Raw genomic sequence first — 57195 nt, forward strand, 5'->3', positions numbered from 1 at the left:
CCGGGACCGATCTGCCCGACGGTCTGCGCATCGACCGTGACGGCGGCGCGGGTGACACGTTGGATCAGCGCAAGCATGGGCACTCTCCGGCAGCAAACTGTGCCGCGCAGCATGCCCAGCACGGTTGGCACTGTCACGCGCGGGTCATCGCCGGCCGCGCTGTTTAGAATTGCGCGCATGAAACCCGATGTTCGCGCTCGCCTGCTCTACGCCACCGCCGCCACCGTGGGCCGCCTGCCGTGGCCGCTGCTCAAACGTGTGGCCGACGCGCTGGCCTGGAGCTGGCGCAAGCTCAATGCGCGCGAGGCGCGCGTAGCACGCCGCAACCTGGAACTGGCGTACCCGGAACTGGATGCCGGCCAGCGCGCGCAGCTGCATGCGCAGGTGCTGCGGTCGACCGCGCGGCAGACGCTGGAAGTGCTGCGCACCTGGACCCGCCCGCCGGCCGAGAACCTGGCGCGACTGCAACGCAATGGCCAGGCCCTCTACGATGCCGCACTGGCTTCCGGGCGTGGTGTCATCGTGGCCGCGCCGCACTTCGGCAACTGGGAGCTGCTCAACCAGTGGCTGTCCGAACGCGGGCCGATCGCCATCGTGTATCGCCCACCGGAATCGGACGCGGTGGACGGCTTCCTGCAACTGGCCCGCGGCGGCGACAACGTGCGCCAGGTACGTGCCGAAGGCCCGGCGGTGCGGCAGTTGTTCAAGGTGCTCAAGGATGGCGGCGCGGTCGGCATCCTGCCCGACCAGCAGCCGAAAATGGGCGATGGCGTGTTTGCGCCGTTCTTCGGCATCCCCGCCCTGACCATGACCCTGGTCAACCGACTGGCCGAGCGCACCGGCGCGATCGTGCTGTATGGCTGGTGCGAACGTGCCGGTGGCGACCTGCAATTCGCGCTGCATGTGCAGCCGGCCGACCCGGCAGTGGCCGACGCCGACCCGGTGCGCGCCGCCAGCGCGCTCAACGCGGGTATCGAACAGATCGCCCGGCGCGACCCGGCGCAATACCAGTGGACCTACAAGCGCTACACGCTGCGCCCGCCGGGCAGCGGCGAGCCCAATCCGTATGCGACCGAGCGGCATCCGCACTGACGCCGGCTGGCTGAAGACGGATCCGCCTGCGCATAGCGCGGCGTTGCCGGCGGCTCAATCGTCGTGCGGATCGGCTGGCGTGGCGAGGATGCGCTGATAGAACGCCAGGTCCAGCCAACGGCCGAACTTGAAACCGGCCTCGCGCACGGTGCCGGCATGGGTGAAGCCGAATTGTTCGTGCAGGGCGATGCTGGCCTGATTGCTGGCATCGATGCCGCCGACCAGCACATGCACGCCGCGCTGTTGCGCCGCCGCGATCACGCCCTGCAACAGCAGGCGTCCGAGCCCCCTGCCGCGGTGGTCGCGGTGCACGTAGATCGAATGCTCCACGCTGTACTTGAACGCCGGCCAGGCGCGGAAGGTGCCGTAGCTGGCGAACCCCATCAGGCTGCCGTCGGCAGCTTCCACCCCGATCACCGGAAAGCCGCCCGCACGCTTGGTCGCAAACCAGCCGACCATGCTCTCCGGTGGCCGCGGCTTGTAGTCGTACAACGCGGTCGAGTTGGCGATGGCGTCGTTGAAGATCTCCAGGATGGCGCTGGCGTGGCGGTCTTCGCTGCAGTCGATAAGAGACATGGGGTCCGATGCGGGCAGAGGGTCTTGGGATTAAAAGGCATTGCCGGGCGATGAACAACGCAGCCGGCATGCAACCAATCCGCGCCTGCCGCGCAACTCAAACGGCGGGCGCTGGATGCAGCGTTCCACCCGGCCGTGGCGACTGGCGCTTGCGAACCACGCGACAATGGCCGCACGCGGCAGGCAACGGCCGCGGCGGCGTCCGCCTTGAAGCGGCCGTGGCAATCCCCATCTGGAGTCGTGCATGAGCAGCCCCGTCCCCTCCCCCAGCGCACAGGCCTTCGGTGATCCGGCCGCGATCCGTTGCGAGCGCGCCGCCTCCGAACTGCGCGCCGGCCGCCCGGTGCTGCTGACGGCGGCCAACGGGCAGGCGCGCGCGGTGCTGGCGCTGGATAGCAGCACCGCGCAGTCCTACGCGGCCTTCGCGCGTGCGGCGCAGGGGCGGCACTATCTGTTCGTCACCCCGACCCGCGCCCAGGTGCTGGGCCTGAGCGCGCCGCAGGGCGCACGCGTGGCGCTGGTCGACCACGACTACGACCAGCTCGCTGCCCTGGCCTACCTGCGCGATACCCCGGTACCGACGCAATGGACCCCGGGCGATGCGTTGGATGCCGGCGCGGTGGAAATCGCGCGGCTGGGACTGCTGCTGCCGGCGATGCTGGCCGTGGAACTGCACGACGCGGATGGCCACGCCGCCTTTGCCGGTTGCCAGTCGCTGGCACTGGACGATCTGGGCAGCGGTTGCGCCAAATCCGCCGCGGCCGGCTACGAGCTGGTCACCCGCACGCCGGTGCCGCTGCGCGGGCTGGGGATGAGCGAGTTCGTGGTGTTTCGCGGCGGGGTGGCGCAGCGCGACCAGGTGGCGATCGTGGTCGGCCAGCCCGACCTGTCGGCCGCAGTGCCGGTGCGCGTGCATTCCTCCTGCCTGACCGGCGATCTGTTCGGTTCGCTCAAATGCGATTGCGGCGACCAGCTGCGGCATGGCCTGGCCAAGCTGAAGGAGCTCGGCGGCGGCGTGCTGCTGTATCTGGACCAGGAAGGCCGCGGCACCGGCATCGCCGCCAAGATGCGCGCGTACGGTTACCAGCACGCCGGCCTGGACACCATCGATGCCGATGCGCAGCTGGGCTTCGGCCCGGACGAGCGCCGCTACGGCAGTGCGGTGGCGATGCTGCGCGGCCTGGGCATCGGCCGGATCCGGCTGCTGACCAACAATCCCGCCAAGGCCGAGCGCCTGCGTGCGGCCGGCATCGCGGTCGAAGACCGCATCCCGGTGACCGGCGACATCACTCCGGAGAACGAGCAGTACCTGCGCACCAAGGCCGCGCGTGCCGGGCATGCGCTGGATGTGGATGCGCTGATTCTGGCCGCGCAGTAAGCGCCGCTGCGCCGGATGCGCCCGCCCGCGGCGCCCGGCTATGCTTGCGCACCGCTCCTGCAGGCCAACCTTGTGCACGACGCTCCACCGCCGCACCCCGAGGTCATCGTCGCTGCCGCTCCGGCACAGGTTCCGGCGGTGGACCACACCCAGTGGCAACCGCTACCGCAGCGCGGGGCGTATGTGGCCGGCGTCAACGGCGCGCTGGGCGGCGGATGTGCCGGGCTGATCGCGGCCGGCGTGACCGTCACCGTGCTGCACGCCTGGCATGACTGGCCGGTAGTGCTGGGCGTGACCGTGGTGGCCGCGCTGCTGGGTGCGTGGTTCGCGGTCAAACGGCATCGGCTCACCCACTGGAAACTCGACCAGCACGGCCTGGCGCTGCAACGCGGCCATCTGTGGCAGAGCGACACGCGCATCCCGATTTCGCGCGTGCAGCACGTGGACCTGCGCCGCGGCCCGATCGAACGCGCCACCCGGCTGACCACGCTGGTGGTGCATACCGCCGGCAGCCGGCTCAACGCGGTGGCCTTGTCCGGCCTGGATCAGGGCGATGCCGAACGCCTGCGCGACCGCCTCGCCCGCCAGCTCGATCACGACGACGACGCGCTGTGAGCGCCATCGAACACCGCGGCCAGGACGAGCAGCGCCTGCATCCGCTGTCGTGGGTGTTCGTGTTGTTGCAGCAGATCCGCCAGTTCCTGATTCCGCTGGCGGCCTTGGTGCTGTTCGGCAGCCGCGATGGCAGCCGCGACTCGGCCGACCACATCGCCACCGGCGTGGTGATGGCAGTGCTGGTGGCAATCTCGGTGCTGCGCTATTTCACCTATCGCTACCGCATCGGCACCGATGGCGTGGCGATCCGCAGCGGGCTGCTGGAACGCAGCCGGCGCGATATCCCGTTCGCGCGCATCCATAACGTGGTGGTGCATCAATCGCTGCTGCACCGGCTGGCCGGCGTGGCCGAGGTGCGCCTGGAATCGGCCGGCGGCCACAAGCCCGAAGCGGAAATGCGCGTGCTGCGGCTGGACCAGGCGCTGGCGCTGGAAGACCTGATCCGTCGCCGCACGCATGACGCCGATGCCAGCACGCCGCAGATCGAGGCCGACAGCAACACGCTACTGCGTCTGCCGCTGGGCGAAGTGGTCCGGCTGGGGCTGATCTCCAACCGCGGCATGGTGGTGGTGGCTGCCAGCTTCGGCGTGATCTACCAGATGATTCCGCGCCGCACGGTGTCCAACTTCGTCGAGCACAACGGCGAGCTGGCCTACCGCTACGTCAGCCAGATCCATCCGGGGGAGGCGGTGACCGCCGCGTTTGTGGTGCTGGGCGCCCTGGCCGTACTGGTCGCGATGCGCGCGCTGTCGGTGGCGCTGGCGGTGGCGCAGTACCACGGCTTTCATCTCAGCCAATCCGAGCGCCGCCTCACCGTGGAGCGCGGCCTGCTGACGCGGATCCGCAGCAGCGTGGCGCTGCGGCGCATCCAGTCGTGGACGCTGTACGAAAGCCGCCTGCATCGCCTGTTCGGTCGTCGCCAGTTGCGGGTGGAGACTGCCGTAGCCGGCAGCGCCGACCGCGAAGGCAGCGCATTGAAGGAGCTGGCGCCGATTGCCGACCCGCAGCGCTGCGATGCCTTGTTGCAGCGCCTGCTGCCGGGGATTGCCTGGCCGCCGGCACAGTGGCAGGCGATCGCCACGCATTGCTGGTGGCGCTTGAGTCTGCCCACGCTGTTGTTGCTGCTGCCGCTGGTGATCGGCCTGGCCTGGCAATTCGGCAACCAGGCGGCGTGGTTGCTGCTGTGGTTGCCGTGGAGCGCATTCAAGGCGCATCGCCAGGTGCACCGCATGGGCTACGCGGTGGATGCGCGGTTTGTCGCCGTGCGCGGCGGCTGGTGGAAACGCTGGTGGCGGCTGGCCGAGCTGGACAAGCTGCAGGCGCTGCAACTGCAACGCTCGCCGCTGGACCGTCTGTCCGGCACCGCAACGCTGTGGCTGGACACTGCCGGCGCCAGCGCGGCCGGCCCGGGGTTGCGGCTGCGCTTCGTGCCGTTGGCGCAGGCGCAGGCACTGCAAGCGCAGCTGAGTGCCGCGTTAGCGCGGCGCAAGCTGCGTTGGTGATTGGGAATCGGGATTGGGTGAAGTGCTGATTGGCAGCGGTATCTCGTCAACGCGCAACTCGCAGTGATCAGCGTTGTGCCGGGCCCCAGTATCCGAGTTCGCGGCGGATCTGCAGGCCTCGCCACACTGCGCCCAGCGGCTTGCGCCGCAGCGTGCCGAGCTTGCCGGCGATGAAGTCCTCGGTCGCTGCCATCACCCGCTCCGACGACTGCCCGTCGCGGTACGGGTGGATCGCGTCGGCATAATTGGCGAGCGCATTACGCAGCGACGCATCCGGCGCCAGCGCGCGCGCCAGCTGCTGCGGCAATTGCCCGGGCTGCTGGAAGTCCAGCATATGCGGCTGCGGCACGCGGTTGCGGAAGGTCACCACCGGTTTGTGCTGCACCACGAACTCGGACACGATCGACGAGGTATCCGACACCAGCACATCGGCCGCACGCTGCGCGGCCATCACTTCTTCGGGTTCGACAAAGCGGGCATGCGGCCCGGCCAGCGCGCGATAGCGATCGAACAGCTCCGGCGCGCACTTCGGATGCAGCGTCAGCAGCCAGTAATGCGCACCGCGTGCGATATCGGCGGCGATCTCGTCGTAGAGCGCGGGCGCAGCGCTCAAGCGCTCGGTAAACGTGGAGCCGAACAGGATCACCGGGCGCCCGTTGGCGGGCGCGCGCAGTGCAGCGCTGCGGCCGCCATCGTCGCGGAACACCGGGTCGAGCTTGGGCCAGCCGGTTTCGACCACGGCAAAATGCCCTTCGCGCTCGGCAAGCGCGCGAAACGGCGCCGTGGTGGCCGGGCCCTGCGTGCAATACAGATCGAACAATCCGCGCACGCGGAAGTGCCCGCGGTTGTCTTCGCGTTTCTGCACGTTGAACCCATGGAACAGCTGCACCTTGGCGCCCGCAATGAACGGCGGCACCCAGTTGGCCGCGCTGAACACCGCACGCGGACGCAACGCCAGCGCCTCAAGCAGGCCGACCTCGCGCACGTCCGGCAACACCAGCCCGCGTGCACCGCCCTCGAACCACGCCGACACAGCGTGCCCGCGGGCCTGTAATGCCTGCGCCAATGGCGCCAGAATAGGCAACGCGTAACGTTCCGTTGCGAACAGCAGGTATTGAGCCATCACATGTCCTCTTCGACCGCACCCGACGAACGGCCGCGCATCAGCGCCTGCATTATCGCGTTCAACGAGGCCGATCGCCTACGCGACTGCCTGCGCTCGCTGGCGTTCTGCGACGAGATCGTGGTGGTGGACTCCGGCTCCACCGACGCCACCGTGACGCTGGCCACCGCACACGGCGCACGCGTCCTGCAGCGCGCCTTCGATGGCTACCGCAGCCAGAAGGCGTTCTGCGTTGCGCAGGCCAGCCACGACTGGGTGCTGTGCCTGGACGCCGACGAACGCGTCAGCGATGCCTTGCGGGCGTCGATCGTTGCCGCGCGCGATGGCGGGTTTGCCAATGCGGCCGGCTATCGCTTCGCACGGCTGTCGGATTATTTCGGCCGGTTCCTGCGCCATGGCAATGCCTATCCGGATCGGGTGCTGCGCTTGTTCGATCGACGCCGCGGCGGCTGGCGCGGCAAGCGCGAGATCCACGAGGCGGCCAGTGTCGACGGTGCAGTGGTGACCCTGGCCGGCGATCTGATCCACTATCCGTACCGTTCGCTGGCGCAGCAACTGGCCAAGACCCAGCGCTACGCGCAGATGATGGCCGAGCACGAGCATGCGCGCGGCAAGCGTGCGACCTGGAGCAAGCTGGTGCTGGCGCCGGCCTGGCGCTTCTGGCGCGGCTACCTGCTGCGCGGCGGGTTTCGCGATGGCTGGCACGGGTTGATCTATGCCTACGTGCGCGCCAACTACGTGCGCCAGAAGACCATCATGCTGTGGCTGCTGCAGCACAACCAGCCGGTGCAGGACCCGCCGCGTGCGGACGAGCGGCGCGGCGACTGAGAGCGGTCAGCAACACGACTGCGCTCGCCGCTACGTCGGCGCAAGACGCGCTCGAAGCCGGCAGTCCACCACGTCAATTCCGGTGACGAGGGAATAACCCATCGCCACCGCAAGCCCGCTTGCTAGACCTTGTCGGCCGCTCGAGCCGGGAACTCCTGCGCCTGACGCGCTGCCAGCCCGACCAGCACACCGACTATCGCCGTGTAGAAGCTGGCCGACACCTGGTGCGCAAACATGGACTGGGTCAGCCCGCACAGCGCATAGCTCACCACGATCATCACCCCGGCCGCGGCCGGTCCGCGGAACTGGCGCTGGCCGCTGCGGCGATGCAGCCGCACGAAGATCCACAACGGCACCCCGTAGACCGCAAACAGCAGCAACAGGCCCGGCACGCCCTGGGTGGCGCCCCACTCGGCCAGATCGTTGTGCGCATGGCCCAGATGACAGCGCAGCAGCCAGGTGTCGCCGGCGCATACCGGCAGCTCGCGCATCGCATCGTCGAAGCGCCCGACGCCGATACCGGTGAGCGGATGCGCGCGCAAGGTGTCCCAGGCCACATGCAGGCGCTCGATCCGGGCACCGGCGGAGGAGTCGCTGTCGCCGACCTCATAGCGCTGCAGGTCGCTCTGCAATTCGCCCAGGCGCATCTGCTGGGTCAACGCCGGCACGCTGAGCACCACGCCGACCGCCAGCACCGCACTGCCGACGAAGGTCAGCAAGCGCATGCGTGCGCTCTGCCAGGGCGCGCCCCAGATCAGCACGCCCAAGGTCACCAGCAACGACAACCACACCCCGCGGCTGCCGCTGAGCACGATCACCACCACCGTGGCGATGGCCGCGCCCACCAGCCAGCGCACCTTGCCGAGCGGACGGCAAAACACCGCCACCACCAGCAGCATCAGCGCGATATCGGCAAATACAATCGCATTGGTCCAGCCTTCCGCGCGGTCGGCACCGTTCATCACCTGCAGCATGGCGATCAACATTGCCGCGAACACGCCGGCCAGCGCGCCACGCCATAGCCAGACCTGGCGCGGCTGCAGTGCGTACGCCCACACCGCCGCCCACGGCAGCACCAGGAAGCGCGAGCGGTTGTCGACATCGCGCAGCCCGTGTTCGAACAGCACGATCGACAACAGCGACATCGCGATCACCGCCGCGGCCAACCACCCCAGCGCGCGCAGCGACCAGGGGCGCATGACAACGCCTGCGCGCAGGCTGCGCCAACCCACCAGCGAGCCAAGCAACAGGCATAGCCCGAAGGGCAGCAACCCGCTCGGCATGCTGACCACCAACGCGGTCAACGCGAACACGCCCAGTTCGGCAATGCCCACACCTGCAGGTGATGCGATGGGGGCCGACGAGGAAAGCGCAGCGGGCTGGGTGGGCAAGGAATTCATTCAGACATCGGTGGCAACTGGGGGTGACATCGGGCGACGCGGGTCAGCGACGCCGGCCAAGCTAACGATGCCCCGCATGAATCCATGCTAGACAGCGGCCGGCGACGGCATTGACGGGCCGCCGATCGCGGCAGACACCTGCGCTGCGCCGGCTCATTCGGTGTCCAGGTTGCCCTGCTCCTGCGCTTCCACTGCCCGCTGCTCGGAGCTCGCCACGCAGCTGCCGTGCACGGCATCGGCCGGTACCAGCCACCAGCGACGACGATTGGCCACCCCCACCATTTGGCTGCGAGTGCGGTCCACGCAGGCCAGCAGCGCGGTCTCCTGCGCCATCAGCCAACGTCGATCGGGACGCTCTGCCTGCCAGGCCACCGCGCGCTGCAGCTGTTCTTCCCACGGCACCTTGAAGCCGAAGGTCTGCGCGGGGCGGTCGGCCATCAGCAGGTTCTGCTCTTTCCAGGCCACCAGCCCGAGCTGCGCGTCCGGGCCGATCCGGCGCCCGGCCTCGCGCATCACCGCGCCCGCCGAACTGGAGTCGTTGAAGATCGGATAGCAGACCAGGCCGAACGCCACCCACCACGCGCCTAGCAGCGATGCAGCGGCAAGCGCGGAGCGGCGCACCCGCAGCAGCAACAGGCTGGCCACGCCCCACAGACCGACCGCCAGCAGCAGCCAGCCGAGCGGGTCGGTGGCCTCGCTGCCGACCCCGCGGCTGTCCATGATCTTCTGCTCGAAGCCCGGATGCCCGATCAGCATCGCCGCGCCGCCGGCAGCGAAGGCCAGCGTCAGCAGCAGCACGAATCCGAACAGCAGCCGCTGCACCCCGGCGCGACGCAGCAGGCCTGCCGCCAGCGGCGCCAGCGCCAGGCAGAACATCGGCAGCGCCGGCAGGATGTACACATCGCGCTTGCCGCTGGGAATGGTGAAGAACACCAGCACCAGCAGCCACCAGGCCAGCGGCAACAGATAGCGCGCATCGCGTCGCTTGAGCCGGCGCCACCAGGCCGGGATCGCCCAGGGCAGCACCAGGATGGTCGGCAGCCACATCGTGGCCATGCCCTTGAAGTGGTACCAGACCGGCTGCGCGTGATCCCAGGAATTGGCGTAACGCTTGGCGGTCTGGCGCAGCAGGATATCGTTGAGATAGACGCGGTACTCGGGCTGGCCGGCAGTCAGCGCGGTCACCATCATCGGTACGAACCACAGCAGGATCGCAACGAAGAAGAACAGCGGCCCCAGCCAGAAACGCCGATCGCGCACATGCACGCGCACGCCCGGCCAGCCGCGCGCCGCCGCAATGCCGGCCGGGATCAGCATCAGCAGGGCGATGATGCCGACGCCCTTGGTAATCACGCCCAGCCCGGCGGCAAACCAGCCCAGCGTCCACCAGCGCCAGGCCGGCCCCAGCAGCAGATGGCGCAGCAACCCGTAATTGGCCAGGGTGATCCAGAACACCACCAGCGGATCGATCTGCGCCTTCTTGGCCTGGAAGGTGAAGTGCAGCGTGAACAGCAGCATCCACGCCGCATACGCGCCCACACGCCGGGTCCACAGGCGCCGCCCCAGGTCGTACACGCAGGCCAGCGTGCCCAACGCCGCCAGCAGCGACGGCAGCAGGAACGCCACCCGCCAGTTGCCCAGCAGCGTGTAGAACAGCGCCTGCAGCCACATCAGCATCGGCGGCTTGTCCGAGTACAGCTCGTTGCCGCGATGCGGGAACAACCAGTCGCCGCTCATCACCATTTGCTTGGCGACCAGTGCAAACCGCGGCTCGTCCGACGGCCAGGGGTCGCGCAGTCCCAGGCCGGCGCCGATTACCAGAACGGCGGTGATGGCCAGCAGCCAGAAATCCTTGGAAGCACGAGTCTTGAGCATGACGGGCGGCAGTGGATGCGAAGGTGGAGCGCCGGGATCAGCGCGCGGTCAGGACGCTTTTAGCAAAAGCGCGTAGAAAAAACCGTCGCAGTGCTGCTCGCCGGGGAAACGCTGACGTCCGGCACCGGCCGCATGACCGAATTGCGCGCCCAGCGGCTGCGCCTGTGCATCGGCAGTGCGTTGCAGGAATGCCTGCACCTGCGCCTGGTTCTCGCGCGCCAGCAGGGAACAGGTGGTGTAGAGCAGCTGCCCGCCCGGTCGCAGCGTGCGCCAGGTGGCATCGAGCAAGCGCGCCTGTAACGCGCACAAGACGTCGATATCGTCGGCACGGCGATGCAGCAGCACGTCGGGCTGACGGCGCACCACGCCGGTGGCCGAACACGGCGCATCCAGCAGCACCGCATCGTACGGCTGGCCGTCCCACCATGCGGCGTTATCGGCTGCGTCAGCGGTGTGCAAGGTCACCTGCGCGCCCGGCACGGTGCGCTGCAAGGTCTGCTGCACCCGCTCCAGCCGGCGCGCATCCACATCCAGCGCGGTGAGCTGCAGGCCCGGATGACGTTCCAGCAGATGCGCGGCCTTGCCGCCGGGCGCCGCGCAGGCATCGAGCACGCGTGCCGACGGCGCCAGCGCCAGCGCATCGGCAACCTGCTGGGCAGAGCCGTCCTGCACTGAGACATCGCCGTCGGCAAAGCCCGGCAACTGGCTCACTGGCACCGCCCCGTGCAGACGCACCGCATCCGGCAACAGCGCATCCGTGTCCGCGCCGATGCCCAGCGCGGCCAGCCGTGCGACATAGCCGGCCGGGTCGATCCGCGAGCGCTGCACGCGTAGCCACATCGGCGCCATCTGCGCGCTTGCCACGAAGATGCGTTCGGCCTGCTCGCCCCAATCGGCACGCAGTTGCTTGCGCAGCCAGGACGGCCAGCCCGCATCGGCGGACACCGCCGGAAACCCCTCGCGCTGGGCGCGCCGCAGGATCGCGTTGACCATGCCGGCCTGCCGCGGCCGGCCCAGCGCGCGGCACGCGTCCACGGTGGCCGACAAGGCCGCATGCGCGGGCAGCTGCAGCACGTCGAGCTGGGCGAAGCCGGCCATCAGCAGCGCTTTCAGTTCCGCATCGCGCGGCGGCAGCGGGCGTTCCAGCCACTGCCGCAATGCCACGTCATAGGCCGGGCGGCGGCGCAGCACCGCAAAGCAGATCGCCTCCACCAGCGCGCGGTCGCGTGGATCATCAAGACCGGGCAAGGTCGCGGCCAGTTCGGCCTTGAGCGAGCGGCCCTGGTCGAACACCGCCGTCAGCACCCGTGCCGCGGCCAGACGCGAGCCGACGCCCGCAGTTGCAGTCTCTGCCGACATCAGCGCAGCGCCGGCAGGTCGCGGCGCGCGTTGAGGTAGTCGGCAGCGGTGATCGCCTTGCCGCCCTCGCGCTGCAGCACGCGCACCCGCAGCGCGCCCTGCCCGCAGGCGATGTCGATGCCCTGCTTGCTGGCGGCGAGCAGGGTGCCCGGCGCCTGCTGATGGGCCAGCTCCAGCGCCACCGCGCCATGCAGGCGCACGCGCTCGCCGGCCAGGACCGCCTCGGCCACCGGCCATGGATTGAACGCGCGTACCCGCCGCGCCAGCTCCTGCGCCGGCTGGGTCCAGTCCAGCCGCGCCTGCGTCTTGTCCAGCTTGTGCGCATAGGTCACGCCTTCGGCCGGCTGCGGCTGCGCCACCGGGCGGATGCCGGCACGCAGCAGGCCCAGGCCATCGGCCAGCACCTGCGCGCCTAGCACGGCCAGGCGATCGTGCAGCTGCCCGCCGGTTTCCTGCTCGCCGATGGCCAGCCGCTGCGACAACAGCACCGGCCCGGTATCCAGCCCGGCTTCCATCTGCATCAGGCAGACGCCGGTTTCGGTATCGCCGGCTTCGATCGCGCGCTGGATCGGCGCGGCGCCACGCCAGCGCGGCAACAACGAGGCATGCACGTTCCAGCAGCCATGGGTCGGCGCGGCCAGCACCGCCTTGGGCAGGATCAGGCCGTAGGCCACCACCACCATCAGATCGGCATTGAGCGCGCGCAGCGTGGCCAGGGCCTCCGGCGAGCGCAGCGTCTGCGGCTGGAAGACCGGGATGCCGCGCGCAATCGCCTCCAGCTTGACCGGCGACGGCGTCAACCCGCGGCCACGGCCGGCCGGCCGATCCGGCTGGGTGTAGACCGCCACCACTTCATGCCGCTGCGCGGCTGCGCGCAACGAGGCGACGGCAAAATCCGGCGTACCGGCGAATACGATTCTCATAGGGTGGGGATTCGGGAGTGGGGATTGGGGAGTGGCAGCGGCGGCGGCGGGGAATGGGGATTCGGGCATCGGGATTCGCAGCAGGGGGCTTGGGCAATAGCGCAATGGCTGGCCAATCCCATATCCCAGGTCCCGACGTGTCGCTCCATCCGTGTACGCGGAGCGCGCGCAGCGACGGTCTGCGCCATCGCCCAATCACACGCATAGCCCCGCGCCTAGCGATTGAGCGTGGGGACCAACGGACCGGCAAGCAGCCAGAAAACCCGCTTCACCAATCCCCAATCCCGACTCCCCAATCCCTGCCCTCAGGCCACGTGCTTACGCTGCTTGGCCAGTTTCTTGCGCACCATTTCGCGCTTGAGCGGCGACAGGTAATCGACGAACAACTTGCCGTCCAGATGATCCATCTCGTGCTGGATGCATACCGCCAGCAGGCCGTCGGTGCTCAGTTCCTGCGCCTTGCCCTGGCGGTCGAGATAGCGCACGGTGATCGCATCGGCGCGGGCGACGTCGGCATAGATGCCCGGTACCGACAGGCAACCTTCCTGGTAGACCTGCTCGCCCTGCCTGCTCACGATCTCCGGGTTGATGAACACCTGCGGGAGCGTCTTCTCCTCGCTGACGTCGATCACCATGAAACGCTTGTGCACGTCCACCTGACTGGCGGCCAGGCCGATGCCGGGCGCCTCGTACATGGTCTGGAACATGTCGTCGAGCAGGGTCTGGAATGCCGGGCTGGTGAGCTCGGCAGCGTCGACCGGCACGGCCTTGGTGCGCAGCCGCGGATCGGGGAATTCGAGAATAGGGAGCAAAGCCATGGGATTACCCGTCTGGGAACACCGGCGCTGCGCCGGCAAGACGCTGTCATTCTAGCGCAATGCTTGCGTGACGCCCCGGTTTCTGGACTATAGTGCGCAGACCTGTTGGGGAATCAGGCAAGAAGGCACTCATGTTGAACCGACTTCGTACGGTCGTCGCTGCGGCGATGCTGACCGTCGCGACCTACGCTGCCGCGCAAGCGGTGGGCGAGCATCCAGAGACTTACGTGGTCCGCAAGGGCGATACCCTGTGGGACATCGCTGGACGTTTCCTGCAAAAACCCTGGTTGTGGCCGGAAATCTGGCAGGCCAACCCGCAGATCCAGAATCCGCACCTGATCTATCCCGGTGACGTGATCAGCCTGGCCTACCTGGATCGCGTCGCCAAGGGCACCGTCCAGCCCGGTCCGCGCCAGGAAGCACCGATCAACGCGATTCCGCTGGCCGATGTCGAGCCGTTCCTGAAGAACCTGCGCGTCACCGACGACTTCGACCAGCTGCCGTATGTGGTTGGTCTGGAAGGCGGCCGCACGCGCGCCACCACCGGCCAGGTGGCCTATGTGGTCGGCCTGGACGATGCACAGCCGGGCCAGCGTTTTGCGGTGGTACGCCCGACGGTGAAGTTCAGCCTGCCCAAGCACAACGAAGACCTCGATGCGGCCGGCAACATCACCGCAGGCGCCGGCAACATCTGGAAGAACTACATCGCGCCGAGCACGCGCCGCGAGTTCCTCGGCTACGAACTGGCACAGGTCAACGTCGGCACCATCACGCGCAGCGCGGCGGGCGGCAACTCCAAGGCGGCCACCCTGCTGCTGCAGGACAGCGGCCGCGAGGTACGCGCCGGCGATCGCATCGTCGCCGTCGAGGCGCAGCCCTACGACCTGCAGTTCATCCCGCATCCGCCGTCGGAACAGGCCCTGCAGACCGAATTGCGGGTGCTGGCCATCTCCGATGCCTTCATCGCCGGCGGCACCCGCGACGTGATCGCCATCTCCGGCGGTGCCCGCGAAGGCATCAACAACGGCACGGTGTTCTCGATCTGGCGCAAGGGCCGCACGGTCAGCGACCGCGTCAAGCACTCGCGCTTCTCGCGGACCGACGACGACTTCAGCGGCCCGGCCGGCTCCACCGTCGGCCTGCCCGACGAATACGCCTCGCACGCGATGGTGTTCCGCACCTTCGACAAGGTCAGCTATGCGCTGGTGATGGAAAGCGTCAAGCCGACCGGCCTGGGCTACTTCGTCAAGCATCCCGACGCGCAGTAAGCGAAAATTCCGATGCGGTAATACGACGGCGCCTGAGGGCGCCGTCGGCGTTTGCGGTCCAGGCTGGACGCATGGCCCTCCCCACTTCCGACCTGCGCGCACTCCTGACCCTGCTCCTGGCGGGCGGCCGCAGCCCGCCGCGCCACGCGCTGCTGGACTGCTTCGCCAGCCCGGCCGAGCTACTGGCGGCCGGGCCAGAAGCCTGGCTTGCCGCCGGCTGCGACGAGTTGCAGGTGGCCCGGCTGCAGACTCCCGATGCGCGCGCCCTGGACGCCGCCCTGCAGTGGTGCGAGCAGCCCGGCCATCACCTGATCGGCCTGAACGATCCCGACTACCCCGCCCTGCTGCGCCACATCGTCAATCCGCCGCTGGCCCTGTTCGTGGACGGCGACCCGAACGCGCTCTGGCACCCGGGCGTGGCCGTGGTCGGCAGCCGCTCCGCCACCGCTGGCGGCCGCGACCACACCCGCGCATTCGCCTCCGGCCTGGCCGGCGCCGGGTTGGCCATCGTCAGCGGCATGGCCGCCGGCGTGGACGCGATCGCACACGAGGCCGCGCTTGCCCGTGCCGGTGCCATCACCGTGGCGGTGGTGGGCACCGGCGCGGATGTGGCCTACCCGGCAAATCACCACTCCCTGCGCGATCGCATCGCCGCGCGTGGCGCGGTGGTCAGCGAGTACCTGCCCGGCACCGGGCCGGTCGCGGGGCACTTCCCGGCCCGTAACCGGATCATCGCCGGGCTGGCCCTGGGCACCCTGGTGGTGGAAGCGGCCATGCGCTCGGGCGCGCTGATCACCGCGCGGCTGGCGGCGGAGGCCGGGCGCGAGGTGTTCGCCCTGCCCGGCTCGCTGCACAATCCGCTCGCGCGTGGCTGCCATCACCTGATCCGGCAGGGCGCCACCCTGGCGCAGGAGCCGGCCCAGGTCATCGACGGCCTGCGCCTGCTGTCGGGCGAACTGGCAAGCGCCTTGCGCCAGCGCCTGGCCGCCCCCACTGATCAGGCCAGGACACCGCCGCAGGCCGGCCCGGCGCGCCCGGATCCGGACTACCAGCGCTTGTGGCAGGCGCTGGGCCACGACCCAACCCCTATGGATTCCCTGGTCGAACGCACCGGATTGACGGCCGCCGCGCTGTCCTCCATGCTGCTCATCATGGAACTGGAGGGAGACGTGGTCACCGAGCACGGTCGCTATACCCGCAATCCCTAGTTTCTTCACCTCCACAGCGTCGCGCGACGCAGGCCGAGGGGCAATGAAAGAGAGCATTCTTGATGTACTGCTGTACCTGTTCGAACATTATTTCAGCGAAGATGCGGACCTGGTCCGCGACCGTGACTCGCTTCAGAATGGCCTGATCCAGGCCGGTTTCAGTCCCGCAGAAATCAGCAAAGCCTTCGATTGGCTGGACGCGCTCTCCGAGCAGCGGCCCAGCGTCGCGCGCCCGCATGTCGATGGACCGGTACGCATCTACCACGGCCCGGAGCTGGACAAGCTCGATGTGGACTGCCGTGGATTCCTGCTGTTCCTGGAGCAACACCGCATCCTCGACGCCGACCAGCGCGAGCTGGTGCTGGATCGCGCCATGGCGCTGGACCAGGACGAACTGGACCTGGACGACCTCAAATGGGTGGTCTTGATGGTGTTGTTCAATCAGCCGGGTGCCGAAGCGGCCTACGCCTGGATGGAAACGCAGATGTTCCTGGACGAGCCTGAACCCGTACACTGAGGCGGAAGCCGCAACGGAAGCGTGCGAGGGGACGGCAATGAGTAGTTGGTATTACGCCGAGGGCAACCGCCACCGGCGTGGCCCGGTGGCCGGCGAGGCTTTGCTGGCGCTGTATCGCGAGCACGCGATTGCACTGGACACCCTGGTCTGGCGCGAAGGATTTGCCCGATGGGTGCCGCTGTCTGCGTGCGCCGACGAGCTCGGGCCACCGATTTCCACCGATCTGCGCGCCGCAGCGCTGCCGCCGCCCCTGCCGTCGGTTCCGCCAGCGGTTGTTCACAACGCAGCCGCCAGTGCACCCTCTTCGTCAGCGCATCGCCTGCCCGGCAACGGGCCGGGGTGGCCGCTGGCGTTGGTGCTGGGCGCGGTGGTGGGCATGTTCGTGCTGGTGGCGATGATCGGCATCATGGCGGCGATCGCGCTGCCGGCGTACCAGGACTACGCCACGCGTACCAAGGTCGCCCAGGCGATCGCGGCGCTGACGCCCCTGAAGCCGCAGATCACCGAATTTCTCGCGCAGCAAGGCCGTTGCCCGGTCAACGGCGACGCCGGCTTTCTCGCGCCCGAGCAGTATGCAAACGATGTCCTGAGCAGCGTGCGGATCGGCCGTTTCGACACCACCGAGTGCGGAGTCGAGGCGCTGCTGCATGCGCCGAAAATGACCAGGATCGACGGCAAGGCGCTGTGGCTGGATTTCGACGCGGACGCCGGCAGCTGGCAGTGCAGCTCCGAGATCGACGACAACCAACTTCCGCCGGACTGCCGCGGCTAGTCAATCGCTTTACGCAAGGGGACTTCAATGACGCAGTGGTATTACGCCGACGCACAACGCGAGCGCCAGGGGCCGGTGGACACGGACACGCTTCGCGCGCGCCTGTCGGAAGGCTTGATCAATGCATCCAGCCTGGTCTGGCGCGAAGGCTTTCCGCAGTGGGTGGCACTTGGCGAGGTCGTGGCCGAGTTGGGGATCGACACCGCCGTGCCAGCGCCCGCCGCGCCGAGCGTCGGAGATGTGCCGATGAACGTTGCGCACGGTGAGCCGCAGGCGACGGTTTACCCGACCAGCGTCGCGGTGGATCACACGCCTGCCACAGATGCGCCGTTTGCCGGCCCGGCGGCAGACGCTGCGCTCGGGCGGTCCGACTCCGGGCTTGCCGATCACCCTGCCGTAGCCGACCACCAGCAGCGTCCGCCGAGCGGGCAGGCTGCATCGGCAGATATAGCGGCGTGGTCCACCACGCCGGCAGACCCTGCGGCAATTCCGGCGGCATCGAGCCCGCTCCTGGCCAACACCTCGCACGTGCCTGCAACACCCGCGCATGCCGCGTCCCAACCACGCGCCGGCGCGCCGCTTCCAAGCGCCTGGGATTCCGTCGCCGCGCCCGCGGCAAGCGTCGCATTGCACGATGCCCCGGTTGTCTACGCCGGCCTGTGGCGGCGCGTGGCCGCCAGCATCCTGGACAGCCTGATCACCAGCTTTGCGGTGTACCTGATCGTGATCCCGCTGGTGTTCGTCGTGGCGCTGGCGACCAGCCGGGGCGATTCCGGCTCGGCGCTGGACGACGGCAGCGCGCTCAGCATCGCCATCCTGGTGATGTCCTACGGCATCGGTCTGGCGATCCCGACGCTGTATTTCGCCTGGATGCAGTCCAGCCGGCACCAGGCCAGCCTGGGCAAGCTCGCCTGCGGCATCAAGCTGGTGCGCGCCGACAGCAACGGCGGCCGGGTCGGTTTCTGGCGCAATGTGCTGCGCTACCTGGCCTACATGCTGATCAGCGTGCTCACCCTGGGCATCGGCGTGATCGTGGCCGCGTTCATGGCCGGCATGACCGCGCGCAAGCAGGCTCCGCACGACAAGGTCTGCGACACCCTGGTGGTGGACCGCTGGGCGTTTACGGATCACCCGGAGCGCCAATCCAGCGGCCTGGACACGGTCACCATCGTGGTCCTGGTCATTTATGCGGTGCTGCTGGTGATCTCGGTGGTGGTGGTGGTGGGCTTCATGCTGGCCGCCATCGGAATGAGCCAGAACTAGCAGTTCGCGGCCCTGGCCGCTTGACACGGCGGCGTCCGCCGTGATCTTTCTAATAAGAGAACTGAACGCCCGGGCTCGTTTCCCGGGCGTTGACCTGTGGGAAACAGTCGATCTGCTTCCCTCCACCGGCCAATTAGGCCACGCTACCCGCCCCCCGGGCTCTGCCCAAAGAATTCGCCACCATGCCCAAGCACCTGCTCATCGTCGAATCGCCTGCCAAGGCCAAGACGATCAATAAATACCTCGGCAAGGACTTCACCGTCCTGGCCTCGTATGGGCACGTGCGCGATCTCGTCCCCAAGGAAGGCGCGGTCGATCCGGACAACGGCTTCGCGATGCGCTATGACCTGATCGAGAAGAACGAGAAGCATGTCGAAGCCATTGCGCGCGCGGCCAAGGGCGCTGACGACATCTATCTGGCGACCGACCCGGACCGCGAGGGCGAGGCGATCAGCTGGCACATCGCCGAGATCCTGAAAGAGCGCGGGCTGCTCAAGGACAAGACGATGCAGCGGGTGGTGTTCACCGAGATCACCCCGCGCGCGATCAAGGAAGCCATGCTCAAGCCGCGCGCGATCGCGGCCGATCTGGTCGATGCGCAGCAGGCCCGTCGCGCGCTCGACTATCTGGTCGGCTTCAACCTGTCGCCGGTGCTGTGGCGCAAGGTGCAGCGCGGCCTGTCGGCCGGCCGCGTGCAGTCGCCGGCGCTGCGCATGATCGTCGAGCGCGAGGAAGAGATCGAAGCCTTCATCGCGCGCGAGTACTGGTCCATCGATGCGCATTGCCGGCATCCGTCGCAGCCGTTCAATGCGCGCCTGATCAAGCTGGACGGGCAGAAGTTCGAGCAGTTCACCGTCACCGACGGCGACACCGCCGAAGCGGCGCGGCTGCGCATCCAGCAGGCCGCGCAAGGCGTGCTGCATGTCACCGATGTGGCCAGCAAGGAGCGCAAGCGTCGCCCTGCCCCGCCGTTCACCACCTCCACGCTGCAGCAGGAAGCCTCGCGCAAGCTCGGCTTCACCACCCGCAAGACCATGCAGGTGGCGCAGAAGTTGTACGAAGGCGTGGCGCTGGGCGACGAAGGCTCGGTCGGTCTGATCAGCTATATGCGTACCGACTCGGTGAATCTGTCGCAGGACGCCTTGTCGGAAATCCGCGATGTGATCGCGCGCGATTTCGGCACCGCCTCGTTGCCGGACCAGCCCAACGCCTACACCACCAAATCCAAGAACGCGCAGGAAGCGCATGAGGCGGTACGTCCGACCTCGGCGCTGCGCACCCCGGCGCAGGTGGCGCGCTTCCTGTCCGACGACGAGCGTCGCCTGTACGAGTTGATCTGGCGCCGCGCCGTGGCCTGCCAGATGATTCCGGCCACGCTCAACACCGTCAGCGTCGATCTGTCGGCCGGCAGCGAGCACGTGTTCCGCGCCAGCGGCACCACCGTGGTGGTGCCCGGCTTCCTGGCGGTTTATGAGGAAGGCAAGGACACCAAGAGCAGCGAGGACGAGGACGAAGGCCGCAAGCTGCCGCTGATGAAGGCCGGCGACAACATCCCGCTGGACCGCATCGTCACCGACCAGCATTTCACCCAGCCGCCGCCGCGCTTCACCGAAGCGGCACTGGTCAAGGCACTGGAGGAGTACGGCATCGGCCGGCCGTCCACCTACGCCTCGATCATCCAGACCCTGCAGTTCCGCAAGTACGTGGAAATGGAAGGCCGCAGCTTCCGTCCCACCGACGTGGGCCGCGCCGTGTCCAAGTTCCTGTCCGGGCATTTCACCCGTTACGTGGATTACGACTTCACCGCCAAGCTCGAAGACGACCTGGATGCGGTCTCGCGTGGCGAGGAAGAGTGGATCCCGCTGATGGAGAAGTTCTGGGGCCCGTTCAAGGAACTGGTCGAGGACAAGAAGGATTCGCTGGACAAGACCGACGCCGGCAGCGTGCGCGTGTTGGGCACCGACCCGGTCAGCGGCAAGGAAGTCAGCGCGCGCATCGGCCGGTTTGGTCCGATGGTGCAGATCGGCACCGTCGAAGACGAGGAAAAGCCCACCTTCGCCTCGCTGCGGCCGGGCCAGAGCATCTATTCGATCTCCATCGAAGACGCGCTGGAGCTGTTCAAGATGCCGCGCGCGCTGGGCCAGGACAAGGACCAGGACGTCAGCGTCGGTATCGGCCGCTTCGGCCCGTTTGCGCGCCGCGGCAGCGTCTATGCGTCGCTGAAGAAGGAAGACGACCCGTACACCATCGATCTGGCGCGCGCGGTGTTCCTGATCGAGGAGAAGGAAGAGATCGCGCGCAACCGCGTGATCAAGGACTTCGAAGGCAGCGACATCCAGGTGCTCAACGGCCGCTTCGGCCCGTACATCAGCGATGGCAAGCTCAATGGCAAGATCCCCAAGGATCGCGAGCCGGCGTCGCTGACGTTCGAGGAAGTGCAGCAGCTGCTGGCCGACACCGGCAAGCCGGTGCGCAAGGGCTTCGGCGCCAAGAAGGCCACGCTCAAGAAGAACGCGGTGAAGGATTCGGCCAAGGAAGCCAAGGACGCCGCTGCCAAGAAGACCGCGGCGAAGAAGGCGCCGGCTAAGAAGGCCGCTGCCAAGAAGGCCACCAAGCGCGTGGTCAAGAAGACCGCGAGCAAGGCCGTAAGCTAAGACCGCCACATGCACACGCTCAGCCTGGACAGCGCCGTCGCCACCCTGACCCGGGGCGGCGTGATCGCCTATCCCACTGAAGCGGTGTGGGGGCTGGGCTGCGACCCGCGCCAGCAGGCCACCGTGCTGCGACTGCTGGAGATCAAACGCCGCCCGGTCGACAAGGGCGTGATCGTTGTGGCCGCCAGCGTGGATGTGCTGCACGACTGGGTGGATCTGGACGCGCTGGCGCCGGCCCGCAGGCAGCAGGTGCTGGCCAGCTGGCCAGGCCCGCATACCTGGATCCTGCCGATCACCGCCCAGGCGCCGCGCTGGGTCACCGGCGCGCATGACGGGCTGGCGGTGCGCATCAGCGCACACCCGCTGGTCGCCGCGCTCTGTGCGGCCTGGGGCGGCCCGTTGGTGTCCACCAGCGCCAACCTGGCCGGTGAACCGCCCGCGCGCAGCCGACAGGCGCTGGACCCGGCCCTGCTGGCCAGCATCGACGGGGTGACGGATGGCGAAGTGGGCGCATTGGCGCAACCGACCCAGATCCGCGACGCCCGCAGCGGACAGATCCTGCGCGACTGAGCAGCCGCTACGCGCCGCCTGTCGGCGCGCTTGGCCATGAACACCGCCTGCCCCTTTGCCCACAGCCGGGTAGACGCGCACACTGCGGCAATGCGTACCGTCCTGACCCTTTTGTTGCTGGCCACCGCGCTGCCTGTTGCTGCGGCCGATACCGCCAGCAAACCGGATCCGAATGTGCGGATCTACCGCTGCGTCAGCAGCACCGGCACCGTCGCCTTGCAGGATGCGCCTTGCAGCAGCGGCCGCCAGCAGGTGCTGGACCTACAGCGCCCGCAGGATCCGCCGCCGCGGCCGCAGCGTGCCGTTGCCGCCCCGGCCGCCGTCGCGACGCAGCCACCGCGCGAGGTGCGCATCATCACCGTGCAGCCGCCGCAGCCGATGTACGAGTGCACCACCGAGGACGGCAACCGCTATACCAGCGACAGCCCGGAAGGCAATCCGCGCTGGGTGCCGACCTGGGGCCCGGCCTATGTGGGCAACGGCATTGCCCCGCCGGTCAGCGGCGGCGGCATCCAGCGTCCGCCGATCTCGGTCCGCCCACGCCCGGCGGTCTCGGTGCAGGGAAGCGCCGGTCGGGGTGGAAGCCTGCGCGGCAGCGCAAGCTTCGGCGGCGACGGTTATCAGGGCGGCTATCAAGGCGGCTACAACGGCGGCGGCTACGGCGGCACGGTGATCGTGCCGTACGGCAACGTGCAGATCCGCGACGAATGCCATGCCCTGCCCGAACAGGAAGTCTGCGCGCGCCTGGCCGACCGTCGCTGGGAACTGATCCGCCGCTACAACAACGCCCTGCAGAGCGAGCGCCAGGATCTCAGCCGCGAACAGCGCGGTATCGACGCGCGCCTGCAGCGCGATTGCGGCGGCGCATGAGGCGCTGGCCGTGGGCGGCATTACTGGCGTGTGCTTCGGTGGCCGGCGCACAGGAAGTGGCGATCTACCGGTGCACTGATCCCAGCGGCGCGCTCACCGTGCAGAACATGCCCTGCCCGAAAGGCATGCAGCAGCAGAAGAAACTGATGACGGCACCGGCCGCGGTGCCGTTGACGGCGGGCGGGTTAGGCACGGCGTCACCTGCGCGTAGCGCGCCCGCTGCGCAGCCCCCCACCATGCCCAAGACCGATGTGCCCGCCGCCGCACCGGCTGCGGCGCCGGCACCGGTGGCTGCGATGCCACCTGCCTCGACCTCGACCTCCACGCTGCCACCGCCGCCCTTGTTCGAATGCACCGCGCACGACAACGGGCGCTATTTCACCGAAGACCGCGAGCCGGCCACGCGCTGCCTGCCGATGCAGACCACCAACCTGGCGGGCGGGCCGGCAACCGGTGGCGGCAGCGCCTGCGAAGTGGTCACCGACCGCTGCGCACCGGTGCCGGACCAGAGCCTGTGCGAGGCCTGGCGCCAGCGTGCCGAGCAGGCCGAATCAACCTGGCGCTTCTCCGACGAGGCGCAAGCGGCCGAGCGCAAGCAGCGCTACGTACAGATGCGTCGGGTGCTGGACGAAAGCCGCTGCGCGAATCCGTCCGCCACGCCGTGATGCTGCAACCGGCGTGACAGCGCATGCCAGCCAGTGTGCCGGCGCTGTGCTTGCCGGGCTGATTCTTTCGAGCCACTGCAACCGTTAGCGATCAACGGAAGACCTGCGCGATGCAGCGAGCTGCATGCGAGCAAGCCCGCCGCACTGGCGCCTGCGTTGCGTGCAGACGCAGCGGACGAACACTGCAGGCGCAGGCGCAGCGACGGGTCGGCGCCTGCCTGCGCAGCTTCCGATGCCATGCGCAGGCACTATCCGCGCGACCACGCACGCAGGCCTGTCAGAACCCGTAGCGCAGGAAGCCGCCATCCACTGCGATGCATTCGCCGGTGATGTAACTGGCGGCCGGCAGGCAGAGGAAACCGACGGCGGCGGCCACTTCTTCCGGTTCGCCGATGCGGCGCATCGGGGTGCGCTCGATGACCTGCTCGTAGTAATCCGGATCCGACAATGGCCCGGAGGTGCGACGGGTGCGGATGTACCACGGCGCCACCGCGTTGACGCGGATGCCGTCCTCGGCCCATTCCACCGCCAGGTTGCGGGTCATCTGCTGCAACGCGGCCTTGGTCATGCCGTATGGCGCGCCGCTGCGCACATGGGTGATGCCGGAGACGCTGCCGACGTTGACGATTGCCGACGCCGCGTGGCGGGTCAGCAACGGGTGCGCATAACGCGACAACTCGAAAGCGGCGAACACATTGGTTTCGAAGATGCCGCGCCACTGGTCTTCGGTGTAGTCGATCGCCGCGCGGGTGATGTTGCCGCCGGCATTATTGATCAGCAGGTGCAGGCCATCGGCATGGTCTTCCACCCAATCCAGAATCGCGCGCCGCTCTTCGTCGTCGGCCACATCGGCGGCCAGCCCATGCAGCTCGCGCTCGGGAAATTCCTCGGCCAACTCGTCGCGCGCCTGCGCCAGCGCATCGGCATCGCGCGCCACCATCAGCAGATCCGCGCCAAAGGCCAGCAATTCGCGCGCGATGGCAAAGCCAATGCCGGCGCTGGCGCCGGTGATGAGCGCGGTCTGTCCATCCAGCCGCCAACGGTGGGTTGTCACGTGGGTGATCCTCTTTCAAGACGCAGGAAACGGCCGCAGCAGCGCGCTTGACGCATGCCTGCGGCCCGGGCGTTAGGATACCGCCACCCCGAGCGAGGTCACGACGATGAAATGGCATTGGATTCTTGCGATCAGCCTGACGTTGCTGCTGGGCGCCTGTCAGCGGCCGCAACCTGCGCCCACCGAGCAGAAGCCCGAGCCGCAGGCCACCGCCCTGCGCGACCACATCCAGGAACCGTTGAACAAGGCGCACGCAGTGCAGGCGGCAAGCGACCAGGCCGCAGACGATCAACGCAAGGCGATCGATGCGGCCACGCAGTAACCGAAGCCTGCTGGCTGAAGCACGCGCTTTTTTTGTCGACGCAGCAACTGCGCGTGCGCGCATGCGATTGAGCGCAAGGCGATCGCTGCATCTGCGCGCACGGCAAGCACACATGAGGTCGCTCGACCGATGGCTGGTTGCCTGTGATCGTGGCGCCGTGCGTTCTGCCATTCTTGCGCTGTTGGCGCGCCCGCATTGCTGCATCGCCTGAGCGCAGATACAACAACGCCGGCACAAGGCCGGCGTTGTCGATCCATCAGGTTGCGAACCTGCCGCGTCAGAAGCCGCAGAAGCAGTACGCCAGCGACTTGACCGGGGTGCCGCCCGCCTTGCTGTCGTGCACGGCGTCTTCGACAAAGCGCAACTGCGTGTCCACTTCCGGCAGCGAGCGCGCCAGCAGTGCGCGCGCCATGCCCGAATCGCCCAGCATCCAGGCGCCCATGCGGCTGCCGGCAAATCCGCTCATGAACTGCGAGAACGGCGTCGCCGGCTTTTCCACATAGCGCACGCGGAACTTGCCGCGGCTCAACTTGGCGCGGTCGGCCGCATCGGCCACCGCTTCGGACATGCCACCGAACGCGTCCACCAGGCCATGCTGCCTGGCCTGCGCACCGCTCCACACGCGGCCGCGTGCGACCTTGTCGATGGCGTCCACCGACTGATGCCGCGCCTGCGCCACCTTGCCGGTGAAGTCGGCGTAACCCTTGTTGATCACCGCCTGGATCACCTGGCCGGCGGCCGGGTCCAGCGGACGGGTGATGTCGAAGGCACCGGCAAAGCGCGTGGTACCCACGCCATCGGTGTGCACGCCGATCTTGTCCAGCGCGCGGGTCAGGTTGGGCACCATGCCGAAGATGCCGATCGAGCCACTGATGGTCGACGGGTCGGCATAGATGCGATCGGCGTTCATGCTGATCCAGTAACCGCCCGAGGCGGCCAGATCGCCCATCGACACCACCACCGGCTTGCCGGCCTGCTTGAGCGCGACCACCTCACGACGGATCTGCTCGGAGGCGAACACTTCGCCGCCGGGCGAATCCACGCGCAGCACCACCGCCTTGACCTCGTCGTCGTCGCGCGCCTGGCGCAGCAACGCGGCGGTGGACTCGCCACCGATGCGGCCGGCCGGCTGCTCGCCACCGCTGATCTCGCCAGCGGCCACCACCACGGCCACCTGCGGACGGCTGTCCATCGGCGAACGCTGCGCCTGCAGCTGGCTCAGATAATCGTTGAAGCCGATGTTGCGAAAGCCGCTGTCGGCGTCGCTGTCGGCCACGCCGCGCTTGGTCAGCAGCGCATCGACGTCCTCGCGGGTCTTGAGCCCGTCGACCAGCTTCTGCTGCAGCGCGAACTTGGCCAGATCGCCACCGGCGGCGGCCACACCCTCGGGCAGCGTGTCGATGCCGGCGGTCAGCTGCGCCGGGCTCAGCTTGCGCGCCTTGCCGACATCGGCCAGGTAGCGCTGCCACACGTCGTTCATCCAAAACAGGTCCGCTTCCTTGGCGTCAGCCGAAGCGGCATCGAGGATGTACGGCTCGGCGGCGGACTTGTATTCGCCCACGCGGAACAGATGCACGTCCACGCCGAGCTTGTCCTGCAGGCCCTCGCGGAAATACTGGCGATAACGGCCAAGCCCTTCCAGCAGCACGCTGCCCATCGGGTCGAGATAGACCTCGTTGGCCTGTGCGGCCAGTAGGTACTGGCCCTGGCTCATGCTTTCGCTGAAGGCGACGATCTGCTTGCCGGAGGCGCGCAGCTTCTGCAACGCCGCGGCCACTTCGCGCTGCGAGGCGAAACCGGCGGGCTGAAACTTGTCCAGGTTCAACACCACCCGCTCGATCTTACGATCCTTGCCGGCCGCCTCGATCACCCGCACCAGGTCGCGCAGCTGCACTTCCTCGGCGCTCTTGTCACCGACCGCCTTGGCCAGCGACCGGCTCACCGGGTCGGCGCTGAACTGCTCGACCAGCGTGCCTTCGGGGTTGATCACCAGGGTGGTGCGCTCGGCCAGCGGCTTGCTGCCGTCGCCACGCGCGATCGCCACCACAAACAGCAGCAGCACCAGGAACAGGAAACCGAAGAACACCAAGTTGAAGATCAGGCGCCGGGTGAAATTCATCACATCCCACAGGCCGACGAAGAAACTGGCGATGGGACTGCGACGCACGGGGTGGTTCATGGAAAACTCCGTCAAAAGACGCTGCACACAATTCAATGGTGTCCAGCATACCGGCTGCGCGGTGCGCGCGGCATGCGCTGGAAGTCAGGGGGTCGCGCCGGCAGTCAGCCGCCGGCTGGTCTGCCGGAAGCGCAAGCCCATCAGGACCGACGCCACGGTCAGGCCCAGAATCAGGCCGATCCACATGCCTTGCGGTCCCCAGCCCAGCCCCAGGCCGAGCCCGGCGCCGATCGGCATGCCGACACCCCAGTACGAGAACATCGCCAGGAACATCGGCACACGGGTGTCCTTGAGCCCACGCAGCGCGCCGCTGGAGAGCACCTGGATGCCGTCGGGAAACTGGAACGTGGCGGCAAACAGCAGCAGCACCGAGGCCAGCGCGGCCACCGCCACATCGTCGGTATAGACGCTCACGATGGCATCGTGGCCCAGCAACAGCACGCTGGCCGACAGCGCCTGGGTGCCCAGCACGATGGCGTAACCGGCCCAGGCCGCACGCCGCATGCCGAGCGGATCGCCGCGCCCGACCGCATGCCCGACCCGCACGGTGGTCGCCTCGGCCACGCCCATCGGAATCATGAAACACAGCTGCGCGACGTTGATCGCAATCTGGTGCGCGGCCGCTTCGGTGGAGCCGAGCCGGCCGATCAGCAAGGCGGTGACGATGAACAGGCCGCCCTCCATCAGCACGGTGATGCCGATCGGCAGACCGGTGCGCAACAGATCGCCGATCGCACGCCAGCGCGGACCTTCGAAATGGGCAAACAACTGCAGGTGCGCGAAGCGGCGCGAGCGCCACAGGTACAGCGCAAACACGCTGGCCTGCACCCACATGGTGACCGCCGAGGCCATGCCCAGGCCCTGCGCACCGTGCTCGGCAAAGCCGAACTTGCCATAGGTCAGCGCATAGCCTAGCGGCGCCAGCACCAGCAGGCCGCCAAAGCCCAGCAGCATGGTCGGCAGGGTCCAGTGCATGCCCTCGCTGAGATAGCGCATGCAGAAGTAGAACGTCAGCGCCGGCCCGCCCCAGCGCACCGCGTGCAGGAAGTCGGTCGCGCCCGGCACGATGTCCGGCGCAATCCCGAAGGTGGGCAACAGCGGCGGCACCGCACTGAGGAACGCGAACATCACCGCGCCCAGTCCCAGCGACAGCCACAGGGCCTGGCGGAACAGCGGGCCGATCTCGCGCTCGCGGCCGGCGCCGCGCAGCTGCGAGACCGAGGCGGTCAACGAGATCAGCGTGCCGATCGGCACCAGCATCGGCAGCCACAGCAGCGAGGTGCCGATGGTGACCGCCGCCAGCGTGGCGGTGCCGTGGTGACCGGCGATGACGTTATCGACAAATCCGATCAGGCCGGTGGAGACGTGACCGAGCACCAGCGGCAATGCGAGCAGGCCGGTGGTGCGCACTTCCGCGCCGAAACGCGGCGTCGCGGAGGTGGGTACAGGAGAGACAGACATGACAACCGATCGCTGCGCGGACTACGGCCGTGCCGGGAGGCGCTGGCACCGGGTCGCGTGGGGCAGCTATCTTACCCGCACTTGCGACACGGGCAGCGGCAAGGCGCAAGCCGGGAGATGCGCGGCGGCGAGCGGCCGGCGTGGCTGGTCAGCGGAACGGGATGCCCGGGCTTCAGCGCGGTCCGTGTCCTTCGTGACGGTCGCCGCTTGGCGCGCATCGCCGAAGGTGGCAGCCCCGCAGGCTCTCGGCTCGGTGTCCGGCCCGACTGCCCGGCATCGAGGACGAGCAGCGAGCACGCGTGGAGACGACGCCGGCGCAGGGGGCTGCAGCGGCGCAGTCCCGCCGCTGCCAATCAGCGCGCCAGCTGGCGCTTCAACCAGGCGCTGCGCGTTGCCGGCGCCTGCGCAAGCAGGGCATCGCGCAAGCCATCGCGCTCCTGCGGCGGGGTGCGTTGTGCCAGCATCGCCAGCTGTTCCAGCTGCCCGGCGTCCAGGCTGCGCAACGCCGCCAGCAGGGTATCGCGCTGCGCTGGCGGCACGTAGCCGATCAGGGGCTGCAACTGCGGATAGAACGCACCCAGCTGCGAGCCCAGGCGCCAGCCATCGCGATGCAGGCGATCCATTGCGGTGAACTGCGTGCGCAGCGCGCGCTGCTGGTCGTCGGGCAAGCCATGCAGACGCTCGCGTGCCTGCCGCAATACCACCCGGTCGGTGGCGGTGAGCCCTTTCCAGGCCGCATAACGGGCGCGCAGCTCGGCCCGCTGGGCCGGCGTCAATGCGTCCCAGCGCGCGCGCTGCTGCGCAGCGCTCGGGATTGCGGCGGTGGAGGCTGCGGGCGTCGGCATGCCGGCAGGCGCAGCCGCGTTGCCTTCCTCCAGCGGCGCCGGCAGGGTCTGCGCAGCGGCCATGCCGACAACAGCCAACACCAGCAGGCCGCACCACTTAATTGTCGTCATCGACGGTCTCCAGGGTGGCGGTAGGCTGGTCGGCGGTGGCGGCATGCGCGCCGGATTCGTCGGCCGGCACCGGATGGCCGGCCGCATACCAGGCGTAGAAATCGGCCGAACGTGCCAGTTCCAGGTCCGGGTCGGCCAGCATCGCCTGATCGCGTGGATCCAGGCCGGGGTTTGCCACCGCCTCCGGCAAGTCGGCGGCGGGAAGGTCTTCCACCAGCACCGGCGCGGCATCGGTGACGTGCAGCACGCCGGCCGGGGCCTGCGAGACCGGCTCGGGCGGCAGGGCCGGCCGGCGATGCGTCCACCACCAGCCCAGCGCTGCAAACAGCAGCGCCAACGCCAGCACGGCCAGCACGAGGCCGGCGTGGCGGCGGTCGATCCGCGGCCACTGCCACTGGCGCGCAGGACGGTGGCGCGGCGCGGCCGGGCGGCGCGCTTCGGCGGCGGCCGCAGGCGCGGCCGCGACAGGCTGCAGCGGCATGCCGGCCAGGGCCGACTCGCGGAGCTGTGCCAGCCGGCTGACCTGCCCCGGGCTGAGCTCGCGCAACTCCTGCTGCGCCGCCTCGGCCAGGGCCCGCCAGGCCTGCGCATCCGGGTTGCCGGCCGCATCGCGCGGGCAGGCACGGGCCAGCGACTGCCGATAGGCCGCCACTTCGATGCCTTGCACCTCACTGGCAGGCTCTTCTTCCAGCCCGGCCACGATACGCAGCAGCAGCGCCAGCCGGTCGCTGGTCTGCATCCGCCCCAGTGCGGTGAACGGCGGCAGCCAGGTCCCCGGCATGGGCTCGCGCCGCAGCGGCGGTGCCGTTGCCAGCAGGCTCCAGAAGCGCATCGGCCAGCCGGCCATCGGGCGACCCGCCGCCTGGCTGCTGAACGCACGCAACGCCGCCGCCAGGGCCCGCTCGGCCGCCGCGCCATCGCCGCATTGCAGTTGTGCGAGCACCAGACCCCGGCGTTCGACACCGCGCAGGAAAGCAGACAGCGCGGCAGGGGTGACGGGGGCGTCGGGGACTACGGTCATGGGAACTCCAGCATCGGCCGGCATGATACCGACGCAATCGGCCCCCGCCGATGGCTTGACAGATCGACCCGGCTGCGCTGCGTCCCGGTGCCATCGACCGCCGTCACCCGCGCGGGTTGTGCACAGCGGCAGACATGCCGATACGCAGGCGTCTGTCAACTGTTGATTTTTCTTTGTTGCATTCGTGTTTCACGCCTAAGTGATTGATCCTTATCGCTTTAAGCCGATTGGTGAAAAAATGTCCAACAGGTTGCAGAGGCTAGTGAATCCGCCTTCACAGCGTGGAGCACGAGACTAATTCACAGGCTTATCCACAGGCAGTGTGGATAAACCCGTTTCCTTAGCCCTCACATAGGTTTACGTCGGATTTATCACTTCCGTCACACAAACGCGTCGTAAGCCGAAGCGCCGATTCGGAGGCGGTCGATGGGCGTCTGCCGGGCACTGGACAGGGTCGGTAGACTGACCGGATGTCTTCGACCGTCGCCACCCTGCGCGTCGCCCTGCCGGTGCCGCTGCCCCAACTGTTCGACTATCTGCCTCCGGCCGACGCGCCGCTGACCGACCCGGCGCGGGTCGGCTGCCGGGTGCGGGTGCCGTTCGGGCCGCGCGAGTTGGTCGGGGTGGTGGTGGAGATCGGCCAGTTGGCCTCCGCCGAAGGACTGCGCCCGGCGCTGGCCTGGTGCGACGACGCCCCGCTGCTGGTCGAGGAGCTGGCCCGTTCGCTGCAGTGGCTGGCGCGCTACACCCACGCACCGCTAGGCGAGGCCCAGTCCAGCGCCCTGCCAGGCCCGCTACGCCGCGGCGAGCCGCTGGCCTACACCCATGCCTGGGCCTGGCAGCTCACCGAGGCCGGGCGCACCGGCGCCGCCAGCCTGCGCGCCGGCAGCCGCCCCGCCTTGCTGGCCGCCCTGCTGCTGACCGGTGCGCTGGGCGAAGAACAGCTGGACCCCTTGCTGCCGCAGTGGCGCGAGGCCGCACGCAGCCTGGCAAAGCGCGGCCATGCCGAGCGCGTGGCGGTGCCGGCCGACAGCATCCCGCCCTGCCCCGGCAGCGGCCCGCAGCTCAACGACGAACAGCAGGCCGCCGCCGACGCCATCCGTGCGCAGAGCGGTTTTGCCACCTATCTGCTCGATGGCGTCACCGGCAGCGGCAAGACCGAGGTCTACCTGCAGGCAATCGCCGACTGCCTGGCGGCCGGCCGCCAGGCGCTGGTGCTGGTGCCGGAGATCGGCCTGACCCCGCAGACCCTGGGCCGCTTCCGCGCCCGCCTGGGCGTGCCGGTGCACGCGCTGCATTCGGGGCTGTCCGATGGCGAACGGGCGCGGGTATGGGCGGCGGCCTGGCGTGGCGAAGCCAAGCTGATCGTCGGCACGCGTTCGGCGGTGTTCACCCCGTTGCCGAATGCCGGGCTGATCGTGATCGACGAGGAACACGATGGCAGCTACAAGCAACAGGACGGCATCCGCTATCACGCCCGCGATTTCGCACTGGTGCGCGGCAAGGCGCTGGATGTACCGGTGATCCTGGGCAGCGCCACGCCGTCGCTGGAAAGCCTGCACAACGCCTATTCCGGCCGCTACCGGCATCTGCGCCTGTCGCGCCGGGCCGGCGAGGCGCGTCCGCCGCGCGTGCGCGTGCTCGACGTGCGCAAGCGCCCGCTCAAGGACGGCCTGTCGCCGGAAGTGCTGGCCGGCATCGGCGCCACCCTGGCGCGCGGCGAGCAGGTACTGGTGTTCAAGAACCGCCGCGGCTATGCGCCGGTGCTGCTGTGCCACGACTGCGGCTGGACTGCCGCTTGCCAGCGCTGCAGCACGCCGCTGCACCAGACCCCGATGACCGTGCACGCCGGCGGGCGGCGCCTGCAATGCCATCACTGCGGCGCGCGCCAGCAGGCACCGCTGGCCTGCCCGGCCTGCGCCAGCCTGGCGCTGCAGCCGCAAGGCATCGGCACCGAGCGGCTGGAAGAACGCCTGACCGAAGCGTTCCCGGAGTTTCCGGTGGTGCGCATCGACCGCAGCACCACCCAGCGCCGCGACGCGCTGGAGACCCAGCTGGCGCGCCTGGGCAGCGAGGCCGGCATCCTGGTCGGCACCCAGATCCTGGCCAAGGGCCACGATCTGCCACGGCTGACCATGGTGGTGGTGGTCGGCATCGACGAAGGCCTGTTCTCGGCCGACTTCCGTGCCGCCGAAAAGCTCTCCCAGCAGCTGATCCAGGTGGCCGGACGCGCCGGGCGCGCCGACCGCCCCGGCGAGGTCTGGCTGCAAACCCATCACCCCGAACATCCCCTGCTGCAGACCCTGGTCAACGGCGGCTACCACGCCTTCGCCGATGCCGAACTGCAGCAGCGCGAGGCCGCGGGATTCCCGCCGTTCGCGCATCTGGCGCTGTTCCGCGCCGAGGCCAAGGACGTGACCGCGGCCAACCAGTTCCTGATGGCGGTGCGCGGCCTGACCACGGCAGACAGCACCGCACAATCGCCTGCGTTTGCCGCAGTGGAGTGCTACGGCCCGATGCCGGCACCGATGCCACGCCGCGCCGGTTTCCAGCGCACCCAGTTGCTGTTGTCCGCGCAACAGCGCTCGGCACTGCATCGTCTGCTGGACGCGCAACTGCCCGCGATCTATGCGCTGCCGCAGGCGCGCCGCGTGCGCTGGTCGCTGGATGTGGATCCGATTGATCTGTATTAAGGCGGGCCTATCGCACGCGGGGCAGCAGCCAGACCCATGTTTTGCGCGCTGTGCCCAGGTCCCTGATCGCGCGTGGCGTGATCTTTCGTAGGAGCGCACCTGGGCGCGATGTGGCGTTACCGGGAATGCCCTCGCGCACAAGTACGCTCCTACAGAAAACGCGGGCTACTTGGCTGCGCGATGTACGAGGCGCATGTCCTTGCAGCAACGTGTCGGGTCGGCAGCACGTGCGGCGCCTGCCATGAATCACGCCGGCCTGAGCGGCAACGCGAAACTCAGGTCAGCGCGGTCATCACCCCACGCTGGTACGCAGGCCGCGCGCGCAGGCGCTGGTACCACGCCTGCAGATGCGGCAAATCGGGCCGCTCGATCGGCATTTCGAACCAGGCGTAGATGAAGCTGCCCAGCGGAATATCGCCCATCGCAAATTGTGCGCCGGACAGATACGGCTGCTGCGCCAGGGCCGCATCCGCGCGTGCGAGCAGGTCGCCCGAGCGCATCAGTGCCGCGGCGATGCGCGCAGGATCGCGCTCGGGTTCCGGTGTGCGCAGCACGCCCCAGAACAGGTCGCGAAACACGCCGGCAAACGTCGAGGTGGTCCAGTCCATCCAGCGATCGCCCAGCGCGCGTTCGGCCGGTGCCTGCGGATACAGGGCCGGCGCATATTGCGCGGCCAGGTAGCGCACGATCGCATTGGACTCCCATAGCACCAACTCACCATCCTGCATCGTCGGCACCAGACCGTTGGGATTCAACGCGCGATACTCGGGCGTGTCGTTACGACCAAACGCACCACCGACTTCGATCGAGGTATACGCCACCCCGGCTTCTTCGGCGCACCACAGCACCTTGCGCACATTGCTGGAATTGCGCCGCCCCCATAGCGTGATCGAGGCGTTTCCTGCCGCCGATTGCATTGCAGCGTCAGCCATCGTCATTTCCCCGCTGCCGGCTTGGGCGTCGCGCGCGCCGGACGCTTTGCGGTGGCCGCCTGCGTGGCGACGGCGGCCGCTGGCTGCGCCGCTTTCGCCCGCCCGCCCTTGGGCGCATCGCGTACCCACAGGGCCTGCTCGTCCTGCTTGATCTCGAACAGGCCGATCGCACGCACCAGATCGCTGAGTTTGCGATAGCCGTAATTGCGTGGGTCGAACGAGGCCTGGTTGGCCACCTGCTTGCCCACTGCTCCCAGATGCGCCCAGCCATCGTCTTCGCAGGCACTGTCGATCGCATTGCGCAGCATCTGCACCAACCGGGTGTCGCCGCGCAGCGCGGTGGCATCCTTGCGGCCGGCGGCGGTGTCGCTGGCCGCTGCCGCCTGCTCCCCCAGCGCTTCGACATAGGTGAACTTGGAACAGGCATTGACGAACGGCGCCGGGGTTTTCTTCTCGCCGAAGCCGTACACCTTCATGCCATCGGTGAGTAGACGCATCACCAGCGGAGTGAAATCCGCATCGCTGGAGACGATCGCAAAGCCATCCAGATTGCGCGCATAGAGCAGGTCCATTGCATCGATCACCATCGCCATGTCCGAGGCGTTCTTGCCCGAGCTGTAGGCAAATTGCTGGATCGGCCGGATCGCGTATTCGTGCAGCGCCGCTTCCCAGCTCTTCAGGTGCGGACTCTTCCAGTTGCCGTAGGCGCGGCGCACGTTGGCCACGCCATAACGCGCCACTTCGGCCAGCACCACGTCGATCTTGCCGGCCGGCGCGTTGTCGGCATCGATCAGCAAGGCGATGCGTTTGTCGGGATTGTCGATCATGGTCATTCCTCGAAGGTGTCGGCAGAGTCGGTGTCGATTTCGGTGTCGGCGGCATCGGCCGACGGCAGCGTGTACTGGCTGCCATCGTGCATGGTCAACACGCCATCGCTCAGGACCTCGCGCTCGGAGCCGCCGCTGACCCAGGTGGCATGCACGCGGCCGCGGCCGCGATCGCCTTCCACCGTGAACACGAAATCGTCGTCGCCCGGCGCCAGACCGGTGCGCACCAGATCCACCCGCATCGTGTGGATCTGGCCGATCTGTTCCTGCACCACCGCATCGTCCTGCAGCGCGGCGCGTGCCTGGTCGGCAAACAGCGACCAGCCGAACACGATCAGCCAACCGAGCGCGCCCAGCACCAGCACGCCGAACAGCACCACGCAGGCCGCCAGCCCGATCAGGCCGAGCGTGACGCCGCTGAGTTTCTGTCCGGGCGCACGCGCGGCAGCCGGTGCCATCGCCGGCGAAGCGGATGGCGGTGGCGACAACGGCGGCAACGGTGGTGGTAGCGACGGCATGCGGTCATCAGGTGGATGAGATGCGACATGATGCCGCAGGCAGGCCGGATCCAGGCGGCATGTTCATTACCGATGCGGCATGCTGATGAGCCCGCGTCGCATTCCATCGGACCTTACGATGACTTCTTCCCCCTCCCAAGCCCCGCTGCACCTGGTTGTGGTTGGCGGCGGTTTCGCCGGCTTATGGGCCACCCGCGCACTCGACGATCCCGGCATCCGCATCACCCTGATCGACCGCCAGAACCATCACCTGTTCCAGCCGCTGCTGTACCAGGTCGCCACCGCCGGCCTGTCGGCACCGGATATCGCCGCGCCGCTGCGCCACATCCTGCGCGAGCAGCGCAATGTCGAAGTGCTGCTCGGCGACGTCGCCGAAATCGCACCGGCCCGCCGTGAGGTGGTCCTGGCCGACGGCAGCACGCTCGGCTACGACATGTTGCTGCTGGCCACCGGCGCCACCCATGCCTACTTCGGCAACGATCAATGGGCCGAGCATGCGCCCGGCCTGAAGACGCTGTACGACGCGCTGGTGCTGCGGCGCAAGTTGCTGCTCGCCTTCGAGCGCGCCGAGGCAGAGTCCGACCCGGCCGCACGCGCGGCCTGGCTGAGTTTTGCCGTGGTCGGCGGCGGCCCGACCGGCGTGGAGCTGGCCGGAACGCTGGCCGAGATCGCCCGCCACACGCTCAAGAACGAATTCCGCCATATCGACCCGCAGCAGGCGCGCGTGCGCCTGGTCGAAGCCGGCCCGCGCGTGCTGCCCTCGTTCCCGGACGATCTCACCGCCAAGGCGCGCAAGCAGCTCGAGCGCCTGGGCGTGGAAGTGCACACCGGCACGCCGGTCACCCACATCGATGCGCTGGGCTATCAGCTCGGCGACACCTTCGTGCCTGCACGCACCGTGGTGTGGGCCGCCGGCGTGGCCGCATCGCCGCTGGCGCGCACGCTCGGCGTGCCGCTGGATCGTGCCGGCCGCGTACTGGTGGAGCCGGACCTGAGCGTGCCTGGCCACCCGGAGATCTTTGTCGGCGGTGACCTGGCCTCGGTCCAGCAGGACGGCCGCCCGGTACCGGGTGTGGCACCGGCGGCAAAGCAGATGGGCAAGCACATCGCCAAGGCGATCCGCGCCCGCCACCGCAGCCAGCCTGCACCGGCCTTCCGCTACCAGGACTACGGCAACCTGGCCACGATCGGCCGCATGGCCGCCATCGTGCATGTCGGAAAGCTCAAGCTCTCCGGCATCGTGGCCTGGTGGTTCTGGCTGGCCGCGCACGTGTACTTCCTGATCGGTTTCCGCAATCGGTTCGTGGTGCTGGTGAACTGGGCGATGGCGTACTGGAGCTACCAGCGCGCCGCACGCATCATCTTCGGCGGCGCCACCGACGATCCGCCGCCCAGCAGCAAGGACGGATGACAGCGGCGCAGGCCGTGCGCGATGCTGTGCGGCCTGATGCGACGGTCTGATCGTGACCACTCTCCTGTTCCTGCTGGATTTGCTCGGCACCTTCGTGTTCGCCCTCAGCGGCGCGACCGTGGCGGTGCGCAATCGCCTGGATCTGTTCGGCGTACTGGTGCTGTCGTGCGCGGCGGCGGTGTCCGGCGGCATCGTGCGCGATGTGCTGATCGGCGCCACCCCGCCGGCCGCGCTGGTGCACCCGCAGTACCTGCTGGTCGCCTGCCTGGCCGGCATGGCCGGTTTCTACTGGCATGCGGCGGTGGAACGGCTGCGCAACCCGGTGCAGTTGTTCGACGCGGCCGGGTTGGCGCTGTTTGCGGTCTACGGCACCAGCAAGGCGCTCGATTACCAACTCAGCCCGCTCAGCGCGACCTTACTCGGCATGCTCAGCGGCATCGGCGGCGGCATCGCGCGCGATCTGTTGGTGGCGCGGACGCCGGTGGTGCTGCAGGCCGAGCTGTATGCGGTCGCCGCGCTGGCCGGTGGCGGCCTGGTCGCGATCGGGCACATGCTCGCGGTACCGCAGGCCTGGTCGCTGGCGACCGGTGCGCTGGTCTGTTTCGGGCTGCGCTTCATGGCCATCCGCTACGGCTGGCATCTACCGGTGGCACGCCTGCCGGAATAGCGCGGGCGAGCGCAGCGCGGTCGATCATCGGCGAACTAACACGACGAACAACCACGCGTCCTCGGACTCGACGCAGCACAAGCACCCCACATGCAAACGGCCCGGAAAACCGGGCCGTTTGTGCAACACCTGGGGCACGATCGAAGGATCAGGCAATGAACAGTGCCTTCATCTTCTTCAGCGCATTCGCCTCGATCTGGCGGATACGCTCGGCCGACACGCCGTACTCGTCGGCCAGCTCCTGCAGCGTCACCTTGGAGTCGGAGTCCAGCCAGCGGCGCTTGACGATATCGCGCGAGCGCGTGTCCAGGCCGGCCATGCCTTCGCGCAATAACTGCAGCTGATTATCTTCGCTGTCGTGACGCTCGTAGGCCTGCGACGGATCTTCGTCGTTTGCGACCAGGTAGCTCACCGGCGACGGCGGGCCATGATCGTCGTCTTCGTCGGACGAGGCATCGAAGCCGATATCGCGACCGGACAGACGCGACTCCATCTCCATCACTTCGCGCTCGGAGACGTTCAGGTCCTTGGCGACCGCAGTCACCTCGGACGCGTTGAGCCAGCCCAGGCGGGTCTTGGACTTGCGCAGGTTGAAGAACAGCTTGCGCTGCGCCTTGGTCGTGGCGACCTTGACGATGCGCCAGTTCTTCAGGATGAACTCGTGCATCTCGGCACGGATCCAGTGCACCGCGAAGCTGACCAGGCGCACGCCCATTTCCGGGTCGAAGCGCTTGACCGCCTTCATCAGGCCGATGTTGCCTTCCTGGATCAGGTCGCCCAGCGGCAGGCCGTAGCCGTTGTAGCCGCGAGCGACGTGCACCACGAAGCGCAGGTGGGAATGGACCAGCTCGCGCGCGGCGTCCAGATCCAGCTCGTCACGGAAGCGACGGGCAAGATTCTGTTCCTCATCGACCGACAGCACCGGGATCTGGTGCACGGCACCGATATAGGCGTCCAGCGAACCGAGCGCACTGGGAATCGGGAGATTGTTTGCCACTAGGGCAGTCGAGGTGATCTGGTTCATAGGGCACCATCTTAGCAGTCGAACTATTGGACTGCCGGGTATAGAAAGAGTTCCCAGCGTTCCATTTATAGGACGTTCGGGCTTTTGGTATCGCCGTCGTTCTACGGCGCAACTCCCGACTTCGAGCGTCTACGCTACCACCGCCGCCCTGCGCAGACCGTGACAAAGCCGCCGCGAAACGGGCCGGCGCCGGTACCGTTCAGCCGCTGGCCGGAGTGGTGTCCAGCGCGTTGCGCGGCGGCAGCGACCAGTCGATCGGGCCCAGCCCGCGGTGCTGCAGGTGCTCGTTGGTCTTGGAGAAGTGCTGGCAGCCCAGAAAGCCGCGATGCGCCGACAACGGCGAGGGATGCGGGGCCTTGAACACGCGATGGCGCGCCTGGTCGATGACCTTGCCCTTGGACTGCGCGTAGCTGCCCCAGAGCAGGAACACCAGGCCTTCGCGCTCGCGGTTGAGGGTCTCCACCACATGGTCGGTGAAGCCTTCCCAGCCCTTGTTCTGGTGCGCGCCGGCACGGCCCTGCTCCACCGTCAGCACCGCATTGAGCAGCAGCACGCCCTGGCGCGCCCACTGCATCAGATAGCCATGGTCCGGACGCGCGATGCCCAGGTCGTCCTGGATCTCCTTGTAGATGTTGAGCAGCGACGGCGGCACCGGCACGCCGGGCAACACCGAAAAGCACAGCCCATGCGCCTGGCCTTCGCCGTGATACGGATCCTGGCCCAGGATCACCACCTTGACCTGCTCGAACGGGGTGGCGTCGAAGGCCGCAAAGATCTGCGGGCCCGGCGGGAACACCCGCGCCCCGGCCGCCTTGCGCTGGCGCAGGAATGCGGACAGCTCCTGCATTTCCGGGCGCAGCAACCAATCGCCCACCCGCGCCTTCCACGACGGTTCCAGCTGGATACGCGCTTCCACTTCAGCCACTTCGGTCATAGCGTGACAGCCTGGTCCTCGAGCCGAGCCAGGCGCAGCTGGAACAGCACCTTGGTCACCAGCAGACGTTCTTCGATGGGTTTTTGCACCAGGTCGTTGGCGCCGGCGCGCAGCAGCTCGGACTGGTTGCGCGGATTGGTGTCGCCGGTCATCACCAGCACCGGCAGGCGACGCTTGCCGTAGGCGAAGTCGATGCGGATGCGCTCGACCACGTCGCGGCCGTTGAGCTCGCCCTTCAGGGTCACATCGGTCAGCACCACGTCGATGCGGCGCTCGGTGCGGCCCAGCGATTCGGCGGTGAGCAGCGCAAAGGCATCCTCGGCGGTGAGCACATGCACCACCTTCAGGCTCTGCCGCTCGAGCATGCGCTTGGTCGCCTCGGCCACCACGCGGCTGTCCTCGATGTACAGCACGGTCGCGCCGACCACCGGCTCGGGCTGCACATAGCCGCGGATGAAGGTCGCCAGGGCTTCGTGGCCCAGCGCCTTGTCGAAATAATCGGTGACGTATTCGGTGAAGCGGCGCTCCACCAGATGCTGCTGCGCATCGCCGGAGACCACGATCACCGGCACATAGGCCTGGCCGGCCGCTTCGCGCACGCTGCGCGCCAGGGTCAGGCCATCGCCATCGGGCAGCGACAGCGAAGTGGTGACCAGATCCACCGCCCCGGCTTCCAGCGCCTGGCGCGCTTCGGCGATGCTGGAGCAGCCGATCACCTGTACGTTGGGCAGATCGCGCTGCAACACATCGGCGATCAGCTTGCGCACCAGCTTGGAGCCATCGACCACCATCACGCGCGGCGCGTCGCTGATCAGGTGCTTGAGATCCGGTGGATGCATGGCAGGCCTCAGGTCTCGGTGGGACGGGTCTGGCGAAGGAAATGGCCGGTGACCAGCCAGGCGCCCAGCCAGCCCAGGACCAGGGTGCCGACCAGCACCAGCGCAGAATGCAGCAGATCGAGCCCGTGCAGGGTAAAGGAGCTGCCGTAACTGTCGGCCAGGGTCGCCAACGGCGCGCGCAGCGCCAGCCCGGAGGCGGCGATCAGCGCGAGCGCCACAGCGCCGGCACCGAGCCCGTACCAGGCCCCCAGGTACAGGAACGGACGCCGGATGAAGCCATCGCTGGCACCCAGCAACTGCAGCACGCCGATTTCCTCGCGCCGCGACTGGATGTCCAGCCGCACGGTATTACCGACCACCAGCACCGCGCCGACACCCAGCAGAGCCGACAGCACCTGCACCAGCCGCTCGCCGAAGTGCAGCCAGCCATCCAGGCGCTTGCGCCACAGCGCGTCGTGCTGCACCTGGTCGGCCTGCGGCAAGGCCTGCAGCGCGCCGGCCAGCTGCGCATCGTCGGCCGTCTCGCTGGGCGTTACGACCAGCAGCGTCGGCAGCGGGTTGTCGCCCAGCGCATCAATCGCCTCGTCGAGCTTGGCGCTCTCGCGTAGCTCGGTCAGCCCCTGCGCCGGCGTGCGCAGCGCGACCTGGGCAACGTCCGGGCGCGCGCGCAGTTCGCCGGCCAGGGCCTGCGCGGCCTCGGCGCCGATCTCGACCTTCAGGAACAGGTTGATCTCGCGCGACTGCTGCACGCTGCCGGCCAGCAACTTGACGTTGTCCAGCGCGATCGACAGCCCCAGCGGCAAGGCCAGCGCCAACGCCATCACCACGATGGTCAGCAAGGTGGCCCAGGGCTTGCGCATGGCACGGCCCAGGCTGAAGGCGATGCTGTGCAGATGGTGGTCGATCCACACGCCGACCCGCGAGGGGGCGACGGCTTCGGTATTGGCGGGCTTGCTCATTCGGCCAGATCCTGCGGCGAGATGTCGTCGACCAGCCGGCCGTGGTCCAGGATCAGCACGCGCTTGCGCATCTGCTTGAGCAGGGCTAGGTCATGGCTGACCACCAGTACGCTGGTGCCGCGCGCGGGCAGCTCGGCGAACAACTGCATAATTTCCGCGGCCAGCGCCGGATCCAGATTGCCGGTGGGCTCATCGGCCACCAGCAGGCGCGGTTCGCCGACGATGGCGCGGGCGATGCCCACGCGCTGCTGCTCGCCGGCCGACAACTGCGACGGCAAGGCCCGCTCGCGATGGGCCAGCCCGATCCGCTCCAATGCCGAGCGCACGCGCTTGCCGATCTCGGCACGCCGGGTGCCGCGCAGGATCAGCGGCAACGCCACGTTCTCGGCGATGCTGCGGTCGTTGAGCAGGCGATGGTCCTGATAGACCGCGCCCACCTGGCGACGGTGCAGCGGAATCTGCCGGCCGCGCACCTTGAGCAGGTTGCGTTCGCCCAGCAGCACCGCGCCCTGGCTGGGCCGCTCGCTGAGGTGAATCAATTTGAGCAGGGTGCTTTTGCCGGCGCCGGAGTGGCCGGTCACGAACAGCATCTCGCCATCGGCCACTTCGAAGCTGACATCGGTCAGCGCCTGGTGGCCACCGGCGTAGTGCTTGCTGACGTTGTCGAAACGCAGAACGGTCATCCAGCGATTATGCCGGAGCGCCAGCGCTTGCGTCGCATCGCCGGAGCCCGGCAATGCGACGCAGGCCGCAGGCGATCAGTTGCCGGACACCAGCGAGCGCAGGCGACGGCCGATGCGGCTCAACAGCGACGGGCTGCCGGACGGCTTGGCGGCGCTGCGCACCGGCTTGGCGACCACCTGGGTGGGCTTGCGCGGTGCGGCAGGTGCGGCGACCGGTGTGGAGGCCACTGCCGGCTCGGCACCTTCGACCGGACGGCCGTTGCGACGACGGCGCCGCTTGCGTGGTGCGCGCTCGGCATCGGCCACGATGGTGGAAGGCGCCTCGACCGACGCCGCCGCAACCACCGGCGTTTCGGTCGGCGCTGCCGCTGCCGGGGCTTCGCCTTCCACACGCGGCTTGCGACGCGGACGCGGCTTGCCATCGGCACTGCCGCCGTCGCGACGACCGCCGCCACTGCCGCTACGCGATGCGCCGCCCGGGCCGCTGCGACCACCGCCGCGGCGCTGCTCTTCGGCAGCACGCTGTTCGCGCGCCTCGCGGAAGATGGTGCCCACGCTGTCGCCAGCATCCTCGTCGGCCTCTTCGCCTTCCACCGGTACACGCGCGGTGCGCGGCAGCGGCGTCAGCAGCTCGGAGGTCACCGGCTCGACCGGAATCTTCTGCTCGATATAGGCCTCGATGTCCGGCAGGCTCATCGCATAGCGCTCGCAGGCGAAGCTGATCGCATCGCCCTCTTCGCCCAGCCGCGCGGTACGGCCGATACGGTGCACGTAGTCTTCCGCATCGAACGGCAGGTCGTAGTTGTAGACGTACTTGACGCCGTCGATGTGCAGGCCGCGCGCGGCCACGTCGGTGGCGACCAGGATTTCGAGCTGGCCCTTCTGGAAGCGGTTGAGCAGCGACTCGCGCTTCTTCTGCGGCACGTCGCCCGACAGCACACCGACCCGGTAGCCATGCCGCTCCAGCGTGCGCGCCACGCGCTCGACGAACGCCTTGGTATTGACGAACACCATGGTGCGCGCGCCTTCGCTGCGCGACAGCAGGCCCAGCAGCAGCGTCTGCTTCTCTTCGTCAGACGGGAAATAGATGCGCTGGCGCACCCGTGCGGCGGTGATGCTCTCGGTTTCGACGACCAGCTTTTCCGGCTCGTTCATGTGCTCGTAGGCGAGCTCGAGCACGCGGTGGCTGAGCGTGGCCGAGAACAGCAGGGTCTGGCGGGTGCCGCGCTCGGGCATCCGCCGCAGCAGGAAGCGGATGTCCTTGATGAAGCCCAGGTCGAACATGCGGTCGGCTTCGTCCAGCACGCAGATCTCGCATGCGTGCAGCGAGACCACCTTGTGCTGCTTGACGTAGTCGATCAGCCGGCCCGGGGTGGCGATGATCACGTCCACGCCCTGCTGCAACAGTTCGCGCTGCTTGTCATAGTCCACCCCGCCGTAGACCAGCGCGAAGCGCAGGCCCAGGTCGGCGCCGAACTTGACCGCATCCTTGTGGATCTGGATCGCCAGCTCGCGGGTCGGCGCCAGGATCAGCGCGCGCGGGTCTTCCGGCTTGCGGTCGGCCAGCGCCGGGCGGATCAGCAGGCGGTTCATCACCGCCACCAGGAACGCCAGGGTCTTGCCGGTGCCGGTCTGGGCCTGGCCGGCGACGTCGCCGCCCGGCAGCGCGACCGGCAGGGTCAGCGCCTGGATCGGGGTACAGCGGGTAAACCCGGCGCTCTCCAGCCCGGCGATCAGCGCCGGATGCAGGTCGAACGTGGAAAAAGTCAAATCGGTCAGCGGTTTGTCGCTCATTATTCCGTCTTCGTGAGGCGCCCTGGGCAGCCCGGGCGCGGCTTGCATCGATGCCGACAGCGTCGCAAACTGCGGCTGTTGTGGCGGACAGCGCGGCTTCAGGACTGACACTTGATTCAGTCGCGCAATGCCCCAGTTTAACGCAATGTAGCGGCCTGCCCGTTCGGGCGGGCCGTTTTGGTTTCCAGGAGACCCAACGTGAGCGATAAGGTTCAACATGTCGGCGATGCCGACTTCGATACAGCTGTACTGCAATCCGGCGAACCGGTGCTGGTGGATTTCTGGGCCGAGTGGTGCGGACCCTGCAAGATGATCGCCCCGGTGCTGGACGATCTGGCCGATACATACCAGGGCAGACTGAAGGTTGCCAAGGTCAATGTGGACCAGAACCGCGCCCTGGCCATCAAGTACCACGTGCGTTCGATTCCGATGCTGTTGCTGTTCAAGGACGGCCAGGTGCAGGCCACCCAGATCGGTGCGGTTGGCAAGGGCCAGCTGACCCAGATGATCGACAAGACCCTGGGCGGCGCGGCCGCCTGAGCGAGCGGGCGTCCAGCCATGGGCGCCCCGTGATGCGCCAGCAGTTAAATCCTGCTGCGGCAGGCGCTTGCGCGGTTGCGCGCAGCGGTGATAGTGTCAGTTGATCCGGAGCACGTTCGTGCGCCGACGTACCCCTCTAGAAACCTCTTCTAGACTCCCATCACCTAAAGTTCGCCCCCCAGCCGGGCGCTCGCACTCTTAGCGAGGAATCACGCACTTGTCCGATCATCCTTCCTCCGATACCGGGAGCAGCGTCGACGCTCCTGTCGAGAAGCGCGTGCGCAAGCCGCGCGCGAGCAAGACCGCCGCTGCCACCGACGACGGTGGCGCGCAGCAGCCCAACCTGCCCTTGCCCGCCAGCCCCGCACCCGACGCTCCACGTGCCCCGCAGGCCCCGTCGCACGCTGCCGATTCGGCACCGGCGCAGACGTCCGGCGATGGCGCGTCCTATGCCGGTAACGCCCCCAGCGCCAACCAGGGCAACCCGGGCAACGACACCCATGGCGACTCCCGCGAGGGTGGCCAGACACAGCAGCAGCGCTTCAATCAGGCGCAGCAGCAACAGAACCAGAATCAGGCGCAGCACCGTGGCCAGGGCCAGAACCAGGCTCAGCCCCAGGCGCAAGGTCAGGGTCAGGGTCAGGGTCAGGGTCAGGGTCAGGACCAAGCCCAGAATGGCGGCCAGAATCAGCAAGGCCAGGGCCAGGGACAGAACCAGCAGGGCAACCGTCGTGACCGCTTCCGCAACCGCCGCGACCGTGGACGCGACCGCTTCGGCAACGAAGGTGGTGGTGGCATGCCGTCGTCCGATGGCAGCAACGAGCCGTTCGTCGCGCGCCCGCACCCGGCCGTGCCGGAAGGCTTCCCGGTCTACTCGCTGAGCGATCTCAAGCGGATGCCGGCGCAGAAGCTGCTGGATATCGCCGACCAGCTCAACATCCAGGAAGGCGTGGCGCGCGCACGCAAACAGGACGTGATCTTCGCCCTGCTCAAGGTGCTGACCCGCCACGGCGAAGGCGTTGCCGCCGACGGCGTGCTGGAAATCCTGCCCGACGGCTTCGGCTTCCTGCGTGCCGCAGAAGCCAGCTACCTGGCCGGCCCGGACGACACCTATATCTCGCCCAGCCAGATCCGCCGCTTCAACCTGCGGACCGGCGATCACCTGTCCGGCCGCATCCGCTTCCCGAAGGACGGCGAACGCTATTTCGCGCTGTCGATCGTCGACACCATCAATGGCGAGCCGCTGGAAGCCAGCAAGAACAAGGTGCTGTTCGAGAACCTGACCCCGCTGTTCCCGCGTCGCCGCTTCCGTCTGGAGCGTGGCGATGGATCGACCGAGGACATCACCGGCCGCATCCTGGACTTGATGGCGCCGCAGGGTAAAGGTCAGCGCGCGCTGATCGTCTCCCCGCCCAAGGCCGGTAAGACGATGATGATGCAGCAGGTGGCCACGGCCATCACCAGCAATCATCCCGAAGTGCACATGATCGTGCTGCTGATCGACGAGCGCCCGGAAGAAGTGACCGAAATGCAGCGCACCGTGCGCGGCGAGGTCATCTCCTCCACCTTCGACGAACCGGCCGCGCGCCACGTGCAGGTCGCCGAGATGGTGATCGAGCGGGCCAAGCGCCTGGTCGAGCACAAGAAGGACGTGGTGATCCTGCTCGACTCGATCACCCGTCTGGCACGCGCCTACAACAACGTGGTGCCCAGCTCCGGCAAGGTGCTCACCGGTGGTGTGGACGCCAACGCGCTGCACCGTCCGAAGCGCTTCTTCGGTGCGGCCCGCAACGTGGAAGAAGGCGGCTCGCTGACCATCATCGCCACGGCGCTGGTGGAAACCGGCAGCAAGATGGACGAGGTGATCTACGAAGAGTTCAAGGGCACCGGCAACAGCGAAGTGCATCTGAACCGTCGCATCACCGAAAAGCGCGTCTATCCGGCGATCGACATCAACCGCTCGGGCACGCGTCGCGAAGACCTGCTGATCGAGCCGGAGCTGCTGCAGAAGATCTGGATCCTGCGCAAGCTGCTGCACCCGATGGACGAAATCGCGGCGATGGAATTCCTGCTGGACAAGATGAAGACCACCAAGTCCAACGACGAGTTCTTCAGTTCGATGAAGCGCTGAGTCGCTCGGCGTTCTCGATACAAAAAAAGCCCCGCATTGCGGGGCTTTTTTTGTGGGTGCGTGGTTGCTTGCAGTCACAAGTCGGGTTGGTCGAGTACGCGGTGCCCTCGCCGCTCGCGGGACACACCGCAGGTACGTACGTGTAGGCTCGGGAGCGGCATCCTCGCCGCCCGCGATCCCGCAAGCGGCGAGGACACCGCACCAGGAAGTTGATCGGCGGGGCCAACACCTGCCTATCGCCGCGTCTGCGTTGGGATGCCAGAAGGTTTTGCAGGGTGCTTGTTGAAAAGCCTGCCTTCTCTCGGCTTGAAATGGAACGCTGGTGGGACGCGCTGTGACTCAAACAACAAACGTCATGCTCTGCTCGCAAACATGCACACCGACCATCTCGACGGGTCCTTGCCCGCCCATCGTCGCGGGACCTTACGCGGCATGGATGCCGCGTAAGAGCCTACAAGGACGTACTTGCAGCGTGTCCCGCGAGGGTGGGCGGGCAAGGGCCCTGCAGCCAACTGGCAGATCAGCAGCCTTGTAGCCAAGCCCTGATAAGCCGTCCGGCAGCGAACGATCAAGACCACCCGCTCTGCAAGCAACAGGCGTGAGGTAGCTTCGCCAGCCGCGCTGATGTTGGCTTCGCGCTTAAGTTCCTTGCAGCGGCGTCACCAGCCGCACACCTTCTCCGCGTGCGGAGAACAAGCCACTACCCGGTAGCGCATCCGGACTGTCGGTCGATGCCGACGCATCGCGCTGCTCGTGCCAGGGCGCCGGCTGACGCGGGCCCGGCAGATAGGATTGCCACTTTTTGGCTTGCTTTGCAGCGATCAGATTGCCTGGCCAGGATTCGATGGCGAAGGTGACCGGAACCCGCATGACCCAGTACGGCGCGTCGGCCTCGGCGCCTTGCGTTGGCGGCACAAATGTCCAGCCTCGCGCCTTGGCGATTGCAACGTCGGCAAACGCCTTGCGCCAGCGCGGGCGCCTGGATTCCGGCGCCAGCGTGGTCAGGTTGACCTGCTCGGCGACCAGATCTTCGACCTTGCCATCGCGCCCGACCTTGAGCAGCAGATAGACCACCCCGGTCACACCTTCTCGAAACGCATGCTCTGGGTACGCGGGTGCCGGCATGTCCTTGGCAGCGACGCTGGCTGCAGCTTGCTCCTGGCTGCCGAAATGCGCGCTGCGAATCGATACGGAATAGGTGCCGTTATCGGCCGGCTTGGCGACCAGCAGCAGATTCATCAGCAATTGCGCGGGCAAGGCGCTCCCATCGTCTTTGACAGGGTCAAAGCGCCAGGAAGCGATCGATTGTTTGACGCGGTCGCGGACCACTGGCGGCAGGCTTGCTTCGTCGGTGAGCTTGACCTCCGTAACGGTACCGTCCGGCGTCAGCGTCAATTCGCCTGCGATATTCATGCTGGCCTCCATCTGTGCCTGTACCTGCGCGGCACTGGGAACTGCCTGCACGCCGCTGACACTCGCCATTGCCAACAAAATGCCCAAGCCCAAGCGTTGCTTCCATTGCATGACCGCACTCCGTGGTTATTGAGTTTCGTTGTACCAGCTTGGCGCATACGCGTAAATCGTCAGGCCAGTTTTCGCGAGTCTGCGTAGGGCGGGGTGTCGGGGTAGTCGTCCTCGCGCAGGCGGGTTTGCAGGTCGCGCCACCACTGCGGGTCGAACAGTTCCGGGTGCAGGTGCTTGACCGCTTCCAGCTGCGAGGGTGGCAAGCCCATGAACAGCGCGAAGCGCTCGGGAAACACATCGCGCGGGCCGACGTGGAACCAGGGCTCGGCAGCCATCTGTTCTTCATAGGTGGTGGGGGTCGGCCAGTCGCGGAAGGTGCATTCGGTGATCAGGCACAGCTCGTCGTAGTCGTAGAACACCGCGCGCTGATGGCGGGTGATGCCGAAGTTCTTCAGCAGCATGTCGCCGGGAAAGATGTTGTTGCGCGCCATGTCCTTGATTGCCTGGCCGTAGTCCAGCGCGGCCGCATGCGCGGCTTCGGGCAGCTGTTCGCGCAGATAGAGATTGAGCGGGCGCAGGCGGCGCTGCACGTAGCACAGCGCGATCAGCACGTCCTGGCCATCTTCGCTCAGACTCGTCGCACAGCTGGTCTGCAGCTCGTCCAGCAACGCGGGCGAGAAGCGCGACTTGGGAAACCGCAGGAAGCGATACGGCTGCGCGTCCAGCAAGCGACCGATACGATCGAGCTGGAACACCAGCTCGTATTTGCCTTCGACCTGCGCGCGACTCATGGTCTTGGGATAGGCAAAGCGGTCGCGAATCAGTTTGAACACCAGCGGATAACTGGGCAGGGTAAATACCACCATGACCATGCCGGGCGTGCCGTCGGCATGCACCAGCTGCTCGGAGGGATGCGCCTGGAAATGGCTGAAAAACGTGCGATAGCGTTCGGTCTTGCCCTGCTTGGCGCGCCCGAGCATCGTGTACAGCTCGTCGACCGGCTTGTGGGTGAGCAGGCTGCGTAAGAACACCACCGCGTCGCCGACAGTGGACAGATCGGCCTGGAAGTAACTGCGCGAGTTGCTGAACAATTGCGCGACGTCGCTGCGTCTGGTCAGCACCGCTTCGGCACGCAGGCCGGCGTCGTCGTTGACCAGGGCGATGACGCATGGCGAGAAGCGATGTTCGCCGAACACGCGGCCGACCAGGTAGGCGCGCCGCTCGCGATAGAACACCGTCTCCAGCAGCTCCACGCTGCGCACCGGGTGCCCGCCCCAGTGCGCGAGATCATCGAGCAGGCGCACCGCGATCGCCGCTGCGCAGCGGGTGCGATGCGCATACGGAACGTCGAAGGAATAATCGCCGAGCACGCGCACCAGCATGTCGGTCAGCCGGCCGGGCGAGACCGCATAGGTATGCCGTGCGACCGGCACCGTGATCGCGTCGGTCGGCTCGATATCCAGCGCGATGAACTCGATCTCCGCATCCACGCCGTGGGTGCCGAAGTAACGCCGGGTCAGGGTGTTGTAGAAGGTCTTGTACAGCTCCTGGTCGATCAGCCCGCTCAGCAGCGCGGCGTAATGCACGCGTGCACGCATCCACAGCGCGCGATCGTGCGCCTGCCCCAGCAGCACCGCACGCAAGCGCAGCATGCATTCGCTGATGTACTGGTCGTACAGCGCGATCCGCGCCACCGCATCATCGCGCGCGCCGCTCCAGTCGCGCGTTTCGAAGCGCTGTTTGGCGCGTGCGGTGATCTCGGCAAACCGGGCGTTGTAATCCTCGAAGGCGTCGTACACGGCATGGGCGATCGCCAGCGCACGGCGCTCGGACTGCGGCGGTAACGGGAGCTGGCTCATGCCGGCAGTGTACCCAGCGCATGTTGCGACGTGCAGCGGAGACAAACGATCAATCGAACAGGCGCACAGTCGGCCAAATGCCGAGACTGCTCGCACCGAGGCGCAGGATCTCTCGCAGGCAAGGCATTGCCAGATCGTGAGGCCTGGCACGCAACGACCGTGTTCTCGCGGTTGCACGCAAACGCCGGAAACGACAAGGCCCGCCCCTCGTCGAGGCGGGCCCTGCCTGTTGCACCTGCTGGACGCATCGCCAGGCGGTGCGCTGGATCAGGCCTTCAGCGTGGCCAACACGTCGTTAAAGGTCTTGCTCGGGCGCATCGCCTCGCTGACCTTGGCCAGATCGGGGTGATAGTAGCCGCCGATCTCGACCGGCTTGCCCTGGGCGCCGTTGAGCTCGGCCACGATGGTGGCTTCGTTCTCGGTCAGGGCCTTGGCCAGGGGTGCGAACTTGGCCTGCAGGGCGGTGTCCTCGGTCTGCGCAGCCAGGGCCTGCGCCCAGTACATCGCCAGATAGAAGTGGCTGCCGCGGTTGTCCAGTTCACCGACCTTGCGCGCCGGCGACTTGTTGTTGTCCAGGAACTGGCCGTTGGCCACGTCCAGCGCCTTGGCCAGCACCGTGGCCGACGGGTTGTCGTAGCGGTTGCCCAGATGCTCCAGCGAGGCGGCCAGGGCCAGGAACTCGCCCAGCGAATCCCAGCGCAGGCTGTTCTGTTCGACGAACTGCTGCACGTGCTTGGGCGCCGAGCCGCCGGCACCGGTCTCGAACAGGCCGCCACCGGCCATCAGCGGCACGATCGACAGCATCTTGGCACTGGTGCCCAGCTCCAGGATCGGGAACAGGTCGGTGAGGTAATCGCGCAGCACGTTGCCGGTGACCGAGATGGTGTCCTGGCCTTTGCGGATGCGCTCCAGCGAGAAGGTGGTCGCTTCCACCGGCGGCAGGATGCGGATATCCAGGCCGTTGGTGTCGTGATCCTTCAGATAGGTTTCGACCTTGGCGATGACCTGCGCATCGTGCGCGCGGGCCTTGTCCAGCCAGAACACCGCAGGCGTCTCGCTCAGGCGCGCACGTTCGACGGCCAGCTTGACCCAGTCCTGGATCGGCGCGTCCTTGACCTGGCACATGCGCCACAGGTCGCCGGCTTCCACCGCATGTTCGAACACGGTGGCGCCGGTGTCGTCGGTGACCTTGACGGTCCCGGCGGCGGCAATCTGGAAGGTCTTGTCGTGCGAGCCGTATTCCTCGGCCTTCTGCGCCATCAGGCCGACGTTGGGCACCGAGCCCATGGTGGACGGATCGAATGCGCCATGCGCCTTGCAGTCGTCGATCACCGCCTGATAGACATCGGCGTAACAGCGATCCGGGATCACTGCCTTGGTGTCCTGCAGCTTGCCTTCGGCATTCCACATCTGACCGGAGTCGCGAATCATCGCCGGCATCGACGCATCGACGATCACGTCGCTGGGCACATGCAGGTTGGTGATGCCCTTGTCCGAATTGACCATGGCCAGGGCCGGACGCTGCGCGTATTCGGCCTGGATATCCGCCTTGATCTGCGCCTGCTGGTCTTCCGGCAGCGTGGCGATGCGTGCGTATAGGTCGCCGATGCCGTTGTTGGGATCGAAGCCGACCGACGCAAGCGCTTCGGCATGCTTGCTCAGCGTGTCCTTGTAGAACTCGCCGACCACCACGCCGAACAGCACCGGGTCGGAGACCTTCATCATGGTGGCTTTCAGATGCACCGAGAACAGCACATCCTTGGCCTTGGCATCGGCGATCTGCGCGTCGATGAAGCTGGCCAGTGCGCGCTTGCTCAGCACCGCGGCATCGACGATTTCGCCGGCCTTGACCGCGACCTTGTCCTTCAACACGCTGCTGCTGCCGTCGTTACCGACGAATTCGATCTTCAACGCGCCGGCGGCCGCCACGGTGGTGGATTGCTCGCTGCCGAAGAAGTCGCCGTCGTCCATATGGGCCACGTGCGACTTCGAATCGCTGCTCCACTTGCCCATGCGGTGCGGATGCTTGCGTGCGTAATTCTTCACCGACAACGGCGCGCGGCGGTCGGAGTTGCCCTCGCGCAACACCGGATTGACTGCGCTGCCCTTGACCTTGTCGTAGCGCGACTTGATGTCCTTTTCGGCGTCGTCCGTGGGCGTGTCCGGATACGCCGGCAGCGCATAGCCCTGGCCCTGCAGTTCGGCGATGGCGGCCTTGAGCTGCGGCACCGAGGCGCTGATGTTGGGCAGCTTGATGATGTTGGCTTCCGGCGTGGTGGCCAGCTCGCCAAGCTCACCGAGGTCGTCGGCGATCTTTTGCGCGTCGCTCAGGTGCTCGGGAAACAGCGACAGGATGCGGCCCGCCAGCGAGATGTCGCGGGTTTCGACCACGATGCCGGCAGTATTGGTGTAGGCATCGATGATCGGCAGCAGCGACTGCGTGGCCAGATACGGTGCTTCGTCGGTGAGCGTGTAGATGATCTTCGGTGTCTTCGACATAAGGTGCGATGGCTCGTGTGGTCGGAAGGAGCGCCGGCGTTGTTGGCACTGGCGTTGGCGTACGCGGCGGGGGTCGCTGCTGGCACGCCGATCGGCCAGCGCGTGGAACGCGGCGATGGATCAGCACGGCATTGTCGCGTCTGAGCCGCGCCCGGGTAAAGCGACCACAGGCGGATGCTCCATCCCGTCACCCGTCCAATGCGATGGATGCAGCTGTAACGAATGTGCCGTCTGACAGAATTGCATAGAAAAAAGGGCGCGATCGTGCGATCGCGCCCTGATGGCTTGCTGGAAGAACGATAGGGCAACGCGATGGACGCGCTTGTCCGACATGCTTGGGATCAGCGCGCTACCGCTCTGCGAATACGCACACCTACCTGCAAACTGCCTGCTCGCCTGGCTGCTTACTTGACCGCGATGGTCTGCGGAGTACCCGCCGGCTTGCCATCCACCATCACCTGCGCGGTGTAGCTGCCAGCCGGCCAGCCATCGGGCTTGCTGAAGCTGAGGTTGGTGGTTTCCGGGCCCGTCGTGGTCAAGGTCGCGTTCTGTTCGCCGGCCACCTGACCATCCTGATAGGTGAGTTTGGCTGCGACCGCCACATTGCTCGCACTGCCATCGGTTTTCACCGAAACGATGATGGTGTCTTTGCTGCCGATATTGGCCGACGGAGTCACCGACTTGTCGGCAGTCGCCGTGGTGCCGACCACCACGCTCGACACCATCACTGCCGAACCTGTGGCGGCTGCGGTATCGGTGCTGGCAGCGCCGGTCGCGGCGCTCTGGCCAGCCTGATCGCTCGCCGGCGGTGTTGCGGCCGGACCCGGCATTGCCTCGGTGGCAGCGCCGGAGGTCGGATCCTTGGACACGCTGTCGTCGTCGGCCTTCTTACTGCAGCCCGACAGGGCGAGAACGCCGGCAAGGGCAATGGCGAGGGTGCTAGAAACGGAAGTAGTACGCATGGATCAATCTCCGGATATCAGAACGAAAAGTGGATTTCGAAAGGTGCCAGGTATGCGGTGCGCCTATGACTTCGGCGGCAACTGCAGCACCTGACCGGGAAAGATCTTGTCCGGATCCTTAAGCGTTTCGCGGTTGGCCTCAAAGATCCGCGGCCACAGGTTACCGTCGCCGTAGTGGCGCTTGGCGATGCTGGACAGACTGTCGCCCGCCTGCACGGTGACCGATTCGCTGACCAGCTGCGCAGTGCTCTGCACGCTGGTACGCACGTTGGAGAAATCCGCCGCTGGCGTGACGTCGGCAGTACTGTCGACCGAGGACGTCACGTTGGAGAAGTCTGCTTTCTTGTCGACACTCATTGCCGCCATCCCTTTGCATCACGATGACTGCAGGGTGCGCGGCGCGCTGTTAAGCGTGGATCGCGCCACCGTGAAGCTGGTGCGAGCCTTGAATGGGCGCGATTACTGGCGCAGGTCGCGGAAGATCGACAGCGGCGTCGGCACGCTGGGCGAGCTGCGCAAGGGGTTGATGTCCAGCCCGCCACGGCGGGTATAGCGCGCTTCCACCACCAACCACTCGGGCGCGCAGTGGAGCAGCACGTCATGGAAGATACGCTCCACACATTGCTCGTGAAACTCGGCGTGGTCGCGGAAACTCACCAGATAACGCAGCAGGCCTTCGCGGTCGATCGGGGCGCCGCGGTAGCGCAACGTGACGCTAGCCCAATCCGGTTGACCGGTGACCGGGCAATTGGATTTGAGCAAGGCCGAGGTCAGCACTTCTTCCACCACTGGTTGCGCGTGCGCCGCCAAATATGCGGCATTGGGCGGGCCGTAATCGTCGATGCTGACATCCAGTGCGTCGATCGACTCGCCCTCGCCCACTGCATCGATCGGCGGCAGACCGAATTCCACCACCACGTCGGCACCGGCGCGCGTGGACAAGTCGGAGGCGATGCGCGTACGCACCGCTTCGGCGCTATTGAAGCGGGTGGCATTGAGCGAATTGAGATACAGCTTGAGCGACTTGGATTCGATCAACGACGGCGACTCGCTGGGCACGTGCAAGGTGGCGGTGGCCACGCACGGCTTGCCCTGCGCATCGAGCCAGCTGAGTTCGTAGGCATGCCAGCGGTCGCGGCCGATGAAGGGCAAGGCCCCCGTCAGGCCGATTGCCTCGCGCCCGGCCGCGCGCGGAATCGGGAACAACAGCGACGGATCGTAGCCGCTGGGATAGGCGACCTCACGACCGAGGGTGGAATCTTCTGGGGTATTCATCGCGCCATTTTAGGCCGAGCGGGCTGGCCGTGAGGTGTATAGCGGACGCTGGAGCGACCTGGCGACAGAAGCAGCGGGCCGTCAAGCGGCCCGCCACCCCACACGATCACCAACGCTCAGCGGAAACCGCGCAACTGCACACGATTTCCCAATCCCGATTCCCGGTTCCCGAATCAGCCAGCCTCCCCCTGATGCAGGTAATCCAATGACACCTGCAACAGCGCGCGCAGGCCCACATCCAGCGACGATTCGTCGAGCAGGAACTGCGGCGAATGGTTGCTGGGCGCGGTGGCCGGGTCGATGCCCTTGGCGGTGGAGCCGACGAAGAAGAACATCGACGGCACCTGCTGGGCGTAGAAGGAGAAATCTTCCGCGCCCATCTGCAACGGCGGTTCGTAGACATTGCCGGCGCCGACCACGGCCTGCAGGCTGGGCAGCATCCTGGCGGTCAGCGCCGGGTCGTTGACCGTGGCCGGGTTGCCGGGCTGGTCCGGCACCTGCGCCTCGACCCTGGCCCCGTGGGCGGCGGCGGTGTGTTCGGCCACCGTCTTGAGGTCGGCGAAGATCTGCTGGCGCATGGCTTCGTCGAAGGTGCGGATGGTGCCGACCATTTCCACATCGTCGGGGATGATGTTGTAGCGGATACCGCCCTTGATCGCGCCGAAGCTCAACACCGCCGGTTGTTTGGACAGGTTGGCGCGGCGGCTGATCACGGTCTGCGCGGCGCCGATCATGTCGGCGCTGGCCACGATCGGGTCGATGCCGTTCCACGGCGCCGAGCCATGCGTCTGGCGGCCGATCATCTTGATCGCAAACCGGTCCGAGGCCGCCATCAGCGGGCCGCTGCGCACCGCGATCTTGCCGGCCTGCACGCTGGAGAACACATGCAGGCCGAACACCGCCTGTGGCTTGAAGTCGGCGAACAGGCCTTCCTTGAGCATCAGCGAGGCGCCGCCCTCCTCGTTACCGGGGGCGCCCTCTTCGGAGGGCTGGAAGATCAGCATCACTTCGCCGGGCAGCTGCTCGCGCATGCCGACCAGTGCTTCGGCCACCCCGAGCAGGATCGCGGTGTGGGCGTCGTGGCCGCAGGCATGCATCACCCCGACCTGCTCGCCGCGGTACTCGGCGGTGACCTTGGAGGCATACGGCAGGCCGGTCTGCTCCTTGACCGGCAAGGCATCCATGTCCGCGCGCAAGGCGATCTTCGGACCCGGCTTGCCGCCCTTGATGATGGCCACCACGCCGTGATGGGCGATGCCGGTGCGCGGCTTGAGGCCGAGCTTGCGCAGCTGCGCGGCCACGGTGGCGGCGGTGCGCTCCTCGCGGTTGGACAGCTCCGGGTGCTGGTGGAAGTCGCGGCGCCACTGCACCAGCTTGCTCTGCAACGGCGCGGCGGCGGCCTGGACTTCGGGCCGGGGCGCGGCCTGGGCGGCGGCCAGGGTGGGCAGGGCAAGCAGCAACGCGCTGGTCAGCAGGCGGGAGTGGCGCATCAGCAATCCTCTAAAGATGGTCGCTTAATGTAGTGCAGGTGCACGCTCGGTGGGCTGCAGTGGGGCTCGATTCAGTCCCGCGGTCAACCACATCGGCCCTGACGCGTTGCCGCTGCACTGCATCTGTGAACGCTGCAGTCGTTTCGTCCGGCGGGCCGTTACTTCAGTAACGCTCAATTGCCTGATCGCAACGATATGCTTCGCACAGCCGCCCCACGGTCGCACCAGCGCCCGGCCCGCCCTCAGGAGTTGTCGCATGTCGCGTTTTTGGAAGATCACACTGCTGGTCGTAGCGGTGCTCGTCGTGGTGTTCGTCGCAATGCGGATGTTCGGTGGGGGCAACCACGGCAAGCGGGCGGATGCGCCGGACGGCAATGGCACAGAGAACAGCGGCCCGGTACCGGTCACGGTCGTGGCCGCCACCACCCAGGATGTGCCGGTCTACGCCAGCGCACTGGGCACGGTGACCGCGCTCAATACCGTCACGGTCAGCCCGCAGGTCGGCGGCCAGCTGATGAGCCTGAATTTCAAGGAGGGCCAGGAAGTGAAGAAGGGCGAGCTGCTGGCGCAGATCGACCCGCGCACCCTGCAGGCCAGCTACGACCAGGCACTGGCGGCCAAGCGCCAGAACCAGGCGCTGCTGGCGACCTCGCGGGTGAACTACCAGCGCTCCAACGACCCGGCCTACAAGCAGTACGTCTCGCGCACAGACCTGGATACCCAGCGTAACCAGGTGGCGCAGTACGAGGCGGCGGTGTCGGCCAATGATGCACAGATGCGCTCGGCGCAGGTGCAGTTGCAGTTCACCCGCGTGACCGCGCCGATCGACGGCATCGCCGGCATCCGCGGCGTGGACGTGGGCAATATCGTCAGCGCCAGCTCCACCATCGTCACCCTGACCCAGATCCGCCCGATCTACGTGTCCTTCAACCTGCCCGAGCGCGAGTTGCAGGCGGTGCGCAGCGGCCAGGCGGCCGCCCCGCTGGACGTGGCGGCGCTGGATCGCGGCGATGCGCACGTGATCAGCGGCGACGGCAAGCTGGAGGTGATCGACAACCGCATCGCCGCCGACAGCGGCACCTTCGGTGCGCGTGCGATCTTCGCCAACACCGACAACGCCTTGTGGCCGGGCCAGTTCGTCAACGTGCGCCTGCAGCTGCGCACCATCTCCGGCGGCACCGTGGTGCCGACCCAGGCCGTGCAGCGCGGCCCGGACGGCGATTACGTCTACGTGGTCGGCAACGACAACACCGCGCAGATGCGCACCGTGGTGCAGGGCGTGGAAGTGGACGACAGCCATGTGCAGGTCACCAAGGGGCTCAAGCCGGGCGAGCGCGTGGTGACCGAAGGCCAGTTCCGGCTCAAGCCGGGCAGCAAGGTCAGCGCGCTCAAGCCGGGCGAAACCCCGCCGGAGCCGACCGAGGC

Annotated in this window: 50 protein-coding genes (2 of these 50 cut by a window edge); 21 read left to right on the forward strand and 29 right to left on the reverse strand. The window is 67.5% G+C overall.

The window, feature by feature from the left end:
- On the reverse strand, positions 1-77 hold the 5' end (the start) of the coding sequence (gene dtd, locus ABQY74_RS18015; RefSeq protein ID WP_349792569.1) for a D-aminoacyl-tRNA deacylase. Its footprint begins 364 nt before the window's first position; only the first 77 of its 441 coding nucleotides appear in the window; the start codon lies at positions 75-77; its stop codon lies beyond the left edge, outside the window.
- Between dtd and ABQY74_RS18020 the strand changes: the two genes are divergently transcribed.
- Positions 76-1092: a lauroyl acyltransferase gene (locus ABQY74_RS18020; protein WP_024938516.1), complete on the forward strand. Its 1017-nt coding sequence runs from the start codon at positions 76-78 to the stop codon at positions 1090-1092. The two genes, dtd and ABQY74_RS18020, sit on opposite strands and share 2 nt — an antisense overlap.
- A 54-nt stretch (positions 1093-1146) precedes the next feature.
- Here ABQY74_RS18020 and ABQY74_RS18025 read toward each other — a convergent pair whose 3' ends face one another.
- Entirely contained in the window at positions 1147-1668 is a 522-nt protein-coding gene (locus ABQY74_RS18025) for a GNAT family N-acetyltransferase (RefSeq protein ID WP_104560163.1), read from the reverse strand.
- Between the two features lie 244 nt (positions 1669-1912).
- On the opposite strand from ABQY74_RS18025, the gene ribA reads away from it, so the two are divergent.
- The 3 genes from ribA (at position 1913) to ABQY74_RS18040 (ending at position 5163) form a co-directional block, all read left to right on the forward strand.
- The gene (gene ribA, locus ABQY74_RS18030; protein WP_039525017.1) at positions 1913-3046 is read left to right on the forward strand and encodes a GTP cyclohydrolase II RibA; all 1134 of its coding nucleotides are present in this window, start codon (positions 1913-1915) and stop codon (positions 3044-3046) included.
- 138 nt (positions 3047-3184) lie between these two features.
- Positions 3185-3661, forward strand: coding sequence for a PH domain-containing protein (locus tag ABQY74_RS18035; protein WP_039529659.1), 477 nt, complete (start codon positions 3185-3187; stop codon positions 3659-3661).
- Positions 3658-5163, forward strand: coding sequence for a PH domain-containing protein (locus tag ABQY74_RS18040; protein WP_349792572.1), 1506 nt, complete (start codon positions 3658-3660; stop codon positions 5161-5163). The genes ABQY74_RS18035 and ABQY74_RS18040 overlap by 4 nt, the downstream gene beginning before the upstream one ends.
- Positions 5164-5230: 67 nt before the next feature.
- Here the strand turns inward: ABQY74_RS18040 and ABQY74_RS18045 are convergent, their stop codons facing one another.
- Positions 5231-6289, reverse strand: coding sequence for a CDP-glycerol glycerophosphotransferase family protein (locus tag ABQY74_RS18045; RefSeq protein WP_104575060.1), 1059 nt, complete (start codon positions 6287-6289; stop codon positions 5231-5233).
- On the opposite strand from ABQY74_RS18045, the gene ABQY74_RS18050 reads away from it, so the two are divergent.
- Positions 6290-7114 (forward strand): glycosyltransferase family 2 protein, encoded by an 825-nt coding sequence (locus ABQY74_RS18050; RefSeq protein WP_102580477.1) that lies wholly within the window; start codon positions 6290-6292, stop codon positions 7112-7114.
- A gap of 122 nt (positions 7115-7236) precedes the next feature.
- Here the strand turns inward: ABQY74_RS18050 and ABQY74_RS18055 are convergent, their stop codons facing one another.
- The 5 genes from ABQY74_RS18055 to def all read right to left on the reverse strand — a co-directional run bounded on the left by ABQY74_RS18055 (position 7237) and on the right by def (position 13489).
- Entirely contained in the window at positions 7237-8514 is a 1278-nt protein-coding gene (locus ABQY74_RS18055; protein ID WP_349792574.1) for an O-antigen ligase, read from the reverse strand.
- A 153-nt stretch (positions 8515-8667) separates the two neighbouring features.
- A complete protein-coding gene (locus tag ABQY74_RS18060; protein WP_104575064.1) occupies positions 8668-10389 on the reverse strand; it encodes a glycosyltransferase family 39 protein in 1722 nt (573 codons plus the stop codon).
- A gap of 48 nt (positions 10390-10437) precedes the next feature.
- Positions 10438-11748, reverse strand: a complete 1311-nt coding sequence (rsmB, locus tag ABQY74_RS18065; protein WP_104575066.1) for a 16S rRNA (cytosine(967)-C(5))-methyltransferase RsmB — start codon at positions 11746-11748, stop codon at positions 10438-10440.
- A complete protein-coding gene (fmt, locus tag ABQY74_RS18070; RefSeq protein WP_104560169.1) occupies positions 11748-12671 on the reverse strand; it encodes a methionyl-tRNA formyltransferase in 924 nt (307 codons plus the stop codon). Before fmt ends, rsmB begins: the two co-directional genes overlap by 1 nt.
- Before the next feature lie 305 nt (positions 12672-12976).
- Entirely contained in the window at positions 12977-13489 is a 513-nt protein-coding gene (gene def, locus ABQY74_RS18075; protein WP_024938525.1) for a peptide deformylase, read from the reverse strand.
- A 131-nt stretch (positions 13490-13620) separates the two neighbouring features.
- Between def and ABQY74_RS18080 the strand changes: the two genes are divergently transcribed.
- From ABQY74_RS18080 to ABQY74_RS18120, 9 genes are all read left to right on the forward strand, one after another.
- The gene (locus tag ABQY74_RS18080; protein WP_349792578.1) at positions 13621-14757 is read left to right on the forward strand and encodes a LysM peptidoglycan-binding domain-containing protein; all 1137 of its coding nucleotides are present in this window, start codon (positions 13621-13623) and stop codon (positions 14755-14757) included.
- Between the two features lie 71 nt (positions 14758-14828).
- Positions 14829-15965: a DNA-processing protein DprA gene (gene dprA, locus ABQY74_RS18085; protein WP_053051393.1), complete on the forward strand. Its 1137-nt coding sequence runs from the start codon at positions 14829-14831 to the stop codon at positions 15963-15965.
- 43 nt (positions 15966-16008) lie between these two features.
- Entirely contained in the window at positions 16009-16482 is a 474-nt protein-coding gene (locus tag ABQY74_RS18090; protein WP_003484452.1) for a DUF494 family protein, read from the forward strand.
- A gap of 37 nt (positions 16483-16519) precedes the next feature.
- Positions 16520-17254 carry a pilin gene (locus tag ABQY74_RS18095; protein ID WP_349792580.1) on the forward strand — a complete coding sequence of 245 codons (735 nt, stop codon included), beginning with the start codon at positions 16520-16522 and terminating at the stop codon, positions 17252-17254.
- Positions 17255-17281: 27 nt separating this feature from the next.
- Positions 17282-18517 carry an RDD family protein gene (locus tag ABQY74_RS18100; RefSeq protein WP_349792582.1) on the forward strand — a complete coding sequence of 412 codons (1236 nt, stop codon included), beginning with the start codon at positions 17282-17284 and terminating at the stop codon, positions 18515-18517.
- A 182-nt stretch (positions 18518-18699) separates the two neighbouring features.
- The gene (locus tag ABQY74_RS18105) at positions 18700-21171 is read left to right on the forward strand and encodes a DNA topoisomerase I (RefSeq protein ID WP_349792584.1); all 2472 of its coding nucleotides are present in this window, start codon (positions 18700-18702) and stop codon (positions 21169-21171) included.
- A 9-nt stretch (positions 21172-21180) separates the two neighbouring features.
- Positions 21181-21741, forward strand: a complete 561-nt coding sequence (locus ABQY74_RS18110) for a Sua5/YciO/YrdC/YwlC family protein (protein ID WP_349792586.1) — start codon at positions 21181-21183, stop codon at positions 21739-21741.
- Between the two features lie 90 nt (positions 21742-21831).
- The gene (locus ABQY74_RS18115) at positions 21832-22611 is read left to right on the forward strand and encodes a DUF4124 domain-containing protein (protein ID WP_349792588.1); all 780 of its coding nucleotides are present in this window, start codon (positions 21832-21834) and stop codon (positions 22609-22611) included.
- Positions 22608-23276, forward strand: a complete 669-nt coding sequence (locus tag ABQY74_RS18120; RefSeq protein ID WP_349792590.1) for a DUF4124 domain-containing protein — start codon at positions 22608-22610, stop codon at positions 23274-23276. Before ABQY74_RS18115 ends, ABQY74_RS18120 begins: the two co-directional genes overlap by 4 nt.
- Before the next feature lie 277 nt (positions 23277-23553).
- Here ABQY74_RS18120 and ABQY74_RS18125 read toward each other — a convergent pair whose 3' ends face one another.
- Positions 23554-24330 carry an SDR family oxidoreductase gene (locus ABQY74_RS18125; RefSeq protein ID WP_024938534.1) on the reverse strand — a complete coding sequence of 259 codons (777 nt, stop codon included), beginning with the start codon at positions 24328-24330 and terminating at the stop codon, positions 23554-23556.
- Positions 24331-24436: 106 nt separating this feature from the next.
- Here ABQY74_RS18125 and ABQY74_RS18130 point away from each other — a divergent pair, with 106 nt between their 5' ends.
- Positions 24437-24652: a hypothetical protein gene (locus ABQY74_RS18130; protein ID WP_166773076.1), complete on the forward strand. Its 216-nt coding sequence runs from the start codon at positions 24437-24439 to the stop codon at positions 24650-24652.
- Between the two features lie 277 nt (positions 24653-24929).
- On the opposite strand, the gene sppA is transcribed toward ABQY74_RS18130, so the two are convergent.
- The 4 genes from sppA to ABQY74_RS18150 all read right to left on the reverse strand — a co-directional run bounded on the left by sppA (position 24930) and on the right by ABQY74_RS18150 (position 30269).
- On the reverse strand, positions 24930-26831 hold the full coding sequence (gene sppA / locus ABQY74_RS18135) for a signal peptide peptidase SppA (protein ID WP_039518555.1): 1902 nt from the start codon (positions 26829-26831) through the stop codon (positions 24930-24932).
- Between the two features lie 84 nt (positions 26832-26915).
- Positions 26916-28292, reverse strand: a complete 1377-nt coding sequence (locus tag ABQY74_RS18140) for an MATE family efflux transporter (RefSeq protein WP_039524984.1) — start codon at positions 28290-28292, stop codon at positions 26916-26918.
- Positions 28293-28645: 353 nt separating this feature from the next.
- Complete coding sequence (locus tag ABQY74_RS18145) at positions 28646-29248, reverse strand: DUF3106 domain-containing protein (RefSeq protein ID WP_349792592.1); 603 nt, start codon at positions 29246-29248, stop codon at positions 28646-28648.
- A complete protein-coding gene (locus tag ABQY74_RS18150; protein WP_349792595.1) occupies positions 29235-30269 on the reverse strand; it encodes a hypothetical protein in 1035 nt (344 codons plus the stop codon). The genes ABQY74_RS18145 and ABQY74_RS18150 overlap by 14 nt, the downstream gene beginning before the upstream one ends.
- 470 nt (positions 30270-30739) lie before the next feature.
- Between ABQY74_RS18150 and ABQY74_RS18155 the strand changes: the two genes are divergently transcribed.
- Positions 30740-32962, forward strand: coding sequence for a primosomal protein N' (locus tag ABQY74_RS18155; protein ID WP_349792597.1), 2223 nt, complete (start codon positions 30740-30742; stop codon positions 32960-32962).
- A gap of 275 nt (positions 32963-33237) precedes the next feature.
- Here the strand turns inward: ABQY74_RS18155 and ABQY74_RS18160 are convergent, their stop codons facing one another.
- Genes ABQY74_RS18160 through ABQY74_RS18170 form a run of 3 tightly spaced genes read right to left on the reverse strand, consistent with a single transcriptional unit; the run spans position 33238 to position 35239 of the window.
- Positions 33238-33900 (reverse strand): glutathione S-transferase family protein, encoded by a 663-nt coding sequence (locus ABQY74_RS18160; RefSeq protein WP_372469962.1) that lies wholly within the window; start codon positions 33898-33900, stop codon positions 33238-33240.
- Positions 33897-34727, reverse strand: a complete 831-nt coding sequence (locus ABQY74_RS18165) for an NYN domain-containing protein (RefSeq protein WP_039518543.1) — start codon at positions 34725-34727, stop codon at positions 33897-33899. Before ABQY74_RS18165 ends, ABQY74_RS18160 begins: the two co-directional genes overlap by 4 nt.
- Positions 34724-35239: a hypothetical protein gene (locus ABQY74_RS18170; RefSeq protein ID WP_349792601.1), complete on the reverse strand. Its 516-nt coding sequence runs from the start codon at positions 35237-35239 to the stop codon at positions 34724-34726. Before ABQY74_RS18170 ends, ABQY74_RS18165 begins: the two co-directional genes overlap by 4 nt.
- A gap of 118 nt (positions 35240-35357) precedes the next feature.
- Between ABQY74_RS18170 and ABQY74_RS18175 the strand changes: the two genes are divergently transcribed.
- Positions 35358-36650 carry an NAD(P)/FAD-dependent oxidoreductase gene (locus ABQY74_RS18175; RefSeq protein ID WP_024938886.1) on the forward strand — a complete coding sequence of 431 codons (1293 nt, stop codon included), beginning with the start codon at positions 35358-35360 and terminating at the stop codon, positions 36648-36650.
- A 52-nt stretch (positions 36651-36702) separates the two neighbouring features.
- Positions 36703-37317, forward strand: coding sequence for a trimeric intracellular cation channel family protein (locus tag ABQY74_RS18180; protein ID WP_104624113.1), 615 nt, complete (start codon positions 36703-36705; stop codon positions 37315-37317).
- A gap of 148 nt (positions 37318-37465) precedes the next feature.
- On the opposite strand, the gene rpoH is transcribed toward ABQY74_RS18180, so the two are convergent.
- The 6 genes from rpoH to rhlB all read right to left on the reverse strand — a co-directional run bounded on the left by rpoH (position 37466) and on the right by rhlB (position 43550).
- Positions 37466-38341 carry an RNA polymerase sigma factor RpoH gene (gene rpoH, locus ABQY74_RS18185; RefSeq protein WP_349792603.1) on the reverse strand — a complete coding sequence of 292 codons (876 nt, stop codon included), beginning with the start codon at positions 38339-38341 and terminating at the stop codon, positions 37466-37468.
- Positions 38342-38540: 199 nt separating this feature from the next.
- Positions 38541-39266: a uracil-DNA glycosylase gene (gene ung, locus ABQY74_RS18190; protein WP_349792697.1), complete on the reverse strand. Its 726-nt coding sequence runs from the start codon at positions 39264-39266 to the stop codon at positions 38541-38543.
- Positions 39267-39271: 5 nt separating this feature from the next.
- Entirely contained in the window at positions 39272-40114 is an 843-nt protein-coding gene (locus ABQY74_RS18195; RefSeq protein WP_016903686.1) for a response regulator, read from the reverse strand.
- 8 nt (positions 40115-40122) lie between these two features.
- Entirely contained in the window at positions 40123-41073 is a 951-nt protein-coding gene (gene ftsX, locus ABQY74_RS18200) for a permease-like cell division protein FtsX (protein WP_016903687.1), read from the reverse strand.
- Entirely contained in the window at positions 41070-41756 is a 687-nt protein-coding gene (ftsE, locus tag ABQY74_RS18205) for a cell division ATP-binding protein FtsE (protein ID WP_016903688.1), read from the reverse strand. The genes ftsX and ftsE overlap by 4 nt, the downstream gene beginning before the upstream one ends.
- Before the next feature lie 75 nt (positions 41757-41831).
- Complete coding sequence (gene rhlB, locus ABQY74_RS18210; protein ID WP_039524962.1) at positions 41832-43550, reverse strand: ATP-dependent RNA helicase RhlB; 1719 nt, start codon at positions 43548-43550, stop codon at positions 41832-41834.
- A gap of 198 nt (positions 43551-43748) precedes the next feature.
- Here rhlB and trxA point away from each other — a divergent pair, with 198 nt between their 5' ends.
- Together trxA and rho are read left to right on the forward strand one after the other, a co-directional pair.
- Positions 43749-44090: a thioredoxin TrxA gene (trxA, locus tag ABQY74_RS18215; protein WP_005923050.1), complete on the forward strand. Its 342-nt coding sequence runs from the start codon at positions 43749-43751 to the stop codon at positions 44088-44090.
- Between the two features lie 217 nt (positions 44091-44307).
- On the forward strand, positions 44308-46221 hold the full coding sequence (gene rho, locus ABQY74_RS18220) for a transcription termination factor Rho (protein WP_349792606.1): 1914 nt from the start codon (positions 44308-44310) through the stop codon (positions 46219-46221).
- 639 nt (positions 46222-46860) lie between these two features.
- On the opposite strand, the gene ABQY74_RS18225 is transcribed toward rho, so the two are convergent.
- The 7 genes from ABQY74_RS18225 to ABQY74_RS18255 all read right to left on the reverse strand — a co-directional run bounded on the left by ABQY74_RS18225 (position 46861) and on the right by ABQY74_RS18255 (position 55770).
- Positions 46861-47745: a hypothetical protein gene (locus ABQY74_RS18225; protein ID WP_349792608.1), complete on the reverse strand. Its 885-nt coding sequence runs from the start codon at positions 47743-47745 to the stop codon at positions 46861-46863.
- Positions 47746-47804: 59 nt separating this feature from the next.
- Positions 47805-49544, reverse strand: a complete 1740-nt coding sequence (gene aceK / locus ABQY74_RS18230) for a bifunctional isocitrate dehydrogenase kinase/phosphatase (RefSeq protein ID WP_349792610.1) — start codon at positions 49542-49544, stop codon at positions 47805-47807.
- A 267-nt stretch (positions 49545-49811) separates the two neighbouring features.
- Positions 49812-52043 (reverse strand): NADP-dependent isocitrate dehydrogenase, encoded by a 2232-nt coding sequence (locus ABQY74_RS18235; protein ID WP_349792612.1) that lies wholly within the window; start codon positions 52041-52043, stop codon positions 49812-49814.
- A gap of 404 nt (positions 52044-52447) precedes the next feature.
- Positions 52448-53005: a hypothetical protein gene (locus tag ABQY74_RS18240; RefSeq protein WP_349792614.1), complete on the reverse strand. Its 558-nt coding sequence runs from the start codon at positions 53003-53005 to the stop codon at positions 52448-52450.
- A 63-nt stretch (positions 53006-53068) separates the two neighbouring features.
- Complete coding sequence (locus tag ABQY74_RS18245) at positions 53069-53362, reverse strand: LysM peptidoglycan-binding domain-containing protein (RefSeq protein WP_102253294.1); 294 nt, start codon at positions 53360-53362, stop codon at positions 53069-53071.
- A 102-nt stretch (positions 53363-53464) separates the two neighbouring features.
- A complete protein-coding gene (gene queF / locus ABQY74_RS18250) occupies positions 53465-54280 on the reverse strand; it encodes an NADPH-dependent 7-cyano-7-deazaguanine reductase QueF (RefSeq protein WP_349792616.1) in 816 nt (271 codons plus the stop codon).
- Between the two features lie 173 nt (positions 54281-54453).
- Positions 54454-55770 (reverse strand): M20 family metallopeptidase, encoded by a 1317-nt coding sequence (locus ABQY74_RS18255; RefSeq protein WP_349792618.1) that lies wholly within the window; start codon positions 55768-55770, stop codon positions 54454-54456.
- Positions 55771-56026: 256 nt separating this feature from the next.
- Here ABQY74_RS18255 and ABQY74_RS18260 point away from each other — a divergent pair, with 256 nt between their 5' ends.
- Positions 56027-57195, forward strand: the 5' portion of a protein-coding gene (locus ABQY74_RS18260) for an efflux RND transporter periplasmic adaptor subunit (RefSeq protein WP_024938874.1). Its footprint extends 73 nt past the window's final position; 1169 of the gene's 1242 nt are visible here — the first part of the coding sequence; it begins with the start codon at positions 56027-56029; the stop codon falls past the right edge of the window.

The sequence above is a fragment of the Xanthomonas sp. WHRI 7064 genome (genome assembly GCF_040202355.2).
Classification (GTDB): Bacteria; Pseudomonadota; Gammaproteobacteria; order Xanthomonadales; family Xanthomonadaceae; genus Xanthomonas; species Xanthomonas arboricola.

Bases quoted from the DNA above. Each gene is read 5' to 3' on its own strand.
- ABQY74_RS18145 (WP_349792592.1), bottom strand. From the start codon at position 29,248: ATGACGACAATTAAGTGGTGCGGCCTGCTGGTGTTGGCTGTTGTCGGC.
- ABQY74_RS18110 (WP_349792586.1), top strand. From the start codon at position 21,181: ATGCACACGCTCAGCCTGGACAGCGCCGTCGCCACCCTGACCCGGGGC.
- ABQY74_RS18130 (WP_166773076.1), top strand. From the start codon at position 24,437: ATGAAATGGCATTGGATTCTTGCGATCAGCCTGACGTTGCTGCTGGGC.
- fmt (WP_104560169.1), bottom strand. From the start codon at position 12,671: ATGAGAATCGTATTCGCCGGTACGCCGGATTTTGCCGTCGCCTCGTTG.
- ABQY74_RS18095 (WP_349792580.1), top strand. From the start codon at position 16,520: ATGAGTAGTTGGTATTACGCCGAGGGCAACCGCCACCGGCGTGGCCCG.
- ABQY74_RS18050 (WP_102580477.1), top strand. From the start codon at position 6,290: ATGTCCTCTTCGACCGCACCCGACGAACGGCCGCGCATCAGCGCCTGC.
- ABQY74_RS18245 (WP_102253294.1), bottom strand. From the start codon at position 53,362: ATGAGTGTCGACAAGAAAGCAGACTTCTCCAACGTGACGTCCTCGGTC.
- rsmB (WP_104575066.1), bottom strand. From the start codon at position 11,748: ATGTCGGCAGAGACTGCAACTGCGGGCGTCGGCTCGCGTCTGGCCGCG.
- ribA (WP_039525017.1), top strand. From the start codon at position 1,913: ATGAGCAGCCCCGTCCCCTCCCCCAGCGCACAGGCCTTCGGTGATCCG.
- dprA (WP_053051393.1), top strand. From the start codon at position 14,829: ATGGCCCTCCCCACTTCCGACCTGCGCGCACTCCTGACCCTGCTCCTG.
- sppA (WP_039518555.1), bottom strand. From the start codon at position 26,831: ATGAACCACCCCGTGCGTCGCAGTCCCATCGCCAGTTTCTTCGTCGGC.
- ABQY74_RS18195 (WP_016903686.1), bottom strand. From the start codon at position 40,114: ATGCATCCACCGGATCTCAAGCACCTGATCAGCGACGCGCCGCGCGTG.
- ABQY74_RS18175 (WP_024938886.1), top strand. From the start codon at position 35,358: ATGACTTCTTCCCCCTCCCAAGCCCCGCTGCACCTGGTTGTGGTTGGC.
- ABQY74_RS18025 (WP_104560163.1), bottom strand. From the start codon at position 1,668: ATGTCTCTTATCGACTGCAGCGAAGACCGCCACGCCAGCGCCATCCTG.
- ABQY74_RS18080 (WP_349792578.1), top strand. From the start codon at position 13,621: ATGTTGAACCGACTTCGTACGGTCGTCGCTGCGGCGATGCTGACCGTC.
- ABQY74_RS18225 (WP_349792608.1), bottom strand. From the start codon at position 47,745: ATGCAATGGAAGCAACGCTTGGGCTTGGGCATTTTGTTGGCAATGGCG.
- ABQY74_RS18115 (WP_349792588.1), top strand. From the start codon at position 21,832: ATGCGTACCGTCCTGACCCTTTTGTTGCTGGCCACCGCGCTGCCTGTT.
- ABQY74_RS18240 (WP_349792614.1), bottom strand. From the start codon at position 53,005: ATGCGTACTACTTCCGTTTCTAGCACCCTCGCCATTGCCCTTGCCGGC.
- ABQY74_RS18155 (WP_349792597.1), top strand. From the start codon at position 30,740: ATGTCTTCGACCGTCGCCACCCTGCGCGTCGCCCTGCCGGTGCCGCTG.
- def (WP_024938525.1), bottom strand. From the start codon at position 13,489: ATGGCTTTGCTCCCTATTCTCGAATTCCCCGATCCGCGGCTGCGCACC.
- rhlB (WP_039524962.1), bottom strand. From the start codon at position 43,550: ATGAGCGACAAACCGCTGACCGATTTGACTTTTTCCACGTTCGACCTG.
- ABQY74_RS18235 (WP_349792612.1), bottom strand. From the start codon at position 52,043: ATGTCGAAGACACCGAAGATCATCTACACGCTCACCGACGAAGCACCG.
- ABQY74_RS18170 (WP_349792601.1), bottom strand. From the start codon at position 35,239: ATGCCGTCGCTACCACCACCGTTGCCGCCGTTGTCGCCACCGCCATCC.
- ABQY74_RS18150 (WP_349792595.1), bottom strand. From the start codon at position 30,269: ATGACCGTAGTCCCCGACGCCCCCGTCACCCCTGCCGCGCTGTCTGCT.
- ABQY74_RS18100 (WP_349792582.1), top strand. From the start codon at position 17,282: ATGACGCAGTGGTATTACGCCGACGCACAACGCGAGCGCCAGGGGCCG.
- ftsX (WP_016903687.1), bottom strand. From the start codon at position 41,073: ATGAGCAAGCCCGCCAATACCGAAGCCGTCGCCCCCTCGCGGGTCGGC.
- ABQY74_RS18020 (WP_024938516.1), top strand. From the start codon at position 76: ATGGGCACTCTCCGGCAGCAAACTGTGCCGCGCAGCATGCCCAGCACG.
- aceK (WP_349792610.1), bottom strand. From the start codon at position 49,544: ATGAGCCAGCTCCCGTTACCGCCGCAGTCCGAGCGCCGTGCGCTGGCG.
- ABQY74_RS18165 (WP_039518543.1), bottom strand. From the start codon at position 34,727: ATGACCATGATCGACAATCCCGACAAACGCATCGCCTTGCTGATCGAT.
- ABQY74_RS18055 (WP_349792574.1), bottom strand. From the start codon at position 8,514: ATGAATTCCTTGCCCACCCAGCCCGCTGCGCTTTCCTCGTCGGCCCCC.
- ABQY74_RS18120 (WP_349792590.1), top strand. From the start codon at position 22,608: ATGAGGCGCTGGCCGTGGGCGGCATTACTGGCGTGTGCTTCGGTGGCC.
- ABQY74_RS18255 (WP_349792618.1), bottom strand. From the start codon at position 55,770: ATGCGCCACTCCCGCCTGCTGACCAGCGCGTTGCTGCTTGCCCTGCCC.
- rpoH (WP_349792603.1), bottom strand. From the start codon at position 38,341: ATGAACCAGATCACCTCGACTGCCCTAGTGGCAAACAATCTCCCGATT.
- ABQY74_RS18105 (WP_349792584.1), top strand. From the start codon at position 18,700: ATGCCCAAGCACCTGCTCATCGTCGAATCGCCTGCCAAGGCCAAGACG.
- ftsE (WP_016903688.1), bottom strand. From the start codon at position 41,756: ATGACCGTTCTGCGTTTCGACAACGTCAGCAAGCACTACGCCGGTGGC.
- queF (WP_349792616.1), bottom strand. From the start codon at position 54,280: ATGAATACCCCAGAAGATTCCACCCTCGGTCGTGAGGTCGCCTATCCC.
- ABQY74_RS18090 (WP_003484452.1), top strand. From the start codon at position 16,009: ATGAAAGAGAGCATTCTTGATGTACTGCTGTACCTGTTCGAACATTAT.
- ABQY74_RS18060 (WP_104575064.1), bottom strand. From the start codon at position 10,389: ATGCTCAAGACTCGTGCTTCCAAGGATTTCTGGCTGCTGGCCATCACC.
- ABQY74_RS18160 (WP_372469962.1), bottom strand. From the start codon at position 33,900: ATGACGATGGCTGACGCTGCAATGCAATCGGCGGCAGGAAACGCCTCG.
- ABQY74_RS18140 (WP_039524984.1), bottom strand. From the start codon at position 28,292: ATGTCTGTCTCTCCTGTACCCACCTCCGCGACGCCGCGTTTCGGCGCG.